Annotated in this window: 46 protein-coding genes, 3 tRNA genes and 1 pseudogene (2 of these 50 running past the window's edge); 17 read left to right on the forward strand and 33 right to left on the reverse strand. The window is 74.1% G+C overall.

Annotated elements, in window-relative coordinates:
• From E7744_RS08825 to E7744_RS08855, 7 genes are all read right to left on the reverse strand, one after another.
• Positions 1-152: the 5' portion of a hypothetical protein gene (locus tag E7744_RS08825; protein ID WP_137773795.1), read on the reverse strand. The gene continues 91 nt to the left of window position 1, outside the view; the window shows 152 of its 243 coding nt (coding positions 1-152); the start codon lies at positions 150-152; the stop codon falls past the left edge of the window.
• A gap of 82 nt (positions 153-234) precedes the next feature.
• Positions 235-1545 (reverse strand): glutamate-5-semialdehyde dehydrogenase, encoded by a 1311-nt coding sequence (locus E7744_RS08830; RefSeq protein ID WP_137773796.1) that lies wholly within the window; start codon positions 1543-1545, stop codon positions 235-237.
• A gap of 10 nt (positions 1546-1555) precedes the next feature.
• On the reverse strand, positions 1556-2716 hold the full coding sequence (gene proB / locus E7744_RS08835) for a glutamate 5-kinase (RefSeq protein ID WP_137773797.1): 1161 nt from the start codon (positions 2714-2716) through the stop codon (positions 1556-1558).
• Positions 2709-4307, reverse strand: coding sequence for a GTPase ObgE (obgE, locus tag E7744_RS08840; RefSeq protein WP_137773798.1), 1599 nt, complete (start codon positions 4305-4307; stop codon positions 2709-2711). Before obgE ends, proB begins: the two co-directional genes overlap by 8 nt.
• Before the next feature lie 228 nt (positions 4308-4535).
• A complete protein-coding gene (gene rpmA, locus E7744_RS08845) occupies positions 4536-4796 on the reverse strand; it encodes a 50S ribosomal protein L27 (RefSeq protein ID WP_137773799.1) in 261 nt (86 codons plus the stop codon).
• Positions 4797-4891: 95 nt separating this feature from the next.
• Positions 4892-5200 carry a 50S ribosomal protein L21 gene (gene rplU / locus E7744_RS08850; protein WP_137773800.1) on the reverse strand — a complete coding sequence of 103 codons (309 nt, stop codon included), beginning with the start codon at positions 5198-5200 and terminating at the stop codon, positions 4892-4894.
• A gap of 265 nt (positions 5201-5465) precedes the next feature.
• Positions 5466-9050: an Rne/Rng family ribonuclease gene (locus E7744_RS08855; protein ID WP_137773801.1), complete on the reverse strand. Its 3585-nt coding sequence runs from the start codon at positions 9048-9050 to the stop codon at positions 5466-5468.
• 479 nt (positions 9051-9529) lie between these two features.
• On the opposite strand from E7744_RS08855, the gene E7744_RS08860 reads away from it, so the two are divergent.
• Positions 9530-10240 carry a vitamin K epoxide reductase family protein gene (locus E7744_RS08860; protein ID WP_371415335.1) on the forward strand — a complete coding sequence of 237 codons (711 nt, stop codon included), beginning with the start codon at positions 9530-9532 and terminating at the stop codon, positions 10238-10240.
• On the opposite strand, the gene E7744_RS08865 is transcribed toward E7744_RS08860, so the two are convergent.
• The 7 genes from E7744_RS08865 to E7744_RS08895 all read right to left on the reverse strand — a co-directional run bounded on the left by E7744_RS08865 (position 10237) and on the right by E7744_RS08895 (position 19415).
• Positions 10237-11241: an urea transporter gene (locus E7744_RS08865; protein ID WP_137773802.1), complete on the reverse strand. Its 1005-nt coding sequence runs from the start codon at positions 11239-11241 to the stop codon at positions 10237-10239. The genes E7744_RS08860 and E7744_RS08865 overlap by 4 nt on opposite strands.
• On the reverse strand, positions 11238-11759 hold the full coding sequence (locus E7744_RS08870) for a GyrI-like domain-containing protein (protein WP_137773803.1): 522 nt from the start codon (positions 11757-11759) through the stop codon (positions 11238-11240). The genes E7744_RS08865 and E7744_RS08870 overlap by 4 nt, the downstream gene beginning before the upstream one ends.
• Before the next feature lie 215 nt (positions 11760-11974).
• Positions 11975-12397 (reverse strand): nucleoside-diphosphate kinase, encoded by a 423-nt coding sequence (gene ndk / locus E7744_RS08875; protein WP_137773804.1) that lies wholly within the window; start codon positions 12395-12397, stop codon positions 11975-11977.
• 213 nt (positions 12398-12610) lie between these two features.
• Positions 12611-13072 (reverse strand): DUF4233 domain-containing protein, encoded by a 462-nt coding sequence (locus E7744_RS08880; protein ID WP_137773805.1) that lies wholly within the window; start codon positions 13070-13072, stop codon positions 12611-12613.
• Complete coding sequence (locus E7744_RS08885) at positions 13069-14676, reverse strand: folylpolyglutamate synthase/dihydrofolate synthase family protein (protein WP_246858373.1); 1608 nt, start codon at positions 14674-14676, stop codon at positions 13069-13071. The genes E7744_RS08880 and E7744_RS08885 overlap by 4 nt, the downstream gene beginning before the upstream one ends.
• A complete protein-coding gene (gene ileS, locus E7744_RS08890) occupies positions 14673-18161 on the reverse strand; it encodes an isoleucine--tRNA ligase (protein ID WP_137773806.1) in 3489 nt (1162 codons plus the stop codon). The genes E7744_RS08885 and ileS overlap by 4 nt, the downstream gene beginning before the upstream one ends.
• A gap of 450 nt (positions 18162-18611) precedes the next feature.
• Positions 18612-19415: an SDR family oxidoreductase gene (locus E7744_RS08895; protein WP_137773807.1), complete on the reverse strand. Its 804-nt coding sequence runs from the start codon at positions 19413-19415 to the stop codon at positions 18612-18614.
• A gap of 165 nt (positions 19416-19580) precedes the next feature.
• Between E7744_RS08895 and valS the strand changes: the two genes are divergently transcribed.
• Entirely contained in the window at positions 19581-22250 is a 2670-nt protein-coding gene (gene valS, locus E7744_RS08900) for a valine--tRNA ligase (RefSeq protein ID WP_137773808.1), read from the forward strand.
• Positions 22251-22354: 104 nt separating this feature from the next.
• On the opposite strand, the gene E7744_RS08905 is transcribed toward valS, so the two are convergent.
• The 6 genes and pseudogenes from E7744_RS08905 to E7744_RS08930 all read right to left on the reverse strand — a co-directional run bounded on the left by E7744_RS08905 (position 22355) and on the right by E7744_RS08930 (position 28232).
• Positions 22355-22978, reverse strand: coding sequence for a DsbA family protein (locus E7744_RS08905; protein ID WP_137773809.1), 624 nt, complete (start codon positions 22976-22978; stop codon positions 22355-22357).
• Between the two features lie 32 nt (positions 22979-23010).
• Positions 23011-24312, reverse strand: coding sequence for an ATP-dependent Clp protease ATP-binding subunit ClpX (gene clpX, locus E7744_RS08910; protein WP_137773810.1), 1302 nt, complete (start codon positions 24310-24312; stop codon positions 23011-23013).
• A gap of 215 nt (positions 24313-24527) precedes the next feature.
• Entirely contained in the window at positions 24528-25193 is a 666-nt protein-coding gene (locus E7744_RS08915; RefSeq protein WP_137773811.1) for an ATP-dependent Clp protease proteolytic subunit, read from the reverse strand.
• Between the two features lie 61 nt (positions 25194-25254).
• Entirely contained in the window at positions 25255-25851 is a 597-nt protein-coding gene (locus E7744_RS08920; RefSeq protein WP_137774953.1) for an ATP-dependent Clp protease proteolytic subunit, read from the reverse strand.
• Between the two features lie 843 nt (positions 25852-26694).
• Positions 26695-28059, reverse strand: a pseudogene (tig, locus tag E7744_RS08925) (trigger factor); the annotation flags it as partial.
• A 99-nt stretch (positions 28060-28158) separates the two neighbouring features.
• A tRNA-Pro gene (locus tag E7744_RS08930) sits at positions 28159-28232 on the reverse strand.
• A 173-nt stretch (positions 28233-28405) separates the two neighbouring features.
• Here E7744_RS08930 and E7744_RS08935 point away from each other — a divergent pair.
• Positions 28406-28476: transfer RNA gene (locus E7744_RS08935), tRNA-Gly, on the forward strand.
• Positions 28477-28580: 104 nt separating this feature from the next.
• Here the strand turns inward: E7744_RS08935 and E7744_RS08940 are convergent.
• From E7744_RS08940 to E7744_RS08950, 3 genes are all read right to left on the reverse strand, one after another.
• Complete coding sequence (locus tag E7744_RS08940; protein WP_137773812.1) at positions 28581-29954, reverse strand: sodium/glutamate symporter; 1374 nt, start codon at positions 29952-29954, stop codon at positions 28581-28583.
• 118 nt (positions 29955-30072) lie between these two features.
• Entirely contained in the window at positions 30073-31023 is a 951-nt protein-coding gene (locus tag E7744_RS08945; RefSeq protein ID WP_137773813.1) for an Fpg/Nei family DNA glycosylase, read from the reverse strand.
• Positions 31024-31056: 33 nt separating this feature from the next.
• On the reverse strand, positions 31057-31530 hold the full coding sequence (locus E7744_RS08950) for a ribose-5-phosphate isomerase (RefSeq protein WP_137773814.1): 474 nt from the start codon (positions 31528-31530) through the stop codon (positions 31057-31059).
• A 182-nt stretch (positions 31531-31712) separates the two neighbouring features.
• Here E7744_RS08950 and pepN point away from each other — a divergent pair, with 182 nt between their 5' ends.
• The gene (pepN, locus tag E7744_RS08955) at positions 31713-34310 is read left to right on the forward strand and encodes an aminopeptidase N (protein ID WP_137773815.1); all 2598 of its coding nucleotides are present in this window, start codon (positions 31713-31715) and stop codon (positions 34308-34310) included.
• Between the two features lie 164 nt (positions 34311-34474).
• Here pepN and E7744_RS08960 read toward each other — a convergent pair whose 3' ends face one another.
• Complete coding sequence (locus tag E7744_RS08960; RefSeq protein WP_246858374.1) at positions 34475-35710, reverse strand: VCBS repeat-containing protein; 1236 nt, start codon at positions 35708-35710, stop codon at positions 34475-34477.
• Between the two features lie 172 nt (positions 35711-35882).
• Positions 35883-36764 (reverse strand): formate dehydrogenase accessory sulfurtransferase FdhD, encoded by an 882-nt coding sequence (gene fdhD / locus E7744_RS08965; RefSeq protein WP_137773816.1) that lies wholly within the window; start codon positions 36762-36764, stop codon positions 35883-35885.
• 84 nt (positions 36765-36848) lie between these two features.
• On the opposite strand from fdhD, the gene E7744_RS08970 reads away from it, so the two are divergent.
• From E7744_RS08970 to E7744_RS08990, 5 genes are all read left to right on the forward strand, one after another.
• Entirely contained in the window at positions 36849-37991 is a 1143-nt protein-coding gene (locus tag E7744_RS08970; protein WP_137773817.1) for a HesA/MoeB/ThiF family protein, read from the forward strand.
• Positions 37984-39330 carry a gephyrin-like molybdotransferase Glp gene (glp, locus tag E7744_RS08975; protein ID WP_137773818.1) on the forward strand — a complete coding sequence of 449 codons (1347 nt, stop codon included), beginning with the start codon at positions 37984-37986 and terminating at the stop codon, positions 39328-39330. The genes E7744_RS08970 and glp overlap by 8 nt, the downstream gene beginning before the upstream one ends.
• Before the next feature lie 68 nt (positions 39331-39398).
• Positions 39399-39935, forward strand: a complete 537-nt coding sequence (moaC, locus tag E7744_RS08980; protein ID WP_137774955.1) for a cyclic pyranopterin monophosphate synthase MoaC — start codon at positions 39399-39401, stop codon at positions 39933-39935.
• A gap of 1 nt (position 39936) precedes the next feature.
• Positions 39937-40944, forward strand: coding sequence for an NTP transferase domain-containing protein (locus tag E7744_RS08985; protein ID WP_137773819.1), 1008 nt, complete (start codon positions 39937-39939; stop codon positions 40942-40944).
• Entirely contained in the window at positions 40944-41183 is a 240-nt protein-coding gene (locus E7744_RS08990) for a MoaD/ThiS family protein (protein WP_137773820.1), read from the forward strand. The genes E7744_RS08985 and E7744_RS08990 overlap by 1 nt, the downstream gene beginning before the upstream one ends.
• 86 nt (positions 41184-41269) lie before the next feature.
• On the opposite strand, the gene moaA is transcribed toward E7744_RS08990, so the two are convergent.
• The 3 genes from moaA to E7744_RS09005 are packed head-to-tail and all read right to left on the reverse strand — an operon-like array spanning position 41270 to position 43438.
• The gene (gene moaA / locus E7744_RS08995) at positions 41270-42400 is read right to left on the reverse strand and encodes a GTP 3',8-cyclase MoaA (RefSeq protein ID WP_371415395.1); all 1131 of its coding nucleotides are present in this window, start codon (positions 42398-42400) and stop codon (positions 41270-41272) included.
• 5 nt (positions 42401-42405) lie between these two features.
• Positions 42406-42942 (reverse strand): molybdenum cofactor biosynthesis protein MoaE, encoded by a 537-nt coding sequence (locus E7744_RS09000; protein ID WP_137773822.1) that lies wholly within the window; start codon positions 42940-42942, stop codon positions 42406-42408.
• Complete coding sequence (locus tag E7744_RS09005) at positions 42929-43438, reverse strand: molybdenum cofactor biosynthesis protein B (RefSeq protein WP_137773823.1); 510 nt, start codon at positions 43436-43438, stop codon at positions 42929-42931. Before E7744_RS09005 ends, E7744_RS09000 begins: the two co-directional genes overlap by 14 nt.
• Before the next feature lie 62 nt (positions 43439-43500).
• Between E7744_RS09005 and E7744_RS16585 the strand changes: the two genes are divergently transcribed.
• A complete protein-coding gene (locus E7744_RS16585) occupies positions 43501-44613 on the forward strand; it encodes an OsmC family protein (RefSeq protein WP_137773824.1) in 1113 nt (370 codons plus the stop codon).
• A gap of 72 nt (positions 44614-44685) precedes the next feature.
• Here the strand turns inward: E7744_RS16585 and E7744_RS09015 are convergent, their stop codons facing one another.
• Entirely contained in the window at positions 44686-45399 is a 714-nt protein-coding gene (locus tag E7744_RS09015; RefSeq protein ID WP_246858375.1) for a hypothetical protein, read from the reverse strand.
• Between the two features lie 119 nt (positions 45400-45518).
• Between E7744_RS09015 and E7744_RS09020 the strand changes: the two genes are divergently transcribed.
• The 4 genes from E7744_RS09020 (at position 45519) to E7744_RS09035 (ending at position 49786) form a co-directional block, all read left to right on the forward strand.
• Positions 45519-46508: an acyl-CoA thioesterase II gene (locus E7744_RS09020; RefSeq protein ID WP_137773825.1), complete on the forward strand. Its 990-nt coding sequence runs from the start codon at positions 45519-45521 to the stop codon at positions 46506-46508.
• A gap of 71 nt (positions 46509-46579) precedes the next feature.
• Positions 46580-47482, forward strand: a complete 903-nt coding sequence (locus tag E7744_RS09025) for an N-formylglutamate amidohydrolase (protein ID WP_137773826.1) — start codon at positions 46580-46582, stop codon at positions 47480-47482.
• Positions 47479-48645, forward strand: a complete 1167-nt coding sequence (locus E7744_RS09030) for a flavohemoglobin expression-modulating QEGLA motif protein (RefSeq protein ID WP_246858376.1) — start codon at positions 47479-47481, stop codon at positions 48643-48645. The genes E7744_RS09025 and E7744_RS09030 overlap by 4 nt, the downstream gene beginning before the upstream one ends.
• Before the next feature lie 97 nt (positions 48646-48742).
• Complete coding sequence (locus tag E7744_RS09035; protein ID WP_137773828.1) at positions 48743-49786, forward strand: glutathione synthetase; 1044 nt, start codon at positions 48743-48745, stop codon at positions 49784-49786.
• A gap of 50 nt (positions 49787-49836) precedes the next feature.
• Here E7744_RS09035 and ettA read toward each other — a convergent pair whose 3' ends face one another.
• Positions 49837-51519 carry an energy-dependent translational throttle protein EttA gene (gene ettA / locus E7744_RS09040; RefSeq protein WP_137773829.1) on the reverse strand — a complete coding sequence of 561 codons (1683 nt, stop codon included), beginning with the start codon at positions 51517-51519 and terminating at the stop codon, positions 49837-49839.
• A gap of 75 nt (positions 51520-51594) precedes the next feature.
• Positions 51595-52134, reverse strand: coding sequence for a single-stranded DNA-binding protein (locus E7744_RS09045; RefSeq protein WP_137773830.1), 540 nt, complete (start codon positions 52132-52134; stop codon positions 51595-51597).
• Positions 52135-52340: 206 nt separating this feature from the next.
• Here E7744_RS09045 and E7744_RS09050 point away from each other — a divergent pair.
• From E7744_RS09050 to E7744_RS09060, 3 genes are all read left to right on the forward strand, one after another.
• Positions 52341-52413, forward strand: a tRNA-Arg gene (locus E7744_RS09050).
• A gap of 53 nt (positions 52414-52466) precedes the next feature.
• Complete coding sequence (locus E7744_RS09055; protein WP_137773831.1) at positions 52467-54122, forward strand: DUF2079 domain-containing protein; 1656 nt, start codon at positions 52467-52469, stop codon at positions 54120-54122.
• Between the two features lie 97 nt (positions 54123-54219).
• The gene (locus tag E7744_RS09060; RefSeq protein WP_137773832.1) at positions 54220-55761 is read left to right on the forward strand and encodes a triacylglycerol lipase; all 1542 of its coding nucleotides are present in this window, start codon (positions 54220-54222) and stop codon (positions 55759-55761) included.
• 71 nt (positions 55762-55832) lie between these two features.
• On the opposite strand, the gene E7744_RS09065 is transcribed toward E7744_RS09060, so the two are convergent.
• Together E7744_RS09065 and katG are read right to left on the reverse strand one after the other, a co-directional pair.
• Positions 55833-56534 (reverse strand): type 1 glutamine amidotransferase domain-containing protein, encoded by a 702-nt coding sequence (locus tag E7744_RS09065; protein ID WP_137773833.1) that lies wholly within the window; start codon positions 56532-56534, stop codon positions 55833-55835.
• 106 nt (positions 56535-56640) lie between these two features.
• Positions 56641-57671: the end of a catalase/peroxidase HPI gene (katG, locus tag E7744_RS09070; protein WP_137773834.1), read on the reverse strand. It continues 1174 nt past the right edge of the window; only the last 1031 of its 2205 coding nucleotides appear in the window; its start codon lies beyond the right edge, outside the window — the gene reads right to left on this strand; its stop codon occupies positions 56641-56643.

Genomic DNA, 57671 nt, shown 5'->3' on the forward strand with positions numbered 1-57671 from the left:
ACCGAGCGCAGGGACATGGTGGCGGCCAGCAGCAGCAGGAAGAGGACGAACGCGCCGACGCCGAAGACCCACGCCGGGAAGATGAGCTCGTTGACCACGTGGTGGCCCCCCTCGGCGGCCAGGACGGTCACGGCGGTGGTGATGGTGTTCATCTGCTGGGTCTCCCTCGAATGGGCCGGTCGGCCGGCCTCGTCTGGCGGCGGTGTCTGGGCCCCATCCTAGTACGTCAGGCGCTCACATCCGGACCTGGCCGTCACCGCGCAACACCCACTTGGTGGTGGTCAGCTCCTCGAGTCCCATGGGGCCGCGGGCGTGCATCTTCTGCGTGGAGATGCCCACCTCCGCGCCCAGGCCGAGCTGGCCCCCGTCGGTGAAGCGGGTGGAGGCGTTGACGATCACGGCCGCGGAGTCGACCTCCTGGACGAAGCGGTCGGCGTTGGCCAGGTCGTTGGTGACGATGGCCTCGGTGTGGCCGGTGGACCAGCGCTGGATGTGCTCGATCGCCTCGTCCAGCGAGCCCACGGTCCTCACCGCCATCTCCAGGGCCAGGTACTCCCGGCCCCAGTCCTCGTCCCCGGCGGCGGCGGCCTCGACGCCCTCCGGCAGCCAGGCGCGGGCGCCCTCGTCCACGTGCAGGACCACGCCGGTGCGGGACAGCGCCCGGAGCACCTCGCGGCCGGCCTGCTCGGCCTCGGCGTGGATCAGCAGCGTCTCGGCGGCGTTGCACACGGAGACGCGCTGGGTCTTGGCGTTCAGCGCGATGTCCACGGCCATCTGCACGGGCGCGGTGGCGTCCAGGAACAGGTGGACGTTGCCCTCGCCGGTCTCGATGACGGGCACCCGGGCGTTGCGCACCACGGACTGGATCAGGTCGTGCCCGCCGCGCGGGATCAGCACGTCCACCCCGCCGCGCTCGGACATCAGGGCGGTGGCCCCGTCCCGGCCGTACTCGTCGATGCCCTGGATGACGTCCGCCTCGAAGCCCTGGTCCACCGCGACCTCGCGGAGGATGGCGATGAGCGCCGCGTTGGAGTTCCGCGCGGCGGAGCCGCCGCGCAGGACGACGGCGTTGCCGGACTTCAGCGCCAGGCCCGCGATGTCCACGGTGACATTGGGGCGGGCCTCGTAGATGGCGCCGACCGTGCCCAGCGGGACGCGGACCTGGGTCATGCGCAGCCCGTTGGGCAGGTTGCGTCCGCGCACCACGTTGCCCACCGGGTCCGGCAGGCCGGCCAGCTCCTCCAGGGCGACGGCCAGCGCCTCGACGCGGGCCTCGTCCAGGGCGAGCCGGTCCAGCATGGCCTCGCTCGTGCCGCCCTCGCGGCCCGCGGCCAGGTCCTTGGCGTTCTCGGCGATGAGGTGCCGGGCGTTGAGCCGCAGTTTCTCGGCCATGAGCCGCAGGGTCTCGTCCTTCCGGCCGCTGCCGGCGGTGGCGAGCTCGTGGCGGGCCCGGCGGGCGCGCTCGGTGACGCCGCGGACGGCCTGGCGCACCTCCTCGGACACGCCGGCGGCTGCGGGACTGTTCTCTACGGCACTCGTGGACATGACCGGAAGTCTACCGGCGGCGCTGGGCCCGCGCGGAGAGACGGACACAGTCGTCCGTGTGCACCACGGGCCGCTGGTACTCCGGGCCGAGTTCCTCGCGCAGGTCCGCGGTGGTGCGCCCGAGCATCTCGGGCAGCTCGGTCGAGGAGTAGTTCACGAAGCCGCGGGCCACCACGGTGCCGTGGGCGTCGGCCAGCTCGATCGCGTCCCCGGCGTCGAAGCGGCCCTCGACCGCGGTGACCCCGGCGGGCAGCAGGGAGCGCTTGTTCTTCACCACGGCGGTGACGGCGCCGTCGTCGAGCACCACCCGGCCGTGCACCTCGGCGAGCAGCCCGAGCCAGATGCTGCGGGCGGTCCGGCGCTTGCCGGAGGCCTGGAACCAGGTGCCCACGTCCTCGCCGGCCAGCGCCCGGTGGGCGTTGGCCGCGGAGGTGACGAGGGCGTGGATGCCCGCGCCGGTGGCGATCCCGGCGGCCTCCACCTTGGTGACCATGCCCCCGGTCCCGACGCCGGCCGGGCCCGTGCGCCCGATCGTCACGTCCTCGAGCTCGGCCCGGGAGGTGACGGACGGGATCCGCCGCGAGCCCGGGCGGGAGGGCGGCCCGGTGTGCAGTCCGTCCACGTCCGTGAGCAGCAGCAGCGCGTCCGCGCGCAGCAGGTTCGCCACGAGGGCCGAGAGCCGGTCGTTGTCCCCGAAGCGGATCTCCGCGGTGGTCACGGTGTCGTTCTCGTTGATGATCGGCACCACCGCCAGCGCGAGCAGCCGGTTCAGGGCCCGGAAGGCGTTCTTGTACTGGGTGCGGCGGATCAGGTCCTCCGCGGTGAGCAGCACCTGCGCCACCTCGGTCTGGTGCCGGGCGAAGGAGGCGGCGTAGTGCGCCAGCAGCTTGCCCTGCCCGACGGCGGCCGCCGCCTGCTGGGTGGCCAGGTCCCGCGGGCGCTTGCCGAGCCCGAGGGGGTGGATGCCCGCGGCGATCGTGCCCGAGGACACGAGCGCGACCTCGGTGCCCCGGGCGCGCGCGGCGGCGATGGTGTCCACGAGGGAGTTGATGGCCTCGTGGTTGAGCCCGGTGGGCGTGGTCAGCGACGAGGAGCCGATCTTGATGACCAGTCGCCGGGCACGGTGCAGCGTGTCCCGTCCCGTGACGGGGTTGACGACGGGCTCAGCCATCCACGGGCCCCCCGGCCTCCCCCGGGCGCTCCGCGTCCACCCCGGTCCCGCCGTCCGCGTCCCGGTAGCGCTCGGTCCAGATCCCGGCCCGGCGCTCGGCCTCGAGCTCGGCCTGCGTCCGGGCCCGGGCGGCCTTGCGGTCCTCCAGCTCCTGGCGCTTCTGCTCGCGCGTGGGGCGGGAGCGCTCCTCCATGCGCAGGTCCGAGCCGCGCGGCCCGGCCAGCAGCTCGGCGCCGGCGGCCATGGTGGGCTCCCAGTCGAAGACCACGCCGTTGGCGTCCGAGCCGATCACCACGGCGTCGCCGGGCTTGGCGCCCTGCTTGAACAGCTCGTCCTCCACCCCGAGGCGGTTCAGCCGGTCGGCGAGGTAGCCCACCGCCTCGTCGTTGGTGAAGTCCGTCTGCGCGATCCAGCGCTCGGGCTTGGCCCCGCGCACGCGGAACAGCGGCTCGAGGTTGCGCTCCTCGCGCGTGATCTCGAACTCCCGCGCCCGCACGGAGCGCGGGCGCAGCACGACGGGCTCGGCCTGCTCGGTGGGCACCGGGGCCCGGTCGCGGGCCTCCTGGACCAGCGCGGCCATGGCGAACTTCAGCGGGTCCAGGCCCTGGTGGGACACGGCCGAGACCTCGAACACGCGCAGGCCGCGGGCCTCGAGGGAGGCGCGGACCATCTCGGCCATCTCCCGCCCGTCCGGCAGGTCGGTCTTGTTGAGCGCGACGATGCGCGGTCGCTCGTTGAGCGGGACCACGCCGTCCCCGCCCTGGGCGAAGGTGGGCTCCACGGCGTAGGCCGCGAGCTCCGCCTCGATCGCCTCGAAGTCGGACAGCGGGTCCCGGTCCGACTCGAGGGAGGCGCAGTCCAGCACGTGCACGAGCGCGGCGCAGCGCTCCACGTGGCGCAGGAACTCCAGGCCCAGGCCCTTGCCCTCGGACGCGCCGGGGATCAGCCCGGGGACGTCCGCCACGGTGAAGCGCACGTCCCCGGCCTGCACCACGCCGAGGTTGGGCACGAGCGTGGTGAACGGGTAGTCGGCGATCTTGGGCCGGGCCGCGGACAGGGCGGCGATGAGCGAGGACTTGCCCGCGGAGGGGAAGCCGACCAGGGCGATGTCCGCCACGGACTTCAGCTCGAGCACGATGTCCAGCTCCTCGCCGGGCACGCCGAGCAGGGCGAAGCCGGGGGCCTTGCGCTTCTGCGAGGCCAGTGCCGCGTTGCCGAGCCCGCCCTGGCCGCCGTGGGCCACCACCACGGAGGCCCCGTGGCCCACGAGGTCGGCGAGGATGTTGCCCTCGGTGTCCTTGACCACGGTGCCGTCCGGGACCGAGAGCACGAGGGACTCCCCGTGCGCGCCGTGCCGGAAGTCTCCCTTGCCGGGCGCCCCGTTGCCGGCGTGCCGGTGGGGGGCGTGGTGGTAGGACAGCAGCGTGGTGGTCTGGGAGTCCACCAGCAGGGTGACGTCCCCGCCGTTGCCGCCGTTGCCGCCGTCGGGACCGCCCAGGGGCTTGAACTTCTCCCGCTTCACGGAGGCCACGCCGTGGCCCCCGTGCCCGCCGGATACGTGCAGGACCACCCGGTCCACGAATGCCGCCATGGCCGCCTCTCTGCCGTGATCCCCGGGCCGGTTCCCGGCCGCCGGGGAGGGACGCCGCGCCCGGTCCGCCGGGCCGGCGTGTTGCTGATGGTCTGTCTCCAGTGTGGCGCACGCCTGCTGCCGGGCGTGCGCGTTAACGACTCCGGCGGAGGCGGACCGTGCTGGCCCGCCCCCGCCGGGGCTGTTCAGGTCCGGGGGTTCACTCCCCCGGTGCCGTCCCGCGAGTGGTCACTCGGCGGCGGCAGGAACGATGTTGACGACCTTGCGGCCGCGGCGGTTGCCGAACTCGACGGCGCCGGCGGACAGGGCGAACAGGGTGTCGTCCTTGCCGATGCCGACGTTGGCGCCCGGGTGGAACTTGGTGCCGCGCTGGCGGACCAGGATCTCGCCGGCGTTGACGGACTGGCCGCCGTAGCGCTTGACGCCGAGGAACTGCGGGTTGGAGTCGCGGCCGTTCTTCGAGGAACTACCGGCCTTCTTGTGTGCCATTGTTCAATCCTTCGGTGTGGTGCGGCCGGTGGCGTCTCGCCAGGAACCGCGGGGTCTAGGGGGTGCGTGCCCGGAGGACTCCGGTGACGCCGGGATCAGGCGATCGAGGTGACCTTGACGGTGGTCAGCTCGGACCGGTGGCCCTGGCGCTTCTTGTACCCGGTCTTGTTCTTGTACTTCTGGATGACGATCTTCTTGCCACGGGAATGGTCGACCACCTCGGCGGTCACCGTGACCTTGGCCAGGTCATCGGCACCGGTGGTCACCTTGTCCCCGTCCACCAGCATGACGGCGGGCAGCTCCACGGAGCTTCCGGCCTCAGCGGCGACGCGGTCAAGGGTAACGAGGTCTCCGACGGAAACCTTTTCCTGGCGGCCGCCAGCGCGGACAATCGCGTACACCACTTGGGACTCACTTCTCTCGACAATTGACGATTCTGTTCTGCTGCCCTCGGGCCTGCCCTGACCAGCGGTGTCCGGCCGCCGAAAGCGGACGGTCCCGGACAGCGGGGGCGATGCCTCGAGGCGGACCGGCGGGCTTTCCCATGCCCAGCTCGAGGGGCAGACAGAAAACGACGGCGGCGCAGCACCGAGTGTCCATCCTACCCGCCGGGCCCCTGCTAGGCCAAATGCCGCGACCGACGGCGCGCCGGTCGCGGCATCCACCACCTCACTGGGTGCGGGTGATGTCCTCGGCCTTGACGCCCACGCCGATGATCATCGGCGCGGCGGCGGGTGCCCCGCCGCCGGCGGCCTCCGCCTCCCCGGCCGCCGGGGCCGGCGCCGCCGAGGCGCTGAACCGGTGACCCCCCGCGGCGGCCGCGGAGGCCTCCGCGGTGGCGTCCACGGTCTGGATCCGCCCCGAGGTGCCGTCCGAGGACGCGGCCCGGCGCCGGCGGCGCGCCGGGGCCTTCGGGGCGGCCGGAGCGGACTGCGCGGACGACGGGCCCGCACCGGCCGGTGCGGCCGGGGCGGACCGCTCGGCCGGCTCGGCGGCCGGCACGGAGGGGGCGGCCGGGACCGGCGCCGCCTCCCGGGCCTCCGGCGCGGACGGTGCCGACGTCTCGGGCCGCTCCTCGCCCGGCTCCCGGGGGGCACGCTGGTCCAGCGCGCTCTCGAGGGAGGACAGGTCCCGGCCCCCACCGGCCCGGCGCGGCGAGCGGCGGCCCCGCGGGACCTCCACGGCCTCGCCGCCGATCGTCAGCGTGGACCCGGTCCCGCGGCCCGCGGGCTCCGCCGTGGCCTCGTCCCGGCCGGCCCCGCTCCCGGCCTCGGACGCCGACCCGGCGGAATCGGAGGACCCCCCCTCGCGCGCCTCCGGACGCCCCTGGTCGCTGCCGGCGCGCCGGGACCGCTTGCGCCGCGGCCGGCCCGTCCGCTCGCTCTCCTCGTCCCCGGCGCCGCCCTGGTCGCCGGGCTGCTCGCCAGCCTGCACCCCGGCGTCCGTGCCGGCCGGACGGGCGGCACCCCGGGGGGCGCCGCCGTCGGGACCGGCGGACTCGCCGGCGGCCTGGGCACCGGCCGTGTCCGCGGCCGCGTCGGCGACCTGGGCCGCGGCCGGGGTGGACGGTGCCGGTTCGGGCACCGCCTGGCCCTCGTGGCCCTCGTGGGCGTGCTGGGCGGCGGCGGCGATGCTCGCGAAGGCCGCCCGGGCCGCCTCGGCGCGGGCCTTGCGCTCGGCCTCCTCCTCGGGGCTCGGCGTGCGCTCCGCGGCGGGCTCCTGCTGGGCCTCCCGCTCGCGCTCGGCCTGGCGCTCCCGGCTGCGGCGGCGGCGCTCGCTGCGCGAGGACTTGCGGTTGCCGCCGTCGGTGGCCTCGGCGCCGGACCCGCCACCGGTTCCGCCGCCGGTTCCGCCACCGGTGCGCGGCTCGCCGTGCGCGGTGTGGGCGCGGCGGTGCTCGACCGGCACGTCGTGGATGATGATGCCGCGGCCGTTGCAGTGCTCGCACGTCTCGGAGAAGATCTCCACGAGCCCGGTGCCCATGCGCTTGCGCGTCATCTGGACCAGGCCCAGGGAGGTGACCTCGGCGACCTGGTGCTTGGTGCGGTCCCGGCCGAGGCACTCCACGAGCCGGCGCAGCACGAGGTCCCGGTTCGACTCGAGCACCATGTCGATGAAGTCGATGACGATGATGCCGCCGATGTCCCGCAGCCGCAGTTGGCGGACGATCTCCTCGGCGGCCTCCAGGTTGTTCTTGGTGACCGTCTCCTCGAGGTTGCCGCCCGAACCCGTGAACTTGCCGGTGTTGACGTCCACCACGGTCATCGCCTCGGTGCGGTCGATGACCAGCGAGCCGCCGGAGGGCAGGAACACCTTGCGCTCCAGGGCCTTGTGCAGCTGCTCGTCGATCCGGTTCGAGGCGAACAGGTCCTCGCCGTCGTGGTCCTCGGGCTTCCACTGCTGGAGGCGGTCCAGCAGGTGCGGGGCCACGTACGTCACGTACGCCTCGATGTTGTCCCACACCTGGGGGCCCTGGACGACCATGCCGGAGAAGTCCTCGTTGAAGACGTCCCGGACGACCTTGATGGTCAGGTCCGGCTCCGAGTACAGCAGCTCGGGGGCGAGCACCTTGGTGGAGGCGGCCTTGGCCTCGATCCCCTCCCACTGGGCGCGCAGGCGGTTGATGTCGTGCATCAGCTCCTGCTCCGAGGTGCCCTCGGCGGCGGTGCGTACGATCACGCCAGCGTTCTCCGGCAGGTGGTCCTTGAGGATCTTCTTCAGCCGGGAGCGCTCGACGTCCGGCAGCTTGCGGGAGATCCCGGTCATGGACCCGCCCGGCACGTACACGAGGTACCGGCCCGGCAGGGACACCTGGCTGGTCAGCCGGGCGCCCTTGTGGCCCACCGGGTCCTTGGTGACCTGCACCAGCACGGAGTCCCCGGACTTCAGCGCGTTCTCGATCTTGCGGGCCTTGCCCTCGAGGTTCGCGGCGTCCCAGTTGACCTCGCCGGCGTAGAGCACGGCGTTGCGGCCCCGGCCGATGTCCACGAAGGCGGCCTCCATGGACGGCAGGACGTTCTGGACCTTGCCCAGGTAGACGTTGCCGATCATCGAGTCCTGGGTGGTGTTGGAGACGAAGTGCTCGGCGAGCACGCCGTCCTCCATGACCGCGATCTGGATGCGCTGCTCGCGCTGGCGCACCAGCATCTTCCGGTCCACCGACTCGCGGCGGGCGAGGAACTCGGCCTCGGTGATGACGTGGCGGCGCTGGCGGCCCCCGGAGCGGGAGTCGCGGCGGCGCTGGCGCTTGGCCTCCAGCCGCGTGGAGCCCTTCAGGCTTGTGACGCCCTGCGGTCCCGTGCTGCCGGACTGGCGCGGGGCGCGCACCCGGGTCACGGTGTTCTCCGGGTCGTCGTCCGCCCCGCCCTCCAGCTCCATGTCCACGTCCCCGCGGCGGCGCTTGCGACGCCGGCGCGTGCCCATGCCCTCGGACCCGGCGGCGCGGTCCTCGCGGTCCGCCTCGTCCTGGCCGCCCTCGGCGGCCTCGCCTTCCTCGGTGCCGGCCTCGCCGGTCGCCTCGGCGCCCCGGTCGGCGCGGCTGCGGCTGCGGCGACGGCGGCGGGAGCCGCGCGAGGCGGTGCGGCCCGCCTCGTCCTGGTCGTCGTCCTCGCCTCGGGCCTCGCCGTCCTGGTGCTCGGCCTCCCCGGCCTCGGCGTCCTGGTCGTCGCGCTCACGGCGCCGGGACAGTGCCGGCGGGATGGCCGAGAGGTCGGGGGCCTGGAAGATCAGGGCCAGCGGGTCCGCGGGCACCGCGAAGGGGTCGGCGACGGCGTCGTCGTCCTCGTCGGCCCGCGCCGGCTCCCCAGAGGCGTCCGACGCCGCGGCGTCCTCCGCGGGGGCGGCCGGCTCGGCAGGCGCGGCGTCGGGCTCGGCGGTCGCCGGCACGTCCGTGACGGTGGCCTCGGCAGCGTCGGCGGGGGCGGCGTCGGCGGGGACCGTCGCGGGCACCGACGACTCCGGCCCCGCCCCGGCGGCGGTGTCGTCCGCGGGCGCCGCGTGCTGCTCGGCGGCGTCCGCCGTCGGGGTCTCGAGGGCGGCGGCGGAGTCCGCGCCCTCCCCCGCGGCCTCCGTCGGGTCCGCGTCCGCGGGCCCCTCGACGGTGTCTCCGGCGTCCTCGCCGGGGACGGTGCCCTGCTCGGCGGCGTCCGCCGTGGGGGTCTCGAGGGCCGTGGCGTCCTGCGCGGCGCCGGCCGGGACGGCCGTCTCCTCGACGGATCCTGCGGGTCCAGCGGTGTCTCGTTCGTTGGCTGCCATGGACAGCACCTCCTGCCCTGCCGGCACGCCACACTCGTGCCCCCAGGGCGGCCAGGTCCGTTCCCGGTGGCGTTTCCCCCGATCCGCCGCTGCGGTCCTCGGGGTGCCGCCGTCGACGGACTCCAGAAAGTCTCAGGTGAACCGGGCCGCGGCCTCCGCTGGTTGCGGGCGCCGAGGGCGGAACCATCGGACGCCTGCCCGGTGCCACGCGACATGGCGCGTGCCGGAGGCGGTGTTCGCGAGGCCGGGGACGCGTGGTCCGCGTCCCTCCGGCCGGACAGTCTTCCTACACTGCCCCAGTCCTGTGCCGCCGGCCCGGTGGCCGTCCGATGGACCCTGCCGATGGTGTGGCCACCGGTGGGTCACCGATCATTCTCTCACATGGCGGCCCGGTCCACCGGGATCAGCCCGGCGGGCCGGGCCCCGGTCGGGGCGCCCGGGCTCGCCGGGGACGAGGGACGGGGACCTACCATGGTGCCGTGAACTCCCGCGCAGCACAGACCCCCGGCACCGGTCCCGGACAGGACCACGACCTCGACCTCGAGCTCGACCTGAGGTCCGGCGGCCCCGGCGGGCCCCCGGCAGCGGACGACGATGCCGCCCCGCGGGACCTGCCGTGGTACGCCCGGCCGCTGGGGACAGCGTGGATGCTGCTCGTCACGGGGCTCGGCGGGATGTTCGGCGCCGTCGTCCTCGTGGCCGAGCGGGTGATGCTGTGGAACGACCCGGACCACGTCACCAGCTGTGACATCAACCCGTGGGTGTCCTGCGGCCAGGTGATGAAGACCTGGCAGTCCCAGCTGTTCGGCTTCCCCAACCAGTTCATCGGGCTCGTGGCGTTCTCGATCGTCATCACGATCGCCATGGCCCTGTTCGCCCGCGCGCGCTTCCAGCGCTGGTACTGGATCGGGATGAACATCGGCGTGTTCCTGGGCTTCGTGTTCTGCGTCTGGCTGTGGAGCCAGGCCGTCTACGTCATCAACATCCTGTGCCTGTACTGCATGGTCGTCTGGGCGATGATGATCCCGATGTTCGTGCTGCTGACCTCGCGCAACCTCCAGCACGGCGTGATCCCGGCCTCCCCCGGCGTGCGTCGCTTCGCCGCCGAGTGGGCGTGGCCGGTCATCGTCATCCTCTACGTGAGCGTGCTCGGCTCGATCATGCTGCGCTTCTCCAACGCCTTCTTCTAGGCCCGGAGCCGGCCCGGGCGTGGGCCGGACCTCGTCCCGGCACCGTCCGGGGCGGCCCGCCCGGCGGGCTCGCCCGCGCTCCGGCGCCGCGACCGCTCCAGGGCGGCCCCGGCCAGCAGCACCGCCCACATGGCCAGCAGGAAGGGCCACGTGAAGACGGGCACGGGCGTCAGGGAGAGCACCGGCTGCAGCACCATGGTCAGCGCCACGCCCGCCACCGCGCCCGCCAGCCGCTGCCACCACGGCCGGCCCGTCCAGGCCACGGCCCCGATCCCGATCGCCGCCAGGACCGCCGAGTAGCCGAGCAGTCCGGAGGAGATCCGGACGATGCCCTCGCCGACCGCCAGCGCCCCCAGCACCGCCAGCGCGCTGCCCAGCAGCCCGAACAGGCCGGTCGGCCGCGACCGGACCGCCAGGAGCAGCAGGACCAGGGCACCGGTCAGGGCCCCGTCCGCGAACATCACCTGGGAGACGTTGCGGACCGTCCCCAGTAGGAGCCCCGGCAGTGCGCCGTCGTCGGCGGGGGGCGGCGCCGGACCGGCCGGGGGAAGGAAGATCACCGTGAGCGCCCCCGCGACGAGGCAGAACGGTGCCGTGGACACGGGCAGCCGGGCGGCCCGGAGCGCACGGAGCGCGAACACCCGGCGGACCAGCTCGTGGACCGGGACACACGCCACCGCCCCGAGGACCGTCAGCGGCACGGAGGCCGTCCAGTCCCGCGGGCCCAGCGCCATCGCGGCACCCACGAGCGCGCCGTTGTAGCCCATCAGCCCGTCACGGGCCCGCTCGGTGGGGCCGAGCAGCCGACCCGCGCCCGTCTGGACCGCTGCGCCCAGCACGACGAGCGCCGCCAGCCACGGGTCCTCGACCGCCAGCACCAGGAGCAGGAGCGCGCCCAGCGGGGCGTCGCGCAGGAAGAAGACCTGGGAGACGCCGTGCAGGACGGAACGCAGGGCGCGGGCCGTGCCCGGGCGCCACGGGAGGAGCGTGGCCCCCGTCACGCCAGGAGCGTCACGAGGTCCGTGCGCATCGCGGCGGGGTCCGCCTCCGGGCTCGGCTCGGTCACGTAGACCTCCCAGAAGGGCAGGACGGGGCGGTGGCCCGCGGAGGCCACCGCGTCCATGAACCGCGCCCATGCCTCGCCGAGCCCGTCGTAGGAGCCGCGGTGGGTGACGATCGCAACGCGTCCGCCGGGCAGCCGGGACGGGCGCAGCACCATGCCGGAGTCCGTGCCGACCGGGCCCTCGAGCGGCCGGTCCACGGGCAGGCCGACCTCGAAGTCCACCGTCTCCGTGGGCATCCTGCGATGCAGGGAGAAGGCGGGCCCCACTGGCTGCAGGCCGTGCACGGCCAGGACGGGCAGCAGGGCGCCGAACGTGGCGTCGAAGACCTCGCGCATCCGCTCCAGCGGGTAGTCCGCGGCCACGTTGACGACCGTGGCGACCTCCGGCACCTCCAGGACGGTGGGCTCGGGGTAGGGGCCGGCGAGGAAGTAGGGCGCGTCGGGTTCGATGCTCACGGGGGGCTCCTGTGCTCGGGCGGGCTCGGGTGCCGGGGCTGCTGGGGTGCCCGGGACGTCGGGAGGCCGGGCCGGCCGGGGGCCGGGACGCCCCCGGGACGACGTCGACCCCGGCCTCCCGCCCCGATCCTAGGGAGCGGGAGGGCACCGGGGCCATGTCCGGTCCGCGCGATCGGTACCGGCCGGTGGCCGGGACGCGGACCGGGGGGTGTGGCTCAGCCGAACCAGATGGCGAGCTCGCGCTCGGCCGAGAGCGTGGAGTCGGAGCCGTGCACGAGGTTCTTCTGCACCGCCTCGCCCCAGTCGCGGCCGAGGTCGCCGCGGATGGTGCCGGGGGCCGCCGTCGTGGGCTCGGTGGCCCCGGCCAGCGAGCGGAAGCCCTCGATGACGCGCTGGCCGCGCACGCGCACGGCGACGACGGGCCCGGAGCCCATGAACTCCACGAGGGGCTCGAAGAACGGCTTGCCCTCGTGCTCCTCGTAGTGCCGCACGAGCATCTCTCGCGTGGGCACCAGCATGCGCAGGTCCGTGATGGTGTAGCCCTTGGCCTCGATCCGGGCCAGGACCTGCCCGGTGAGGTTGCGGGCGACGCCGTCCGGCTTGACGAGGACGAGGGTCTCTTCGACGTGAGAGGTCATGGTGACTCCTTGGGGACTCTGTCGGTGACGTGGTCGGTCACGCGGTCGGGACGGGTGATCGGGGACAGGGGCCGGCGGCGCCGGGCACGCCGGCCATCGGGTCAACCCTAGCGTCCGGTCCGCAGTCCCCGGCGCGCGGGTCCCCGCCGGTGGCCGGTCCCGACGACGGCCCGGCGGGGGTGCGCGGCCCCCGAGGCCGGGCCGTCGGGACCCTCAGGCCTGTTCCGGGTGCTCGGCGCGCCAGCGCGCCTCGGCGGCGGCGCGGGCCCGGTTCACCCGGTCCAGCTCGCCGCCCTTGGTGACGGCGTACCACCAGGCGAGGCCGAAGCCGGCGGCCACGATCACCATCGTGTACTCGAGGAACATCCCCGCCACCAGGGCCACCTGGATGGCCCAGCCGATGGCGATGCCCAGCGGCCGCGTCACGAGCGCGCAGTCCAGGACGGCCACGAGCGCCAGGAGCAGGGCCAGGCCCAGGGCCCACGGGGCCATCGCGTCGCCGCGGTTGAGGTTGTACACGCCCAGGCCGAAGAAGACCAGCACGATCGCCTCCATGACGAGCACGGAGGAGCAGAACGTGGCCCGCACGGACCGCGCCCTCTTCGGCTGCCCCGGGCGCCACCGGCGCTGCGCCCTGGTCTCCCGCGCCGGCCGCCAGGACTCCCCGCCGCTCATCGCGCTCCCCCGTTCCCGCGGCGGCCCGCGGCGCCGCCGCCATCCGCGTCCCCTGCGTCCTCCGAGTCCTCGGAGTCCTCGGCGAAGATGTCCTCGAACTCCTCCTCGTCCTCGTCCAGACCGTCCCCGAGCTCGAGCCCGAGGTCCCGGAACACCTCCACGCCCGGGGCCACCGGCACCACCGACGGCGGGCCCTCCACGGCGGCGCCCGCGGCGGGGGCGCCGAGCAGGTCCCGGACCTCGGCGACGAGCGTGATGGACCCGGTGACGAGGACCCCGCCGCCGGTGCCGGCGCCGGCCCCCTCGGTGGCCTCGGCCCGGCCGACCGCCCACTCCAGGGCGTCCGGCACGGACTCGGTGGCGTGCACGTCCTCCTCGGGCCAGCCGGCGTCGAGCGCCAGCTGGGCGAGCTCCCCGGCGGGGATGGCCCGCGGCGAGGAGGACTGGGTCAGGCACAGGTCCTCCACGAGGTCGCCGAACTCGCGGTACAGCACGGTGAGCATCTCGAGGGCGTCCTTCTCGGCGAGCACCCCCACCACGAGAACGAGCCGCTCGAAGCCGAACGCCTCCTGCAGGGCCCGGGCGGAGACCCGCACGCCGTCCGGGTTGTGCGCGGCGTCCACCACGATCGTGGGGGCGGTGCGCACCACCTCGAGCCGGCCCGGGGCGGACGCCTCGGCCACGCCCTGCTGCAGCAGCGCGTGCTCGAGCTCCCGCTCGCCGCCGAAGAAGGCCTCCAGGGCGGCGATCGCCACCGCGAGGTTCTCGGCCTGGTGCTCGCCGTGCAGCGGCAGGGTCAGCTCCGGGTAGCGCCCGGCGATGCCCCGCACCGTGACCTGCTGGCCGCCCACGGCCACGGACCGCGACTCCACGCCGAAGTCCACGCCCTCGAAGCGGAACGGGACGCCGGCGGCGCGCGCCGCGTCCAGCAGGACCTGGGCCGCGTCGGGGTCCTGGGCGGCGGACACCAGGAAGCCGCCGGGCTTGATGATCCCGGCCTTCTCGGCGGCGATCTCGGCCTCGGTCTCCCCCAGCAGGTCGGTGTGGTCCAGCGAGATCGGCGTCACCACGGACACCGCCCCGTCGGCCACGTTGGTGGCGTCGGTGATCCCGCCGAGGCCGACCTCGAGGACCACCACGTCCACCGGCTCGTCCGCGAACACCGCGAAGCCCAGGATGGTGACGCACTCGAAGTAGGTCAGCCGGTTCTGCCCGGCCGCGGTGAGCTCGGCGTCGACCACCTCGAGGACCGGCAGGATCTCGTTCCAGACCCGCACGAACGTCTCGTCCGGCACCGGCGCGCCGTCCAGGCTGATCCGCTCCGTCACGCTGGACAGGTGCGGCGAGGTGTACCGGCCGGTCCGCAGGCCGTAGGCGCGCAGCACCGACTCGATGATCCGCGCCGTGGAGGTCTTGCCGTTGGTGCCGGTCAGGTGGATCACCGGCGCGGCACGCTGCGGCTCGCCGAGCAGCTCCATGGCCCGCCACAGCGGGTCCATCCGCGGCTCCATCTTGTTCTCCGGCGCCCGGGCCAGCAGGTCCCGGTACACGGCCGCCACGGTGCGCGGGCCCTTGCCCGGCGCGGTGGGGTGCCCGGCGCTCACGCGGCACCCCCGTCCGCGGCACCCGCGGCGCCGGCCGGCTGGGGCGACGCGGCACCCTCGGCGCGGGCCACGGTCACCCGCACGGTGCGGGTGGCGTCGTCCGCGGGGTCCTTCCGCGGGTCCGGCGCCCCGGAGTCCTCCAGCACGAGCTCCACGGTCAGGGTCTCCCCCGCCACGAGCCCGCGGTGGGCCTCGACGGCGGCCACGACGGCGGCCGGGCCGCTGACCACGGTGCGGACCCGGTCCGAGACGTCCAGGCCGGCGTCCTTGCGCGCGGCCTGGATCGCGCGGACCACGTCCCGGGCGGTGCCCTCGGCGGCCAGCTCGGCCGGGACGGCGGTGTCCAGGACGAGGAACCCGCCGGGCACGACGGTGACGGCGCGCTCGGCGGCCGCGCCGTCGTCGGCCTCGGCGGCGCCGTCCGCCCCGGCCGGCGGGCCCACGGTCGTCTCGAGGGAGTACTCCCCCTCGACCAGGGCGATGCCCCCGGCCACCACGGTGCCGTCCTCGGCCTGGGACCAGTCGCCGGCCTTGGCGGCCTTGATGACGGCCTGGACCTGCTTGCCCAGCCGCGGGCCGGCGGCCCGCGCGTTGACGGCGAGGGACTGGCTGATGCCGAAGTCCGCGGCGGACACCGCGGCGGCGTCCTGCAGGTCCACGGACTTCAGGTTCAGCTCGTCCCGGATGATGTCCGCGTACGCTCCGGCCAGCCCCGCGGCGTCCGGCACCACCACGGTCATGGACCGCAGCGGCAGGCGCACCCGCCGCTTGGCGCCCTTGCGCAGGGAGGACCCGGCCGAGGCGATGCGCCGCACCGCCTCCATCCGCTCCACGAGCTGCTCGGCCTCGGCCTCGGAGGCGAAGCCGGACAGGAACGGGGCGGCGTCCGGGTAGTCGGTCAGGTGCACGGAGCGGCCCCCCGTCAGCCCACGCCAGATCTCCTCGGCGATGAGCGGCATGAGCGGCGCGGCGGCGCGGCAGAACGCCTCCAGGCACGTGTACAGCACGTCCAGGGCCTGGGTGTCCTCGTCGAAGAACCGCTGGCGGGACCGGCGGACGTACCAGTTGGTCATGGTGTCCATGTAGGTGCGCAGCGCGTCCGTTGCGTCGGAGACCTCGTAGGCGTCCAGCGCGGCCTTGACCTCGCGGACCATCCGGGCGGTGGCCGCCAGGGCGTACTGGTCCAGCGGGTCCGTGGAGGAGTACCGGGCCCGGGCGCGGTAGCCCTCCGGGCGGGCGCCGCCGTCCGTGGCCGAGTTCGCGTAGAGGCTGAAGAAGTGCCACACGTTCCAGGCCGGCAGCAGCACCTGGCGGGCGCCCTCCCGGATGCCCTCCTCGGTCACCACGAGGTTGCCGCCGCGCAGGATCGGGGAGGCCATGAGGAACCAGCGCATGGCGTCCGAGCCGTCCCGGTCCAGGACCTCGGAGACGTCCGGGTAGTTCTTCAGGGACTTGGACATCTTCTGCCCGTCCGAGCCCAGCACGATCCCGTGGCTGATGACGTTGGAGAAGGCCGGGCGGTCGAACAGGGCGGTGGCCAGCACGTGCATGGTGTAGAACCAGCCGCGGGTCTGGCCGATGTACTCGACGATGAAGTCCGCGGGGTTGTGGGTCTCGAACCAGTCCTTCGCCTCGAAGGGGTAGTGCACCTGGGCGTACGGCATGGACCCGGAGTCGAACCACACGTCCAGCACGTCCTCCACGCGGCGCATCACGGCGCCGGCGGCCGCGGCCTCCGGGTCCGGGTGCGGGCGGACGAGGTCGTCGATCCACGGGCGGTGCAGGTCCACCTCGCCCGCGGCGTTGCGCGGCAGCCGGCCGAAGGCCTCCTCGAGCTCGGCGAGCGAGCCGTAGACCTCCTGGCGCGGGAAGTCGGGGTGGTCGGACTCCCACACGGGGATGGGCGAGCCCCAGTACCGGTTGCGGGAGATCGACCAGTCGCGGGCGTTCTCCAGCCACTTGCCGAACTGGCCGTCCTTGACGTTGTCCGGGATCCAGTTGATCTGCTGGTTCAGCTCCACCATCCGGTCCTTGAACGCGGTCACGGAGACGTACCAGCTCGTGATGGCCCGGTAGACCAGCGGGGTGCGGCAGCGCCAGCAGTGCGGGTAGGAGTGCTCGTAGGAGGCCTCCCGCACCAGCTTCCCGGCCGCGCGCAGGGCGCGGATGATGGTCCGGTTGGCCTCGAAGGCCTGCACGCCGGCGATGTCCTTGAGCACCCCGCCGCCGCGGCCCTCGTCGCCGAACAGCGGCAGGAACCGCGCGCCGGAGTCCACGGAGAGGATCACCGGGATCCCGTTCGCCTCGCAGACCCGCTGGTCGTCCTCGCCGTAGGCCGGGGCCTGGTGGACCACGCCGGTGCCGTCGTCGGTGCTGACGTAGTCGTCCACGAGCAGGCGCCACGCGCGGGCGGTGCCGTACGCCTCCTCGTCGGTGAAGTAGGTGAACAGCGGTTCGTAGGACAGCCCGGCCAGGCGGGCGCCGGGGAAGGTGGCCTCGACGGCCCCGGCGAGGGCGCCGGCGTCGGGGTAGCCCAGTTCCTTGGCGTGCGGGGCGAGCAGGTCCTGGGCGAGCAGGTAGCGGTGCCCGGCGACGTCCTCGGCCGCGTCCGGGCCGGCCGGCACCACCGCGTAGGTGATCTCGGGGCCGACGGCGAGCGCCTCGTTGGTCGGCAGGGTCCACGGCGTGGTGGTCCAGGCCAGCACGCGCACGCCGGTGAGCTCGGCGGCCAGCGCGGCGTCCGCGCCGCCGGCGGGCACGAGCTCCGGGTCCGCGGGCAGTCCGGTGATCGGGAAGGCGACGGTGACCGAGGGGTCCTGCCGGGACTTGTAGACGTCCTCGTCCATGCGCAGCTCGTGGTTGGACAGCGGGGTCTCGTCCTTCCAGCAGTACGGCAGGACGCGGAATCCGCGGTAGGTGAGGCCCTTCTCGTGCAGCGTCTTGAACGCCCACAGCACGGACTCCATGAACTCGGGGTTCAGGGTCTTGTAGTCGTTCTCGAAGTCGACCCACCGGGCCTGGCGGTTGACGTAGTCCTTCCACTCCTCCGTGTACTTCAGCACGGAGGCGCGGCAGGCGTCGTTGAACCTGTCGATGCCCATCGTCTCGATGTGCGCCTTGTCCGTCATGCCGAGCTGCTTCATCGCCTCCAGCTCGGCCGGCAGGCCGTGGGTGTCCCAGCCGAAGCGGCGCTCCACGCGCCGGCCCTGCTGGGTCTGGTAGCGGGCCACGAGGTCCTTGACGTAGCCGGTGAGCAGGTGGCCGTAGTGCGGCAGGCCGTTGGCGAAGGGAGGGCCGTCGTAGAAGACGAACTCGTTGCCGGTGCCGTCCTCGTGCTGGGCCGGGCGGTTGTCCACGGACGCCTGGAAGGTGCCGTCCTCGTCCCAGTACCGGAGGATGCGCTCCTCGATCTCGGGGAAGCGCGGCGAGGCCGGGGTCCCGTCCGGGGTCTCCGCGGCGGGGGCTGAACTGGCGAGGGGGTACACGGTGGGGACCGTCCTTTACGTCCTGGCGTCGTCCTTGCGGGCATCGACTGGGCTGCGGGCTGCTGTCTGCAAGGACGCCGGACCCCGCCCCGGTGCTCCCGGGGTCGACGGCGGCGCGGTACCACCCTGCTTGCCGTCCCCCTCCGGCGGGGTCCCGGCCGGCGCGCCGGTGGGACCTCCCGGGCGGCGGACGACCGCTCGAGACCGCTGTGACGGGCGTACCCGTCCGGTTCTACTGGGGCCGGGGCGCCGGGGGCGCGGGCCTGTTCTTCCGGAAGCTCGCCGGTGATGGCCGGGTCGGTGCTTTGGGGGTGATTCTACGCCACGGCCCGGCCCCGCGCAGTCCCGGCACCCGCCCCCGGCCGGCGGCGGAGTGCGGCGCCGGCGTGGGCGCGGCCGGGGCCCGGGCGTGGTGCGGCCGGAGTGTGGACGGGGGTACTGCCGGGGCTCCTAGCGGCCGGCGCGGATGACCTTGTGCTGCGCGGCCTGGGCCACCGGGCGCAGCACCACCTGGTCGAGGTTGACGTGGTGCGGCAGGCCGACGGCGTAGGCGCACACGTCCGCCACGTCCTCCGCGGTGAGCGGCTCCTCCACGCCGGCGTAGACGCGGTCCGCCGCGGCCTGGTCCCCGCGCAGGCGGTTGCGGGTGAACTCCTCGGTGTGCACCATCCCGGGCAGCACCTCCACCACGCGCACGCCGTGCTCCGCCTCCTCCAGGCGCAGCGCGCCGACGAGGCCGTGCTGGCCCATCTTCGCCGCGTTGTACCCGGCCCCGCCCTCGTAGCTGGCCAGCGCCGCCGTGGACGTCAGCACGAGCACGGTGCCCCGGCCGGTGGCCCGCACCATCGGCAGGAACGCCTGCAGGGTGGTGAGCGTGCCCTGGACGTTGACGCGGTACATCCACTCCCAGTCGCCCAGGCGGCCCTCGGCCACGCGGTCGGTGCCCAGGGCGCCGCCCGCGATGCACAGCACGGTGTCCGCTCCCCCCAGTTCGGCGACCCGGTCGCGGACCGCGGCCACCTGGGCCGCGTCGGTGACGTCGGCCGGGAGCGGCACGATCCGCCCGGTGCCGGCGGGCACCGCGGCGGCGAGGGACTCCAGCCGCTCGGCGCGGCGCGCCACGGCGAAGACGGTCCAGCCGTCCGCCGCGAGCCGGGCGGCGGTGGCCCGGCCGATGCCGGAGGACGCGCCGGTCACGACGGCGGCGCGGGACGGGGTGCGGTCGGGCTGGGGCGTGGTCCGGGTCTCGGTCATGGCCCCACTGTAGGACGCGTCCGGGGCCGCCGCGCAGGGTGCGGGTGGCCGCCCGCTCCCCTCACCCGACTTTGCGGGCAGGACCCACCGGTGGGTCCTGCCCGCAAAGTCCCCGGGTGGGGGGCGGTGCGGGAGGGGGGTGGTCGACATGGGACAATCGAGGGCATGGCTGAACAGATCCCGGGCACAGACACGCCCGCCTCCCCGACCCCCGCCGTCACCGTCCCGGACAGGCCCGCCCTCGAGGGCCTGGAGGACAAGCTCTCCGCCCGCTGGCGCGAGCAGGGCACCTACGCCTTCGACGAGGACACGGTCCGCGGCGAGGTCTACTCGATCGACACCCCGCCGCCCACCGCGTCCGGGTCGCTGCACGTGGGGCACATGTTCTCCTACACCCAGACCGACGTGCTGGCCCGCTACCAGCGGATGACCGGCAAGAACGTGTTCTACCCCATGGGCTGGGACGACAACGGCCTGCCCACCGAGCGGCGCGTGCAGAACTTCTACGGCGTGCGCTGCGATCCCACGAAGCCGTACGTCGAGGGCTACCGCCCGCCGGAGAAGCCGGCGAAGAACCAGCGGGACTGGGACGTGGTGTCCCGGCGCAACTTCATCGAGCTGTGCGAGGAGCTCGCCGTCCAGGACGAGAAGGTCTTCGAGGACCTGTTCACCCGGCTCGGGCTCTCCGTGGACTGGTCGCTGACCTACCGCACGATCGACGACACCTCCCGCGCCGTCTCCCAGCGCGCCTTCCTGCAGAACCTGGCCGACGGCGACGCCTACCTCGCCGAGGCCCCGACGCTGTGGGACGTGACCTTCCGCACCGCCGTGGCCCAGGCCGAGCTCGAGGACCGCGAGGTCCCCGGCGCCTACCACCGCTACCCGTTCACCACCGCCTCCGGCGAGCAGGTGTTCATCGAGACCACCCGTCCCGAGCTGCTGCCGGCCTGCTCGGCCCTCGTGGCCCATCCCGACGACGAGCGGTACCAGCCGCTGTTCGGCACCTTCGTGACCTCCCCCCTCTTCGAGGTCCCGGTGGAGGTCAGGGCCCACCCGTTGGCCCAGCCGGACAAGGGCTCCGGCATCGCCATGGTCTGCACCTTCGGCGACCTGACCGACGTCACGTGGTGGCGTGAGCTGGACCTGCCGACCCGCACCGTGGTGGGCCGCGACGGCCGGTTCCACGCCGAGACCCCGGAGTGGATCACCACCGAGGCCGGGCGCGAGCAGTACGCGAGGCTGGCCGGCAAGACCGTGTTCTCCGCCAAGGAGACCGTGGTGGCCGCCCTCACCGAGGCCGGGCTCCTGGACGGCGAGCCGAAGACGATCATGCACGCCGTGAACTTCTACGAGAAGGGGGACAAGCCCCTCGAGGTCATCTCCTCCCGCCAGTGGTACATCCGCAACGGCGGCCGGGACGAGCACCGCCGCGAGCAGCTGCTCGCCCGCGGCCGGAAGGTCGCCTGGCATCCGGAGCACATGCGCCACCGCTACGAGAACTGGGTGGAGGGGCTCAACGGCGACTGGCTCGTCTCCCGCCAGCGCTTCTTCGGCGTGCCGATCCCCGTCTGGTACCCGCTGGACGAGGACGGCGAGCCGGACTACGAGCACCCGGTGCTGCCCGCCCACGACCAGCTGCCCGTGGACCCGGCGGCGGAGCCCGCACCGGGCTACGAGGAGTCCCAGCGGGACGTGCCCGGGGGGTTCACCGGCGACCCGGACGTGCTCGACACGTGGGCCACGTCCTCGCTGACCCCGCAGATCGTGGGCCGGTGGAGCCGTGACGAGGAGTTCTTCGGCAAGGTCTTCCCCTTCGACCTGCGCCCGCAGGGCCACGACATCATCCGGACCTGGCTGTTCTCCACGGTCGTCCGCGCGGACGCGCTCAACGACTCGGTGCCGTGGACGGACACCGCCCTGTCCGGCTGGATCCTGGACCCGGACCGGAAGAAGATGTCCAAGTCCAAGGGCAACGTGGTGGTCCCCACCGACGTGCTGGACGAATACGGCTCGGACGCCGTGCGCTACTGGGCGGCCTCGGCCAAGCTCGGCGCGGACACCGCCTACGAGGTGGCGCAGATGAAGATCGGCCGCCGCCTGGCCATCAAGCTGCTCAATGCCTCGAAGTTCGCGCTGAACCTCGGCGCCACCCAGCAGGACGTGGTGACCGACGCCGCCTCGGCCGCCGTCATCACCAATCCGCTGGACCGCTCGCTCATGGTCCGCCTGAACGACACGGTGGCCCAGTCCACCCGGGCGTTCGAGGCCTACGACTACGCCCGCGCGCTGAACCTGACCGAGTCCTTCTTCTGGCAGTTCACCGACGACTACGTGGAGCTCATCAAGGACCGCGCCTACGGCGGCCACGGCGAGGCCGAGCAGGCCTCGGTGCGCGCCACCCTGGCCACCACGCTCGACGCCCTGCTGCGGCTGCTGGCCCCGTTCCAGCCCTTCGCCACGGACGAGGTCTGGGGCTGGTGGCGCTCCGGCTCCGTGCACCGCGCCCCGTGGCCGGGCCTGGCCGAGGAGGTCGCCGGGATCGAGGCGGCCGCGGACGGCGCCACCGCGGACGTGCTGGCCACGGTCGCCCTGGCCCTCGGCGGGATCCGCAAGGCCAAGTCCGAGGCCAAGGTGAAGCAGCGCACCGAGGTGCTCTCCGCCGTCGTGACCGCCCCGGAGAACCGCCTGGGCGCCCTGCGCGGCGGCCTCGCCGACCTCAAGGCCGCCGGCAACGTCCGGGACCTCGTCCTCGAGGCGGGCACCCCGGCGTCGGACGCGGAGGTCACCGTCTCCGCGGTCGAGCTGGCCGTCCCCGAGGAGTCCCCGACCGCCTGAGGGTCCCCCGCGGACAGCACGACGCCCCCGGAACCGCGAGGTTCCGGGGGCGTCGTGCCGTGGTCCGGGCGTGCCGGCCCGCGCCGCGGCGTCGGCCGAGGGCCTCAGTCGAACTCGGGGCTCGTGGTCCGGGAGCGCTTGAGCTCGTAGAAGTACGGGAAGTCGGCCATCGCCACGGCGCCGTCGAAGATGCGGCCGGCGTCCTCCCCGCGCGGGATGCGGGTCATGACCGGGCCGAAGAACGCGGTGCCCCCGAAGGCCACGACGGGGGTGCCGACGTCATCGCCCACCTTGTCGATGCCCTCCTGGTGGGAGGCGCGCATCCTCTCGTCCAGGGCATCGGTCCGTGCGGCCTCGAGGATCCCCGGCTCGAGGTCCAGCTCGGCCAGCGCCTCGGCGATCACCGCCTCGAAGTCCTTGTTGCCCTGGTCGTGGATGCGGGTGCCCACGGCGGTGTAGTACCGGCCGAGCACCTCGTCGCCGTGGCGGTCCCAGACCTGGGTCGCCGCGCGGGCGGGCAGCCACGCGCGGTCCATCGCCTTCCGGTAGCCGGGGTCCAGGTCACGGTCCTCGTTGAGCACGGACAGGGACATGACGTGCCAGTGCACCGTGACGGGGCGGACCTTCTCCACCTCCAGCATCCACCGGGAGGTGATCCAGGCGAACGGGCAGGTGGAGTCGAACCAGAAGTCGACGGTCTGGACCTCGGCGGCGGGGGTCTGGGTCACGGGGTGGTTCCTCCTGGGAGTCGGGTGCGGTGTCAGGCGGACTTGGTCCGGCGCTTGCGCTGGACCTCGCGGGAGATCAGGGTGGGCTCGGCGCCGTGGCGGACCACGTCCCCGGTGATGACCACGGTGCCGATGTCCTCGCGGGAGGGCAGGTCGAACATCACCGGCTTGAGGACCTCCTCCATGATGGAGCGCAGCCCCCGGGCCCCGGTCCCCCGCTCCTCGGCCTGGTCCACCACGGCGTCCAGTGCGTCCTGGTCGAACTCCAGTTCCACGCCGTCCATGAGGAACATCTTCTGGTACTGCTTCAGCAGCGCGTTCCGCGGGCGGGTGAGGATGTTGACCAGCTGCGCGTGGTCGAGGTTGTCCACGGTGGTGATGACGGGCAGGCGGCCGATGAACTCGGGGATCAGGCCGAACTTGAGCAGGTCCTCGGGGCGGACGTCCGCGTAGGACACGTCCCGCTTGCCGATCGTGTTCAGGGGGGCGCCGAAGCCGATGCCCTTGCTGCCGGCCCGCGAGGAGATGATGTCCTCGAGGCCCGCGAAGGCCCCGGCCACGATGAACAGCACGTTGGAGGTGTCGATCTGCAGGAACTCCTGGTGCGGGTGCTTGCGCCCGCCCTGGGGCGGCACCGCGGCCGTGGTCCCCTCGAGGATCTTCAGCAGGGCCTGCTGCACGCCCTCGCCGGAGACGTCCCGGGTGATGGACGGGTTCTCCGACTTGCGCGAGATCTTGTCGATCTCGTCGATGTAGATGATGCCCTGCTCGGCCTTCTTGACGTCGTAGTCCGCGGCCTGGATGAGCTTGAGCAGGATGTTCTCCACGTCCTCGCCCACGTAGCCGGCCTCGGTGAGCGAGGTGGCGTCCGCGACGGCGAAGGGCACGTTGAGCTTGCGGGCCAGCGTCTGGGCCAGGTAGGTCTTGCCGGAGCCGGTGGGCCCCACGAGCAGGATGTTGGACTTGCCGACCTCGACGTCGGCCAGCTCCGAGTCCTCCCCCTGGCGGTCCAGCAGGGCGTTCTCCTTGGTCTGCTGACCGGTGCGGATCCGCTTGTAGTGGTTGTACACGGCGACGGCCAGGGACCGCTTGGCCTCCGTCTGGCCGATCACGTACTCCTCGAGGAAGTCGTAGATCTCCCGCGGCTTGGGCAACTCGACCTCGGCCGTCTCCGCGACCTCGGAGAGCTCCTCCTCGATGATCTCGTTGCACAGCTCGATGCACTCGTCGCAGATGTAGACGCCGGGTCCGGCGATCAGTTTCCGGACCTGCTTCTGGCTCTTTCCGCAGAACGAGCACTTGAGCAGGTCGGCGCTCTCACCGATGCGGGCCATGCGGGAATCTCCTCGATAGGGGACTGGATCCGGACCGGATCCCAGGTACTGCCATTACAGCTTAGGGGGTGGACGCCCTAGGCCGGGTGATTGCAACGGCGGCCCGCACCCCGCCGCCGGTCGCGGGAGGGTGCGGGCCGCCGTCGGGACGCCGCGGAACGGCCGGCGCCGGGCCCGGCCGCGGCCCCCGCGGAGGGGCCGCGGCCGGGCGGCGATCAGTTGCTGAGCTGGGGCCGGGTGATCTTGCGGGGAGCCAGGACCTCGTCCACGAGGCCGTACTCCTTGGCGCCCTCCGCGGAGAGGAACTTGTCCCGGTCGATGTCCAGGCGGACCTGGTCGGCGGTCTTGTTCGTGTGCGCGGCGAGCGTCTCCTCCATCCAGGTGCGGATGCGCAGCAGCTCGTCGGCGTGGATCTGGAGGTCCGTGGCGGTGCCCCGGTCCCCGCCCATGGACGGCTGGTGGATCAGCACGCGCGCGTTCGGCAGCGCCAGCCGCTTGCCCGGGGCGCCGGCGGCCAGCAGCACCGCGGCGGCCGAGGCGGCCTGCCCCAGGCACACCGTCTGCACCTCGGGGCGGATGAACTGCATGGTGTCGTAGATCGCCGTCATGGCGGTGAAGGAACCGCCCGGGGAGTTGATGTAGAGGGTGATGTCCCGCTCGGAGTCCATGGACTCCAGCACGAGCAGCTGGGCCATGATGTCGTCCGCCGAGGCGTCGTCCACCTGGGCGCCGAGGAACACGATGCGGTCCTCGAACAGCTTGGCGTAGGGGTCCTGGCGCTTGAAGCCGTAGGGCGTGCGCTCCTCGAACTGGGGCAGGATGTAGCGGGAGCTCGGGGCCGTGGTGCCGGCGGGCGTCCCGACGGGGAACTGGTGGTTCATGAGTGGTCTCTCCTGGGCGAGGGGTCTGAGGGAGTGGGGCGGACGGGCCGATCCGGGCGGATCAGGAGTTGTCCACGCCTCCGCCGCCGGACACGGAGCCGGCACGCTCGGCGATGTGGTCGAAGAACCCGTACTCCAGGCCCTCCTGCGCGGTGAACCACTTGTCCCGCTCGTTGTCCTTGAGGATGGTCTCCACCGTCTGGCCGGTCTGCTCCGCGGTGAGCTCGGCCATGACCTGCTTCATGTGCAGGATCAGCTGGGCCTGGATGCGGATGTCCGACTCCGTGCCGCCGATGCCGCCCGAGGGCTGGTGCATGAGGATGCGCGCGTGCGGGGTGGCGTAGCGCTTGCCCGGGGTGCCGGAGGACAGCAGGAACTGGCCCATCGAGGCGGCCATGCCGGTGGCCACGGTCACCACGTCGTTCGGGATGTACTTCATCGTGTCGTAGATGGCCATGCCCGCGGTGATGGAGCCGCCCGGGGAGTTGATGTACAGGTAGATGTCCTTCTCCGGGTCCTCGGCGGAGAGCAGGAGCATCTGGGAGCAGATCGCGTTCGCGTTCTCGTCCATCACCTCGGAACCGAGCCAGATGATGCGTTCCTTGAGCAGGCGGTTGTAGATGTAGTCCTCGCGGGCCGCCGGGTCAACCGACGCCATACGGGGAGCAGTGGACGATGCGGACATGGCGCCCTGCCTTCCTTCTGGGGGACTTCGGGTGCCGTGCGGCGGACCGGTCGGCCCACCGCACGGCACGGGGTCTTGGGTCGAGACTACTGTCCCGGCAAGACGCCCGGGCGGTTCTGACCCGGCTGTTCGCTGTTGGCGTGGATGCCCCGGCGGCGGCGGACGGCGGCGTCCCGACGGCCCCGGAACGCACGACGCCCGGGCCGCGAGGACGGTCTCCCGTCGTCGCGGCCCGGGCGGTCAGCTCCCGGAGGGAAGGTCAATCCGGCAGGCTCGGCCCGCCAGGCTCATCCCTGGGTGGTGTGGTGGTCCCGGGGCTCAGGCCTCGGTGGACTCCGCGGCCGGGGCCTCGGCGGCCTCGGCCGTCTCGTCCTTGGCGGCGGCCTTGGCGGCCGTGGTCTTGGCGGCGGTCTTGGCCGGGGCCTTCTTCGCCGGGGCGCGCTTGGCCGGGGCCTTCTTGGCCGGGGCCTCGCCCGCCTCACCCGACTCGGCGGCCTCGGCCGTCTCGTCCTTGGCGGCGGCCTTGGCGGCCGTGGTCTTGGCGGCGGTCTTGGCCGGGGCCTTCTTCGCCGGGGCGCGCTTGGCCGGGGCCTTCTTCGCCGGGGCCTCGCCCGCCTCACCCGACTCGGCGGCCTCGGCCGTCTCGTCCTTGGCGGCGGCCTTGGCGGCCGTGGTCTTGGCAGCGGTCTTGGCCGGGGCCTTCTTCGCCGGGGCGCGCTTGGCCGGGGCCTTCTTCGCCGGGGCCTCGGCGGTCTCGCCCGACTCGCCCGACTCCTCGCCGGCCTCGGCCGGGGAGGCGGCCGAATCGGCGGAGTCGGCAGAGTCGGCGCTGTCGGCCGAGTCGGCGCTGTCGGCCGAGTCGGCGGACTCGCCCTCGACGGCGCCGCCCGGGGTGACGAACGCGGTCAGGTCCACGGCGTTGCCCTCGGTGTCGGTGACGACGGCGTACTCGAGGACCTTGGCCAGCGCCTTGCGGCGGCGGACCTCGCCCATGATCATCGGCACCTGGCCGGCCTGGTCCAGCATCTGGGCGAACTGGTTCGGGTCCATGCCGTACTGCTGGGAGGTGGAGATGATGTACTCGATCAGCTCGCCCTGGTCCACGCCGAGCTCCTCGGCGTCGGCGACGGCGTCGAGGATGATCTCGTTGCGGAACGCGTCGCGGGCGTTCTGCTCCACCTCGGCGCGGTGCTCGGCGGTGTCGTGGTCATCGCCCTCGGCGTGGCCGCCCTGGCTGAAGTGCTGCTCGACCTGCTCGGCGACGACCGAGTCCGGCACCGGCACCTCGACGAGCTTGACCAGCTCCTCCAGGACCTTGTCCCGGGCCTCGAGGCCCTGGCCGGTGACGGCGCCCTCGGCGGCCTTCTCCTTGAGGTCGGCCTTGAGCTCCTCGATGGTGTCGAACTCGGAGGCCAGCTGGGCGAACTCGTCGTCGGCCTCCGGCAGCTCGCGCTCCTTGACGGCCACCAGCAGGACCTTGACGGTGGCGGTCTGCCCGGAGTGCTCGCCCCCGGCCAGCGTGGTCTCGAAGACCGCGTCCTCGCCGGCGGACAGGCCCTCGAGGGCCTCGTCCATGCCCTCGAGCATGGTGCCCGCGCCCACCTGGTAGGACAGGTCCTCGGCGTGGTCGACCTGCTCCTCGCCGATGGTGGCGGTCAGGGTGATGGTGACGAAGTCGTCCTGCGCGGCGGGACGCTCCACGGCCTTGAGGGTGCCGAAGCGCGAGCGCAGCTCGTCGAGGGCCTTCTGCTCGTCCTCCTCGGAGGCGGCGGCGGGCTCCACGGTGACCTTCAGGCCCTTGTAATCCGGCAGCTCGATGGAGGGGCGCACGTCCACCTCGACGGTGAAGGTCAGCGGGCCCTCGGGGTCGCCGTCGACGCCCGGCATGGAGGTGATCTCGACCTCGGGGCGGGCCATCGGCGTGGTCTCCGTCTCGATGAGCGCCTGCTGGTAGAAGTCGTTCAGGCCCTCGTTGACGGCGGTCTCCACCACGTAGCCGCGGCCGATGCGCTGGTCGATGATGCGCGCAGGAACCTTGCCCTTGCGGAAGCCGGGGACCTGGATCTGGTTCGCCACGGTCTTGTAGGCATCATCCAGGCGTGGCTTGAGGTCCTCGAAGGGGACCTCGACGTCCAGCTTGACCCGGGTCGGGCTGAGGTTTTCTGCGGTGCTCTTGACCACTTCGGACTCCTGTGTGGATTGCTTGTCTCGTCTAACGGGCGCGGATGTGCCCGGCCGCCGGGCATCCGGTGAATCAGGCCCCAGCAGGGGACCATGACGTCGGGGTGACAGGATTTGAACCTGCGGCCTCACGCTCCCAAAGCGCGCGCTCTACCAAGCTGAGCTACACCCCGCAGACGGCCCTGGCCGTTTCTGGCCAGAGACCAGTGTACGCATTCCGGCGCACTACTCCGCATTCCCGCGGGGTCCGGGGCGGGTTCCGGCTCCCGCCGCGCTTTGCGGCGGTGACGCGTTCCTTGGTACGCTGTCCCACGCTGTCCCGGCCGATCGCCGGTGACCGCACTGCGGGGATGTAGCTCAATGGTAGAGCCCCAGTCTTCCAAACTGGCTACGCGGGTTCGATTCCCGTCATCCCCTCGCGCGTGACGAGTGGCCGCAGCGTCCACGGAAGGCCCCCGGACCGGGAACGGTTCCGGGGGCCTTCCGTCGCTCCGGGGACGGGGCCCCGGAGCGACGGACGCTCAGGACACCGCGTCGGCGGGCTGGCGCGCGGGCTCCCCGGCCCCCGTCCGGCCGCCGGTCCGGACGAGGTAGACCGCCACCACGGCGGCCACGACGGCCACGGCCCCCCAGATCCCCACCACGGACCACGCGGCCCCGGCCACCACGAGGGTGGGCACGAAGGTCACCGCGGCGATCTCGACCGGGACCACCGGGATGTAGGCCACGCCGAACTCCTCCATGGTGCCCGAGCGCAGCTTGGGATCCACGATGCGCAGCATCGCGATGCCGGTGGCCACGGCGCCGGTCGCCCAGCCCCACGTGAACAGCTGCTTCTCGAACCACCCGTCCCGCAGCAGGCGGGGCGCCACGCGCAGGCCGAGCGCGAGGCAGACCACGAGCCCGAACACGAACAGCAGCAGCAGCGGCAGCCAGTTGTCGGCGACGACCGAGGGCACGATCGAGGCGATGCCGCACAGGATGAGGAAGTCGGTCGCCGTGCCGGACAGCGACTGCAGGGACGGGGTGTCGACGAACCGGGAGGCGCGGGTGGCGGTCATCAGGGCGCGCACCACCAGGCCCACGATGAAGGCGATGGAGAAGACCGGGAAGGCCACGTCCGGCAGGACGCCCCCGAGCCACACGCTGACCCCGTAGGCCGCGGCGCCCACGGCGCCGATGATGCCGACGTGGAAGGCCAGCGACTCGATGGACGCGGCGGAGAAGGTGTGCGTGCCGATCGCCGGACGGCGCCCGGACGGGTCCAGCAGGCCCGTGCGCAGGTCCCGCGGGATCGCGTGCAGGCCCGCGAACTCGCGGGCCCAGCCTCGACGGGCGCCGATCCGGGCCTGGATGATCCCGCCGACGATGCCGGCGAGCATGCCCACCGTCGCGGAGGTGTAGGCCAGGGACATCATCGTCGGGTCCCCGCCCTCCTGGAAGGCGGCGCCCATGGCCGCGGCGGTGCCGAAGCCACCGGCCCAGCCGGCGAACAGCAGGGCGCCGAAGGAGTCGGGCACGCCGAAGAGCGGCTGGAGCAGGAGCAGGACGAAGAGCATGCCGAGCGCGACCTGCACGGCATAGACCAGGACGCCGTAGGAGGCGAAGGAGGCCACGCCGCGGCCGATCTTGCGCAGGTCGAAGTCGTCGGTCATGGCCACGCAGGCGAAGACCACGACGATCAGGACCGAGGCGTAGGTGCCGAGCTGGTCGGAGAACGGCAGCACGCCGAGGCCGTGGGGGCCCAGGGCCAGGCCGATGAACCCCCCGAGGACGGAGGCGGGGACCATCAGGGCCTGCAGGGGCCGGATGACGGCCCGCAGCAGGGTGCCGACGGCCAGCAGCAGGCCGATGAGGCCGGCGTCGACCAGCAATGACCACGGGGTGAACTCCACGAGGGGGTCCTTTCGACGGGGATCGGGGCGGTGTCGCCGATCGGGCAACCCGGGGATACTACCCAGTAGCCCGGGGGCGGGGCCAAACCGTCCCCGCAGGTGGCGAGGGGAACCCGGCTCAGCCGGGGGCGCCGTCGGACCCCGGGGCCTGGCAGCGGGGACACCAGAACAGGGTGCGGGACTGCAGTTGCGCCGCCCGCACCGGCTCGCCGCACACGCGGCAGTCCAGGCCCTCGCGCTGGTACACGTAGTGCGCGTTGTCCGGCCACAGCGGGGCGGGCACCCCGTGGGCGTCCACGGCGCCCCGGTGCCGCGGCCGCGTGGTGATGATCCGGCCGGCGCGCACGCCGTCCGCCATCAGCTCCGCGATGTCCTCCCACAGCCGGGCGCCGGCGTCCGGGCCCAGGCGCCGGCCCGGCAACCACGGGTCCAGTCCGGCGCGGAACAGGGCCTCGGCGCGGTAGATGTTCCCCACCCCGGCCAGCACCGCCTGGTCCATCAGCAGCTGGCCCAGCGCCACGGAGCGCCGGCAGACGCGCGCCAGGAACTCCTCCGGCCCGGTCCCGGGCACGAGCGGGTCCGGGCCCAGGCGCCCGACGACGGCCGCGGCCTCCGCGGGCGTGAGCACCTCGCACGCGGTGGGGCCGCGCAGGTCGGCCCAGCCGTGGGCGGAGACGAGCCGGGCGCGCACCTGGCCCACCGGCTCGGGCGGGCCGGCGTACGCGGGGGCGGCGCCGCCGTCGGGCTCGGGGAAGGCGTCCGTCTCCCCCATCCGCCGGGGCGCGCCGATCGAGGACGCGCCGCGGAAGGTCTCGTCCCCGCCGAAGCTCCACGCCCCGTAGAGCCCCAGGTGCACGCGCAGCACGCGCTCGGCCGCGGCGCCGGGGCCCTCCCCGAAGTCGAGGAACAGCTGCTTGCCGTGGGCCCGGGCGGCCACGAGCGTGGCGCCGTCCAGCAGCCGGGCGCCGGCGTCGAAGCGGCCCTGCGGGGAGCTGACGCGCAGGCGCCGGCCGGCGAAGACGTCCGTGAACTGCCGGGCGAGCCGGTGGATGGAGTGGCCCTCAGGCACGCCCGGCCTCCCGTGCGCCGTGGCCCGTGCCGGTCAGTCCAGCACCTCGCGGGTGGACTCGTAGTGGACGATCTTGCCGATGCGGCGCACGTGGCGCTCGTCCCCGGAGAACGGCTCGGCGAGGAACGCCTCGATGATCGCGGTGGCCTCCTCGAGCGAGTGCTGGCGCCCGCCCACGGCCACCACGTTGGCGTCGTTGTGCTGGCGCGCCAGCCGCGCGGTGTCCAGGTTCCAGGCCAGGGCGGCACGGATGCCGCGGACCTTGTTCGCGGCGATCTGCTCGCCGTTGCCGGAGCCGCCCAGCACGATCCCGAGGGCCTCCACGCCGGACTGCTGGTCCACGACCACCGCGTGGGCCGCGTTGATGCAGAAGGCCGGGTAGTCGTCCTGCGGGTCGTAGGACTGCGGGCCGTGGTCCACCATCTCGTAGCCCCGGGACCCCAGGTGCTCGATGAGGTGGGCGCTGAGCTCGAGGCCGGCGTGGTCGGTGGCGATGTGGACGCGCATGGTCTGCTCCTGCGGGACGGTCGGGGGAGATCGGTCGGGGTGGCACGGATCGGGCCAGCGAACAGCCTAGCGGGGTGGTGCCGCACGGTCCCGGCGCCCCCCTGTGCCCGGTACGGTGACGAGTGGCACAATGGCCGGATAGCCAACACTCGTTTCACATACCCGTCCCCACCGGAGGTCCCGTGTCCACCCTGAACATCACCCGCGACGAGGCGGCCGCGCGCGCCGCCGTCCTGAGCGTCGAGTCCTACGCGGTCGAGCTGGACCTGGCCCTCGAGGGGGCCCACTTCGGCTCGCGGACCACGGTCACCTTCACCGCGGCCCCGGAGGCGGAGGGCAGGCCCACCTTCATCGACTTCGTCTCGAGCCAGGCGCCCACGGTGACCCTCAACGGCACGGCCCTGCCCGCGGACGCCTTCGACGGCACCCGGATCACCCTGGCCCCGCGGGCCGGCCGGAACACCCTCGTGGTGGACGGGCTGGGCGACTACATGAACACGGGCGAGGGCCTGCACCGCTTCGTGGACCCGGTGGACGGGGAGACCTACCTCTACACGCAGTTCGAGGTCCCGGACTCCCGGCGCATGTTCGCCGTCTTCGAGCAGCCGGACCTCAAGGCGAGCTTCACGTTCACCGTGACCGCCCCGGAGCACTGGACCGTGGTGTCCAACTCCCCCACCCCCGAGCCGGTGCCGGCCACGGACGGCGCCGGCGGCGCGGGCGGGCGGTCCACCTGGGCCTTCTCCCCCACCCCGCGCATCTCCTCCTACATCACCGCGCTCATCGCCGGCCCGTACCGGTCCACCCACGCGGAGCTGACGAGCGCCGACGGCCGGACCATCCCGCTGGGGGCCTACTGCCGCGCCTCGCTGTTCGAGTACCTGGACGCGGAGAACATCTTCGAGCTGACCCGCCGGGGCTTCGAGTTCTTCGAGGCCCAGTTCGGCACCCCGTACCCGTTCGAGAAGTACGACCAGCTCTTCGTGCCCGAGTTCAACGCCGGGGCCATGGAGAACGCCGGGGCCGTGACGTTCCTGGAGAACTACGTCTTCCGCTCCACCGTGCCCGAGGCCATGGTCGAGCGGCGCGCCATCACGGTGCTGCACGAGCTGGCGCACATGTGGTTCGGGGACCTGGTGACGATGCGCTGGTGGAACGACCTGTGGCTCAACGAGTCCTTCGCCGAGTTCATGTCCACGCTGGCCGCCGCGGAGAACACCCGCTACACCGGGGCCTGGACCACCTTCTCCTCCATGGAGAAGAACTGGGCCTACCGCCAGGACCAGCTCTCCACCACCCACCCCATCAAGGCCGAGATCCGGGACCTGGACGACGTGCTGGTGAACTTCGACGGCATCACCTATGCCAAGGGCGCCTCCGTGCTGCGCCAGCTCGTGGCCTGGGTCGGCCAGGAGAACTTCATGGCCGGGGTGCGCGAGTACTTCGGCAAGCACGCCTGGTCCAACACCGAGCTGCCGGACCTGATGCGCGAGCTGGAGGCCTCCTCCGGCCGGGACCTGTCCGCGTGGACCCACCAGTGGCTGGAGACCTCCGGGGTCAACACGCTCGCCGTGGAGGTGGACGCCGAGGAGTCCGACGACGGCGCCATCACCTCCCTGCGCCTGCACCAGTCCGCGCCGGGGGACGGCACCCCCGGGGACCCCGTGCTGCGCCCGCACCGCATGGCCGTGGGCTTCTACTCCGAGGACGGCTCGGGACGGCTGGTGCGCACGGACCGCTTCGAGCTGGACGTGCACGGGGCCGTCACCGAGGTCGCCGAGGCCGCGGGCCGGCCGCGGCCCGACCTCATCCTGCCCAACGACGACGACCTGGCCTACGCGAAGATCCGCCTGGACTCCGGGTCCTGGCACACGGCGGCCACCCGGCTGAAGGACGTGGCCGAGTCGCTGCCGCGCACCCTGCTGTGGGGGGCGGCCTGGGACACCACGCGGGACGCCGACGCCACCGCCGTGTGGTTCACCGACCTGGTGCTGGCCAACATCGGCCACGAGCGCGACTCCTCCGTGGTCCAGACCCTCCTGCGCCAGCTGGCCACCACGCTCTCCCAGTACGCGGCCCCGTCCCACGCCCCCGCGCTGCGGGCCGCCGCCGCCGACCGCCTGCTCGAGCTGGCCCGGCAGGCCGAGGCCGGCTCCGACAACCAGCTGCAGTTCGTCAAGGCCTTCGCCCTGCACGCCCGCTCCGGCGCGCAGCTGGACACCCTCGCGGCGCTGCATGCCGGCGCGGAGGAGCTGCCGGGGCTGGACCTCAACACGGACCTGCGGTGGGAGATGCTCACCGGGCTGGTGGCCGGCGGCCGCGCCGGGGAGCCGGAGATCGCCTCGGCCGAGGCCGAGGACGCCACCGCCACGGGCGCCCTGGCCGCGGCCCAGGCGCGCGCCGCCGTCCCGGCCGCCGAGGCCAAGGAGGCCGCCTGGCAGCAGGTGGTCTCCGGCGCCCTGTCCAACATGACCCAGCGCAACGTGCTGCTCGGCTACAACCGGGTCCACGAGCCGGAGCTGCTGGCCCCGTTCGCCGAGCGGTACTTCGGCACCGTGGAGCAGCTGTGGGCCTCGCGCTCGCACGAGATGGCCGAGTCCGCGGCGGTGGGGCTGTTCCCCGGCGCCCAGGTCTCGCAGCGGTCCATCGACGCGGCGAACGCCCTCGTGGAGCGCACGCGCAGCGCGCAGCCCGCGCTGTCCCGGACGGTCGCCGAGGCCCGCGACGAGATGGTGCGCGCCCTGGCGGCCCGCCACGCGGACGCCGCCGCCCGCCGCTGAGCGGCGGGGTCACCGCCCCCACGCAGGGCCCCGCGGGCCAGGTCACCCACAACGGCAGGACCGCGCGTCCTCCGGGGTCGCATCCGATGGACACCAGGCGAGGGCACCCATCGGAGGCGACCCCGGGACCGGACGGGGTCCCGGGGTCGGCTCCGGGGCCGGGGTCAGGACAGTCGCACCGTGGTGGCCGAGTGGCCGAACCCCACGATGTCGTCCCGCCCGTCGCCGTTGACGTCCCCGAGCAGCCGCGGGTACTTGTCGGGCACCCAGCCGGCGGCGTACCCGAACTGGGTGGTCAGCCGCTGCGGGCCGAACAGGAAGTTGTCGTCCCCGTAGGCCACGTAGGTACCGGCGTGGCCGAAGCCCACCACGTCCGCGATCCCGTCGCCGTTGACGTCGGCCGTCGTCCGCGGGTGACGGTCCACCCGCCAGCCCTGGTCGGTGCCGAAGTCGCGCAGCTCCAGGGACGTGGCGAAGAACTTCGGCTCCCCGGGATCGAAGGCCCGCGAGTACGCGGCGTAGACCCCGCGCCCGCCGACGCCGAGGATGTCGGCGCGCTGGTCGCCGTTGGCATCGGCGACGGCCCGCGGATGGCGGTCGACCCGCCAGCCCTGGGCGTACCCGAAGTTGCGGACCTCGAGCGCGGCCTGGGTGAAGGTGTCGCCGAGGGCGGAGAAGTACGAGACGTACACCCCGGCGTCGCCGAAGCCGACGATGTCGGCCGTCCCGTTGCCGTCCACGTCCGCGAGCATCCGCGGGTGCTTGTCCACCCGCCAGCCCCGGTCGTAGCCGTAGCTGTCGCTCCGCTTGCCCGTCCCGACGAAGGTGCGGTTGGCCAGGCCGTGGGAGATGGTCACCCCGGAATAGCCGAAGCCCACGATGTCGGCGGTGCCGTTGCCGTTGAGGTCGGCCAGCTGCCGCGGATGCACCCCCACCCGCCAGCCCTGGGCGTAGCCGAAGTCCCGCACCTTCAGGGCCGCGGGGGTGAAGGAGCCGTCGGGCTGGGCGTAGGAGACGTAGACCCCGGCGTGGCCGAAGCCCACGAGGTCCCCGCGCCCGTCCCCGTCGACGTCGGCGACCGTGCGCACGTGCCGGGCGTTGGACCAGCCTTGGGCGGCGCCCATGTTGCGCAGCTTCAGCCGCGGGGCGCTGAACGTCCCGTCGGCCCGGCCGTAGGCGACGAAGACGCCCGGGTCGCCGAAGCCGACCACGTCCTCGCGGCCGTCCCCGTTGACGTCGGCCAGTTCGCGCACGTGCTGGTCGACCCGCCAGCCCTGGGAGTAGGAGAACATCGGCTGGGACGCGGCGTGGGCCGGTGCACCCAGGGCCAGTGCGGTCACGGCCAGGGCCGCCGCACAACTGCCGCCGACCACGCGGCGGGAGATCGAACGCTTCATCATGAACCCCTGTCCGGTAATGGATCGTCTCGCGCACCATCACCTGGCCGTCCGCGGAGGAGCGTGGTCCTCGACCGGGTGCTCGAGGGGTTCCGCGCCTTCCGGGCTGCGGAGGCGTCGGTGCCGGCCAGGGCAGCGCCGCCGAGGGGGTCGGGGCTGCTCCGGTGACGGGATTCTAGGTCTCGGCGCGCGCAGCCGAGAAGGGCTGCGGTGCCCCCGCCCGCCCGCCGGGGACGATGCGCTGGTCCCCCGCGTAGATGACGAACCGCTCGCCGCGGACGAACCCGGCGAGCGTCATGCCGGACTCCCGGGCGAGGTCCACGGCCAGGGACGAGGGCGCAGAGACCGAGGCGAGCATCGGCACCCCGGCCATCAGGGCCTTCTGGGTCAGCTCGAAGCTCGCGCGGCCGGAGACCATGAGCACGTGCCCGGCCAGCGGCAGCATGTCCTGCAGCAGCGCCCAGCCGAGCACCTTGTCCACCGCGTTGTGCCGGCCCACGTCCTCGCGGACGGCCAGCAGCTCCCCGGTGGCGGCCTCGAACAGCCCGGCGGCGTGCAGTCCGCCGGTCCGGTCGAAGACCTTCTGGCGCTCGCGCAGCACCTCGGGCAGGGACAGCACGAGCTCCTCGCTCACCGTCATGCGGTCCCCCGCCACGGGATGGCGCGTGGTGGTGCGCACCGAGTCGATGCTCGTGCGCCCGCACAGCCCGCACGCGCTCGTCATCAGCACGTACCGCTCGAGCGCCGGGGCGGGGGCGGCCACGCCCGGGGACAGCACCACGTCCACGGTGTTGTCCGTCTCCTCCGCCCCCGGGCCGAAGTCCCGGCCGCAGTAGCGGACGGAGGACACGTCCGCGGCCGAGGAGATGAGCCCCTCGCTGAGCAGGAAGCCGACGGCGAGGGAGAAGTCCTCGGTCGGGGTGCGCATGGTCACCGCCAGGCGCCGGCCGTTCACCCGGATCTCGAGCGGCTCCTCGGCGGCCAGCACGTCGGCCCTCGCCTCGCGCCGGCCGTCCCTGACCCGTACCACGCGCACGCGTGACTCACTCCTGCCCATGCCCCCATGATCCACGCCCCGGCGCCGTGCGCGCCACCGCCGTCGCGGACCGCGTGCCGCGCACCCGGGCACTAGGGTGGGGGCATGTCCAGCGAACCGTCGTCCGCCCGCACGCTGCGCCAGCGCACGCTGCCGCAGGTCGGGGAGTCGGGCCAGGAGCTGCTCGCCGCGGCCACGGTCGCCGTGGTCGGGGCCGGCGGGCTGGGCTCGCCCGTCATCCAGTACCTGGCCGCCGCCGGGATCGGCACCCTGCACGTGATCGACGACGACCACGTGGAGCTGAGCAACCTCAACCGCCAGACCCTCCACGGGGTGGACACCCTGGGCCGGCCCAAGACGGAGGGCGCCGTGGCCGCCGCGGCCCGGCTGTCCCCCGAGACCACCGTCGTCCCGCACCGCCTGCGCCTCACCGACGCCAACGCCGCGGAGCTGCTGGGTGCCGCCGACGTCATCGTCGACGGCTCGGACTCCTTCGCCACCCGGTTCACGGTGCACCGGGCGGCCACGGCCCTCGGCCTCCCCGTGGTCTTCGGCGCCCTGTTCCAGTGGAACGCGCAGGTCACGGTCTTCTGGTCCGCCCCGCCCGCCGCCTCCGGCCTGGCCCCCGTCGTGCTGACGGACGTCTTCCCGGACACCGCCGCCACCCACGCCTCCCCCGGCTGCGCCGAGGCGGGGGTGCTCGGCGCCGTCGTCGGGATCGCCGGATCCTTCCTGGCACTCGAGACGGTCAAGCTCGTCCTGGGCACCGGCCGGCCCCTCCTGGGCCGCGTGCTGCTCGTGGACGGGCTCGCCGGGACCACCACCGAGGTCCCGCTGGCTCCGTCCCCCGCCTCCGCGCCGCCGGCCCGCGCGGCGGGCCTCCCGACGGCGGTCCCGGCCGGCCCCCGCACCGCCGCTCCCCGGCCGGTGGCCCGGGGCGAGGTGGGCCCGGACGCGGTGTGGCTGGACGTGCGGCGACCCGAGGAGAGCCGGGAGCGGCCCGGCCCGGCCGGGACCGTGCGGCTGCCCCTGGACCGCCTGCTGCGCCTGGAGGACGGGCCGGGCGGCGGCCTGCCCTCGGGCCACCCGCTCGCCGGGGTGGACCCGGCGCGCCCGCTGCTGCCGTTCTGCGCCGCCGGCCCCCGCAGCGCCGCCGCGGCCCGGCACCTGGAGCGCCTGGGCTGGACCGTGGCCGGCTACCTCGACGGCGGCCTGCCGGGGCCGGGCACGGGGGACGGCCGTGCCTGAGTTCCGCTACCTCCCGGTCGACGCCCACCGCGACCGCGTCCTCGCCACCGTGCCCGTGCTGCCGGCGGAGACCCTGCCCCTGGACCGCGCGCCGGGCCGCACGCTGGCCGCCCCCGCCGTCGCGGCCCTGGACCTGCCGCCGTGGGACAACTCGGCCATGGACGGCTACGCCGTGCGGTCGCGGGACACCGTCGATGCCGCGGCCGGCGTCCCGGTCCGGCTCGAGGTGGTGGCCGAGCTGCCCGCCGGCACCGCCGAGGACCCCGCGCTCGGGCCGGGCCGGGCGGCCCGGATCATGACCGGCGCGCCGATGCCGACGGCGGCGGACGCCGTCGTGCCCCTCGAGGACACCGTGGGCTGGGACCCCGCCGCGCCCACCGCCGGCACGGCCGCCCCCGCGCACGTGGACCTGGACCGGCCCGCGACCGCCGGGCGGCACGTGCGCCGCCGCGGCGAGGACGTGCGGGCCGGGGACCGGGTCGCCGCGGCGGGCGAGGCGCTCACCGCGCACCGGCTCTCCGCCGTGGCCGCCGCCGGCGTCGCCGAGGTGGCGGTGCACCGGGCGCCGCGCGTGGTCGTGGTCAGCACGGGCAGCGAGCTCGTCGCGCCCGGCCGGCCGGTGCGCCGTGGCCAGATCCCGGACTCGAACAGCCACCTGCTCGCCGCCCTCGTGCGCGGCGCCGGCGGCGAGGTCGTCCACCGGGGACAGGTCTCCGACGACCCGGCCGGCTTGCGCCGCCTGCTGGCCGCCACGGCCGCGGAGTCGGACGCCGTGGTCGTCACCGGCGGGGCCAGCGTGGGCGCGCACGACGTGGCGCGCCTGGTGCTCGCCCCGGACGCCGCGGGCGGCGTCCCGCTCACGGACGCCGCCGCCTCCCCCGCCCCCGGCCCGGACGGGTCCCGGGCGGCGGCCGGCGTCGCCGTGCGCTTCGACCGCGTGGCCGTGCAGCCGGGCAAGCCACAGGGCTTCGGGCTGCTGCCGGACGGCCGGCCCGTGTGGTCGCTGCCCGGGAACCCGGTCAGCGCGTGGGTGGGCTTCGTGCTGTTCGTCGAGCCCGGGCTGCTGGCGATGCAGGGCCGGGCGCGTCCGGTGACGCCGTGGCAGCCCGTCACCGCCGAGGACGGCTGGCGCTCCCCGCCGCGCCGCGAGCAGTACGTCCCGGTCCGGGTGGTGTCCGACCCGGGCGAGCCGCTGCGCGTGGCCCAGGCCACCGAGCGCGGCTCCGGTTCCCACCTGGCCGGGCGCATGGCCCGGGCCACCGGCCTGGCGCGCGTCCCGGCCGCGACCACCGAGGTGTCCCCCGGGGACACCGTCCTCTACCGCTCCCTGGAGGCCTGATGGAGTCCACCGACCGCACCGCCCGCACCGGTCCCGCCCCCGTGGTCCCGGAACCCGGGCCCGTCGCCATCCCCGGCCCCGAGCCGGTCGCCCAGCCCCTCCCGTCCGCTGCCGCCGGCAGCGGTGCGGACGGCTTCACCCACCTGTCCGGCGACGGCTCGGCCCGCATGGTGGACGTCACGGCCAAGTCCCCCACCGTGCGCAGCGCGACCGCGGAGGCCACCGTGCTCGTGGCCCCGGCGGTCCTGGCCGCCCTCACGGGCGGCACCGTGCCCAAGGGCGACGTGTGGGCCGTGGCCCGCATCGCCGGGATCCAGGCGGCCAAGCGCTGCGCCGAGCTGCTGCCGCTGGCCCACGTGATCGGCGTGCACGGGGCCACCGTGGACTTCGAGGTCGGCGAGGACCGGATCCGCGTGGTGGCCACCGCCCGCACGGCCGACCGCACGGGCGTGGAGATGGAGGCCATGACCGCGGCCTCGGTGGCCGGGCTGGCCATGGTGGACATGGTCAAGGGCCTGGACCGTTCCGTGGAGCTCACCGGGATCCGGCTGCTGGAGAAGACCGGCGGGCGCTCCGGCACGTGGCGCCGCGAGGGGCACGCCTGACGTGCCGGACCCCCAGCTGACCGCCGTGATCCTCGCCGGCGGCGCGTCCCGGCGGATGGGGCGGGACAAGGCGTCCCTCGAGCTCGACGGCGTGAGCCTCCTGGAGCGCACCGCCGCGGCGGCACGGGCGGCGGGGGCCTCGCGGGTCGTCGTGGCCGGCCCGGCGCCGGCGGCGCCCGCCCCCGCGCTGGACGGCGCCCGGTTCGTGCGAGAGGACCCGTCCCTCTCCGGCCCGGTCGCCGCGCTGGAGGCCGCGCTGGCCGCCGTCGACACCGACTGGGTGTTGCTCGTGCCCTGCGACCTGGCCCGGCCGGAGGAGGCCTGCCGCGCCCTGGTGGGCGGGACGCGCGGGCCCCACGGCGTCGTGGCCGTGGACGCCACCGGCCACCGCCAGCACCTGACCGCGCTGCTGGAGACGGCCGCGGTCCGCGCCGGCGCCCGGCCGGGCACCACGCGGGTCCGCGAGCGGCTCGCCGGCCTGGACCTCGCCGAACGGCCCGAGCCGGCCGGGGCGCCCGGGCTCTGGGAGGACATGGACACCCCCGACGACGTGGCCCGGGTCCGGGCCGGGAGAGGAGGCGCCGTGAGCGGCGACCGGGAGGACGAGAGCGGGCCGCGCGGCGAGCGGGAGACGCCCCGGACCCCACCCCGCGACAACGAGATACCGGGGCTGCGGGCGTGGATGGCCGCCGTCGTGGCCGAGCTGGGCCTGCCCGGGGAGGTGATCGTGCCGGGGCCGCTGCTGGACACGGCCCGGGACGTCGCCACCCACGTGGTGCGCCCCGGCGCCCCGATGAGCACCTACCTCATCGGGGTGGCCCTGGGCCTGCAGTTGGCGGAGGCCGGCGCCGCCTCGCCCGCGGACTCGACGCCGCGGGACGGCACCCCGGCCGGCGCCGACCGGCCGGACGCCGGGCGCCCCGACACGGAGCGGCGGGTCCGGGAGCTGGCCGCCCGCGTGCAGGACCTGGCCCTGCGGTACGGCGAGGCCCCGGGCGGGGACCGCTGATGGCCCGCGTCCGGCTCTTCGCGGGTGCCGCGGACATCCTGGGGACCACCGAGCTCGAGGTGCCGGCCGCCACGGCGGGCGAGCTGCGCGCCGCCCTCGTGGCCGGCCACGGCGTGAGCGCCCAGCGGGTCATCGACCGGTGCTCGCTGCTCGTGGACGGCGTGCGCGCCGCGGGCGACGATCACCCCGTGGGCGCCGACTCCCTCGTGGACGTGCTGCCGCCATTCGCGGGGGGCTGAGCCGCCGGTCCCGGGCCGGCGCTCGCGGCCGCGGGGCCGTAGGTGGCCTCCGGACCGTCCGTGGGAGTACCCGCCGCGGGAGGGCGTCAGCCGCCGATCGCGTTCATGCCGCGGCCGGGCTGGACGAAGCCGGGGTCGTCGATCCCGTGGCCGGCCCGCTTCGCCGCGACGGACAGCTGCAGGGCGGCGGCCAGCTCCCCGTCCGTGGCCCCCTCGCGCAGGAGCGTGCGCAGGTCCGTCTCCTCGCGCGCGAACAGGCAGTTGCGCACCTGCCCGTCGGCGGTGAGGCGCAACCGGTCGCAGTCCCCGCAGAACGGGGCCGAGACCGAGGCGATGACGCCCACCGTGTGGGGCCCGCCGTCGACCGTGTACAGGGCCGCCGGGGAGGATCCGCGGCCGGGCACCGGGGCGAGCGTGAAGCGCTCGGCGAGCCGCTCGAGGATCTCCTCGCCCGAGACGAGGTGGTCCCGGCGCCACGTGTGCCCGGCGTCGAGCGGCATCTGCTCGATGAAGCGCATCTGGGCGTCCTGCGACACGGCGAAGGCGACGAGGTCGGCGAGCTCGTCGTCGTTCACCCCGCGCAGGGCCACCGCGTTGATCTTCAGCGGGCGCAGCCCGGACGCGCGGACCGCCGCGATCCCGGCGAGCACGTCCGCGTGCCGGTCCCGGCGGGTCAGCTCCCGGAAGCGCTCCGGGCGCAGCGTGTCCAGGGAGACGTTGACGCGGGAGAGCCCGGCCGCCCGCAGGGCCGGCAGCCGCCGGTCCAGGGAGATGCCGTTGGTGGTCATCGCCACCGGAAGCCGACCGCCGCCGGGCAGCCCGATCGCGGCCAGCCGGGCGACGACGTCCTCGAGGTCCGGGCGCAGCAGCGGCTCGCCGCCCGTGAGCCGGACGCCGGTGATCCCGTGGTCCACGGCGATCCGCACGAGCCGCTCGATGTCCCCGGCCCGCAGCAGCTGGTCGCCCGGCGTGAACGGGCCGGCGTCCTCCGGCATGCAGTACGTGCAGCGCAGGGAGCACTTGTCCGTCAGGGACACCCGCAGGTCCCGGTGCACCCGGCCGAAGCCGTCGGCCATCACGGGCCCGGTGGCGACGGCGGCCAGCTCGGCCCGGGTGGGCAGGTGCCGGAGGGCCTCGGGACCGGCGGACGGGTCCGCCGCCGCGCCCGGGCGGGCGCCCGGCGCCGAGACCGTCCGCGTCGAGAGGGTCACCGGCACCCGGCTCACGGCAGGCCCACCCAGTGCGGCGCGCCGGAGGCGGTGTGCTGGCGCTTCCAGATCGGCACCTCGGCCTTGATGTCCTCCACCACGGCCCGGCAGGCCTCGAAGGCCTCGGCGCGGTGGGCCGACGCCACGGACACCACGAGCGCCAGGTCGCCCACCGCGAGCGGCCCGGTCCGGTGCACCGCGGCCACGCGCACCTCCCCGTCCGGGTGGCCCGGGCCGCGGGCGTGCCGGGCGACGATCCCGTCCAGGATCGCCCCGGCGTCCGGGTGCGAGGTGTACTCCAGGGCGGTGACGGTGCCGTCCGCCTCCGGGTCGTGGTCCCGGACGACGCCGGTGAACGTCAGCGCGGCCCCGCACCGGGCGGTGACCACGGACGCCTCGATCGCCGACGCGTCCAGCGGCGCCGCGGACACGCCCGCGAGCGCCGGCCCGGGGTCGGCGGCCGTGCCCCGGGCGGCGCCGGGGACCCGCTCGGCGGGGTCCGCGGTGACGTGCCCGCTGGCGTGCCCGGTCGCGTGCTCAGTGGCGGACATGGTCTCCCCCGTCCAGCTGGTCCACGAGGTGGGGCAGCAGGGGGGCCAGCAGCGGCACGGCCTGCTCGGCCGCCCGGCGCGAGCCCGGCAGGGTCACCACGACGGCCGGGCGGTGCGCCTCCGGGTCCCCCGGGTCCACCACCCCGGCGCGGCCCCGGGAGAGCACCGCCGTGGGGGTCTGCTCCTGCCCCGCGCGGCGCAGCATCTCCGGGATCCCCGGCAGGTCCCGGGTGATCAGCTGGTCCACCGCCTCGGGGGTGCGGTCCCGCGGGCCCACGCCGGTGCCCCCGAGGGTCAGCACCACGCGGGCGCCCAGCGCACAGGCCTCCGCGACGGCCGCGCTGACGGGACGGACGCCGTCGGGCACCACGGCGTGGCGCACGGGCCATCCGGGCAGCCCCTCGGCCACCAGCGCGCGCACCGCCGGGCCGGCGGTGTCCTCGGCGGTCCCGGCGGAGACCCGGTCGGAGACCGTGAGGATGTGAATGGTGTGCATGTTCCCTCCCGTTCCGCCAGTCTACGGACCCGGTCAACACCGCGGGCGGTAGCGTAGACGCCGTGGAACACACCTTCTCTCTGCGCGCCGAATGGACGGGGAACCGGGGCACCGGGACCTCCGGGTACAAGGACTACGCCCGCGACCTCGTGGTCCAGGCCGAGGGTCCCGGGGAGCTCACCGGCTCCGCCGCCCGCGCCTTCCACGGCGACGAGTCCCGCTGGAACCCCGAGCAACTGCTGCTGGCCGCCCTGGCCGAGTGCCACCTGCTGTCCTACCTGCAGGCCGCCACGGCCGCCGGCGTGGTGGTCACGGGCGCCTCCTGCCGGGCCGAGTGCGTGCTCACCCACGGTCGCGACGGCGGCGCCGTCACCTCCGCGACGCTGTTCCCGGAGGTGTGGCTCGCCGACGAGTCGCAGCGCGAGGCGGCCGAGGCCCTGCACCAGCCGGCCCACGAGGCGTGCTTCATCGCCCGCTCGGTCGCCTTCCCCGTGACCGTCGTCCCGCAGGAGGCCCGGCAGATGCGGCACCTGCCCGACTTCGGCAGCCGGCTCGGCGCGCCGGTCGCGGTGCTGAGGCCCAGCCGGGGCAAGGCGCCCAGCCGGGTCACCGGGCTGGAGGACCGGCCGGGGATGATGCCGGCGCCGTCCGCCGCTCCCGGCAGCCCCGCGAGTGCGGCGCCGACCGCCGCGGGAGCGACGGCACCGGCCACCGGGGCGGGGTCCTCCCCGGGCGGCGGCACCGCCCCGGGTGCCGGCACCCCGGGGGGCGCGGCGCCGTCGTCGGCACCCGCCGCGCCGGACACCGCGAGTTTCTACGAGCAGGTCGGCGGGCACGAGACGTTCGCCCGGCTGTGCCGCGTGTTCTACGAGGGCGTGGCGGCGGACCCGGGTTTCCGGGCCATGTACCCGGAGGAGGACCTCGGCCCCGCGGAGGAGCGGCTGCGGATGTTCCTGGAGCAGTACTGGGGCGGCCCGCGCACCTACGGCGAGCAGCGGGGGCACCCCCGCCTGCGGATGCGCCACGCCCCGTTCACCATCGACTTCGCGGCGCGGGACACCTGGCTGCGGCACATGCGCGCGGCCGTGGACTCGCTCGGGCTCGCGCCGCTGCACGAGCAGACGCTCTGGGACTACCTCGAGCGCGCGGCCCACTCGATGGTGAACTCCGCCTGAGCCGGCCCGGCCCGTCCTCCCGGGCCGGCGGTGCGGGGGCCGAGGGCGCGGGACCGCGCCGACGGCGCGGGGTCAGAGGGCCATCGGCCGGCGGCACAGCACGAACCCCGAGGGGCCGGACAGGCGTACCCACGGGCCGGCGGCGTGCACCGCCGTCGAGCCGCCCGGGCGCAGGAAGCCCAGGCCGTGGGCGGCGAGGGCCGCCCCGGCCGGCAGCACGCCGTCGTCCGGGCCCGCCCCGCCGAGCAGGCGCCCCCACACCGCGGCGCGCGCCTGGGCGACCATCGAGGCCCCCGGGTCCTGCGGCAGCGCCTCCCCCAGCTCGCGGATGCCCTCCTGGGCCACCTGCTGCAGCTCGTCGTCGGCCACGGTGGCCACGGGCCGCCATCCGGCGCGCGGCGGGGTCACGGCCGTCCAGGCCGCCTGCTCGGTGACCGGCGGCAGGGCGAGGGCCGGCGTCCCGGTGGACGCCATGCGGGCCAGCCGCTCCAGGACCGAGGACAGCGCGTAGACGGCGTCCCAGCCGTCCAGCCCCGCGCGGCCGAGCCGGAACGTGCGCAGCCCCAGGGCGACCGGCACCCCGTCCCCCAGGCCCCGGGGCTGCAGCACGGACACCCATGCCGCCAGCACCGTGCCGGCCACCTGCAGGCGCATCCCCGTGTCCGCCATCGTGCGGGCACGGGTGGCGTAGCGCTCGAGGTCCGCGACCGCCTCGAGGTCCTCGAGCACGAGTTCCGGGCGGGTGGCGGAGGACGGGGCGGTGGTGTCGCGGGGCGTGGGGGGCATGCCCACCATTGTCCCACCGGGGGCGGCCCGCCCGCGGCGGCCCCCGGTCGGCGGGCTAGAATGAGCCGCAGGTTACCAACAGGTAGCGTGAGCGGTGGTCACGGACGGAGGGACGGTCCATGGGGTCTGACAGGGTGCGACGGCTGCGCGAGAACTTCCCCGAGGACCCCACCGACGTCCTGCGCCGCGTCCTGTCGCTCACCCCGGAGGGCTCCGACGAGCGCACCGGGGAGGCCCTCTTCACCGGCCTCACGCCCCCGCAGGCCCGCGGCCGCGTGTTCGGCGGCCAGGTCATGGCCCAGTCGCTCATGGCGGCGATCCACACGGTGGACGCGGGCCGGGCCATCCACTCGATGCACGGCTACTTCATCCGCCCCGGCGACGCCCTGCAGCCGATCCGGTTCGCGGTGGAGGACCTGCGCGACGGGCGGTCATTCTCCGTGCGCCGGGTCCATGCCGACCAGGACGGCAAGACGATCCTGTCCCTCATGTGCTCCTTCCAGGAGCCCTCCCCCGGGCTCGACCACCAGTCGCCCATGCCGAACGGGGTGCCCGAGCCGGAGTCCCTGCCGGCCACGTCCCAGCGGCTGGGCCACGTCCAGCACCCGGTGGCCCAGGAATGGGCCTGGGCCCGCCCCTTCGACATCCGCCACGTCGACTCCCCGCTCGAGGCCACCCCCGGCAAGGAGCGCGTGGCCACCAACATGGTCTGGATGAAGACGTTCTCCGGGCTGGAGGGGGACGCCAACGTGCACCGGGCCGCGCTCGCGTACGCCTCCGACTACACGCTCCTGGAGCCGGTGCTGCGCCGCCACGGCCTCGCCTGGGTCCGCCCCGGCATGAGCGTGGCCTCGCTGGACCACGCCATGTGGTGGCACCGGCCGGCCCGCGTGGACGAGTGGCTGCTGTACGTCCAGACGAGCCACTCCGCGCAGGGCGCCCGCGGACTCAGCCACGGGCGGATCTACTCCCGCGAGGGCGAGCTCGTGGCCTCGGTGGCGCAGGAGGGCATGATCCGCGTGCCGAACGACGCGCGGAACCGGGTCCGCGGGGCCGTACAGGACCTGTTCGTCAAGACCGCCTGGCGGCCGCCCCGGCAGTCCCGCTGAGCCTCCCGGGCGGCCACCCGCCTGCCCCGGGGCCGTGGCCCGCCGCACCGGGGGTGGTCTACGTTGGGATCATGGACAACGACGTGGACACGGGCAAGGACACGGGCGAGGCCACCGATGGGCACGCGGGCGGGCCCAGCACCCCGGGACGGGGCACCGCCCAGGACGGCGGCGGGCAGATCCTCACGGTCGTGGGGCCGTGGGAGGAGCAGGTCGTGTTCACCGCCGTCCACGCCGGCCACGACCTGCGCCCCGAGGTCCGCGAGCTCATGGTGCTGGACGAGGCCACGCGGCTGCGCGAGGAGGACCCGCACTCCGACCGGATCGGCGCCCGGCTGGCCTCCGGGATGGTCATGCACCGCTCGCGCTTCGAGACGGACCTGAACCGGCCGCGCGAGCGCAGCGTCTACTCCTCGCCCGAGGACAGCTGGGGACTGCAGGTGTGGCGGGACGGGCAGCTGCCGGACGAGGTGGCCGCCGGCAGCCGCCAGGTCCACGACGCCTGGTACGAGGAGCTGGAGAAGCGCATCGCGCGCCTGGCGGCCCGCGGTCCCTTCGTCGTCTTCGACCTGCACACGTACAACCACCGACGGGACGGGCCCGACGCGCCGCCCGCGCCCCAGGAGGGCAACCCGGACGTCAACGTGGGCACGGGGACGCTGGACCGCGAGCCCTGGGCGCCCGTGGTGGACGCCTTCATGGAGGCGATGGCCGCCCCGGTCATCCCCGCCACCGGACAGCGCCTGGACGTGCGCGAGAACGTGCGGTTCTGGGGCCAGAACGAGGGCCGCTGGGTGCACCGCAACTTCCCGGACACCGCGTGCGTGCTCGCCCTGGAGTTCAAGAAGACCTTCATGGACGAGTGGACGGGCGAGGTGGACGAGGCCCACCTGGCCCAGCTCGCGGACGCCCTGGCCGGCACGGTGCCCGCGGTCACCGAGGCGCTGCGGCACGTGCGGGTGCCCTCGCCGTGAGCGCCACCGGCACGGGGCTGTCCACGCGGGACCGGGCGATCGACCACGAGCTCGCCCTGCTCTCCCGCACCTTCCGCTTCCTGCTGGACGTCACCCCCGTCAACGTCGAGGACGCGCGCCGGGAGTTCCTGTCCTCCGGCCGCCTGCCGGAGTTCCTCTACCGGGACCTGGAGGACGACCCCGAGGTGCTCAAGCAGGTCCTGGCGGACGTGCCCATCCACGAGGTGGACGACACCGTGCTGGGCACCCTGCTGCGCAACAAGCACCGCGAGATGTCCCTGCAGATCGACATGCTCTCCGTGCGGGACACCGAGGACTTCATGCCCCTGAGCATCGACCTCTACGGGGCGATCACCCCGGACCTGCGCCGCTCGGCGGAGTCCATCCTGGAGACCGTGACGGTCACGGAGTCCACCTCGGCCGGGACCCTCGACGCGAAGCGGTTCCTCGACCGGGCGCACGAGGAGATCGAGTACTACCGCGAGCAGGACCCCGACATCGACCTGCACGCCGAGGTGCGCCCGGACGTCTCCGGGGTGATGGTCGCCGGGGACACCCTGCTGATCGGGCAGGAGTCCAAGGTGCAGAAGGTCCGGGCCCACGCGCTGCTCCAGCACGAGGTGGGCACGCACCTGGTCACGCACGTCAACGGCGCCGCCCAGCCGGTCAAGGTGCTCGGCAGCGGCCTGGCCGGATATGACGAGACGCAGGAGGGACTGGCGGTGCTGGCCGAGGTGGCGTGCGGCGGCCTCACCCGGTTCCGGCTGCGCCAGCTGGCCGCGCGCGTCCTGACCGTCCAGCGCATGGTCACCGGCGCCAGCTTCCAGGAGGCGCACGAGGCGCTCGTGGAGGACGGCGTCCCGGCCTCCTCCGCGTTCACCACCACCATGCGTGCCTTCCGCGCCGGCGGGCTGACGAAGGACGCCATCTACCTGCGCGGCATGCTGGACCTGCTCGCCCACCTGCGCCACGGCGGCACCCTGGACCTGCTGCTGCTGGGCAAGTTCTCCCTCGAGGACCTCCCCATGGTCCGCGACCTCCAGGAGCGCGGAGTGCTCGAGCCGCCCGTGCTGCGGCCGCGATGGCTCGAGGACGAGGACGCGCCCGGACGGCTCGCGCGCGCGGCCGCCGTCGACGACCCCTGGGAGGACATCCTCCGGTGAGCCGGCCCCGCGCCCCGGCGCCCCCTGCCGCCCCGCCGCCCCGGCCCCGCGCCGCCGGGGCCCCGCACGCCGCCCCACCGACCGAACGGAGCACCGCATGAAGATCGGATTCGTCGTCAACGACGTCGCCACCGAGAAGGCCCACTACACCACCAATCGCCTGGCGCTGGCCGCCAGCCAGCGCGGCCACGAGGTCTGGCTGACCGGGGCGGGCGACTTCGCCTACGAGCCGGACGGCACCCTGTCCGTCCTCGCCCGCGGTCCCGGCGACAAGGGATACCGCTCCCTCGAGCGGTTCCTGGACGACGTGCAGAAGCCGGAGACGGAGCGCCACGTCTCCGTCAACGACTTCGACGTGGTGATGCTGCGCAACGACCCGGCCGACGACGCCACCGAGCGCCCCTGGGCTCCCACGGCCGCCGTCGCCTTCGGCCAGCTGATCGCCAGCACCGGCGTGCTCGTGGTCAACGACCCGCACACGCTGGCCAACGCCCTCTCCAAGGCCTACTTCCAGCACTTCCCCGAGGCGGTCCGGCCACGGACCCTCATCACGCGGGACCAGGACATGATCTCGGGGTTCATCGACGAGATGGGCGGCCGGGCGGTGCTCAAGCCGCTGCAGGGCTCGGGCGGGTCCGGGGTGTTCCTCGTGGACCGCAAGGAGTCGCCCAACCTGTCCCAGATCGTGGAGGCGATCGCCCGCGACGGCTACGTGGTGGCCCAGGAGTACCTGCCCCAGGCCAAGGACGGGGACGTCCGCCTGTTCCTCATGAACGGCCGCCCGCTCGTGGTCGACGGCCAGGTGGCGGCCTTCCGCCGCCGCGCCAAGGCCGGGGAGGCCCGGTCCAACATGTCCGCCGGTGGCACCGCCGAACGCGTCCAGGTCACGGACGAGATGCTGGGCCTGGTCGAGGCCGTGCACCCGAAGCTCGCCGCCGACGGGATGTTCCTCGTGGGCCTGGACATCGTGGGCGACAAGCTGATGGAGATCAACGTCTTCTCCCCCGGCGGCCTGGGGTCGTGCCAGCAGCTGTACGGGGTCGACTTCGCCCCGGCGGTCATCGCCGACCTCGAGCGGAAGCTGGAGGTCCGCGGCCACTACGGCGGCGCCCTGGAGAACGCCCGCCTGGCCACGACCTGACGCCGGCCGGCCTCGCCGTCCCGGAGGGGTCCGGGACGGCGGGACCGCGGTCAGCCGCGGGTGAGCTTGCGGTGGGTCACCCGGTGCGGACGCGCCGCCTCCGGGCCCAGCCGGTCCACCTTGTTGGCCTCGTAGGACTCGAAGTTGCCCTCGAACCAGTACCAGTTCGCCGGGTCCTCCTCGGTGCCCTCGTAGGCGAGCATGTGGGTGGCCACGCGGTCGAGGAACCACCGGTCGTGGGAGATGACCACGGCGCAGCCGGGGAACTCCAGCAGCGCGTTCTCCAGGGAGGTGAGCGTCTCCACGTCCAGGTCGTTCGTCGGCTCGTCGAGCAGCAGCAGGTTGCCGCCCTCCTTGAGCGTCAGGGCCAGGTTCAGGCGGTTGCGCTCACCGCCCGAGAGGATCCCGGCCTTCTTCTGCTGGTCCGGGCCCTTGAAGCCGAAGGCCGAGACGTAGGCGCGCGAGGGCATCTCCACGTTGCCGACCTTGATGTAGTCCAGCCCGTCGGAGACGACCTCCCACAGGGACTTCTCCGGGTCGATGCCGCCGCGGGACTGGTCCACGTAGGAGATCTTGACGGACTCGCCGACCTTCAGCTCGCCGCCGTCGAGGGGCTCGAGGCCCACGATGGTCTTGAACAGGGTGGTCTTGCCGACGCCGTTGGGGCCGATGATGCCGACGATGCCGTTCGGCGGCAGGGAGAAGGACAGCCCGTCGATCAGCACCCGGTCGTCGAAGCCCTTGCGGATGTTCCTCGCCTCGATGACCTGGCTGCCCAGGCGCGGCCCCGGCGGGATCTGGATGTCCTCGAAGTCGAGCTTGCGGGTCTTCTCGGCCTCGGCCGCCATCTCCTCGTAGCGGGCCAGGCGGGCCTTCGACTTGGCCTGGCGGCCCTTCGCGTTGGAGCGGACCCAGTCCAGCTCCTCGCTCAGGCGCTTGGCCAGCTTGGCGTCCTTCTTGCCCTGGACCTCGAGGCGGGCGCGCTTCTTCTCCAGGTAGGTGGAGTAGTTGCCCTCGTACGGGTAGAGCCGGCCGCGGTCGACCTCGCAGATCCACTCGGCGACGTGGTCCAGGAAGTACCGGTCGTGGGTCACGGCCACGACCGCGCCGTGGTACTGGGCCAGGTGCTGCTCGAGCCACAGCACCGACTCGGCGTCGAGGTGGTTGGTGGGCTCGTCCAGCAGCAGCAGGTCGGGCTTCTGCAGGAGCAGCTTGCACAGGGCCACGCGGCGGCGCTCACCGCCGGAGAGGTTCGTGACGTCCGCGTCGCCGGGCGGGCAGCGCAGGGCGTCCATCGCCTGCTCGAGCTGGGAGTCGATGTCCCACGCGTCGGCGGCGTCGATCTGCTCCTGGAGCTTGCCCATCTCCTCCATCAGGGCGTCGAAGTCCGCGTCCGGGTTCGCCATCTCCTCGGAGATCTCGTTGTAGCGCTGGATCTTCCCGTAGATCTCGCCCACGCCCTCCTGGACGTTGCCGAGGACCGTCTTCTCCTCGTTCAGCGGGGGCTCCTGCATGAGGATGCCGACGCTGTACTCCGGCGAGAGCCGGGCCTCGCCGTTGGAGGGCTGGTCCAGCCCGGCCATGATCTTGAGGATCGTGGACTTGCCCGCGCCGTTGGGGCCGACCATGCCGATCTTCGCCCCCGGGTAGAAGGACATCGTCACGTCGTCCAGGATCAGCTTGTCGCCCACCTTCTTGCGGGCCTTGACCATGGTGTAGATGAATTCCGCCATGCGCCAAGGCTAGTCGGTGGCCGCCGCATTTCCCGCATCGAGGGGAGTCGGCGGCCACCGCGACGCTCCCGGTCCTCAGGCCGCGGCCGGCTGCTCGTCGTCCTCGCCCGGGGCCGGCTCCCCCTCCTCGTCCAGCACCTCGCCGGTGTGGGGGTCCACCCGCCGGCCCTCGTGGTCCACGGCGAATCCGCCGTCCGCCTCGTCAGCCTCCCCCGCCGGGCCCGCCGCGGCCGGGGACGCACCGCCCTCGCCGCCCCGGGCCGAGGAGCGGGAGAAGTCGGCCGTGCCGAGCGCGAGGTCGTGGCCGATCGACTCGGCCTCGATCTCCACGGCGGTGCCCGAGCGCTCCCCCGACTCCCACGGGCGGACCCGGAGCCGGCCGGTGACGACCACGGGCTGGCCCTTCTCCAGGGAGGCGCCCGCATTGAGGGCCAGGGCGCGGAACATGTTGACGGTGAACCAGTTGGTCCGCCCGTCCACCCAGGAGTTCGACTCCCGGTCGAAGCGGCGGTCGGTGGCGGCGAGCCGGAAGTTGCCGACGGACAGCCCGCCCTGGACCACGCGGGTCTGCGGGTCGGTGGCCACGAAGCCACGGACGGTGATGTGTTCGCTCATGAGGGGGCCTTTCGGTGGGCCGGCCGCGGCCGGCGGGGGACGGCGTCGGACCCTGCCGGCCCGGTGCCCACCGGGCGGGGTGCCCGGTTCCTCCAGCACACCCCCAGCGTGCGCGGCGGGCCAGTGCCCCGGGCTCGGGGAGGGTTCACCCCGCCGGTCACCGTGCGCTGTGCAGTTCCGGGCGGCCGGTAGACTGGCCGGGCCCAGCCCCAGTAGCTCAGTGGATAGAGCAGGAGCCTTCTAATCTCTTGGTCGGGGGTTCGACTCCCTCCTGGGGCGCCGAGACGAGCGCCGTGGACCCGCGCGAAAGGTGGACTGTGCAGGAGACGACGATGAGCGTCCGCCGCCCGCCGCGCTGGGTCATCGGCCACCAGCCGGAGCGCCGCGACGGCGCCGTCACCGTCGGGCCGGCCACCACCGGGCGCCAGTGGCTCCAGCTGGGGGCCGTGATGGCCGCGGCGGCCGTGCTGTACCTGGTGCACTCGTTCCTGCGCTTCCGCAACTACGAGGCCAAGGGCTACGACCTCGGGATCTTCGACCAGGCGGTGCGCCAGTACGCGCTGCTGCGCGAGCCGATCGTGCCGATCAAGGGCGTGGACTTCAACATCCTGGGCGACCACTTCCACCCGGTCCTGGCGCTGCTGGCCCCGCTGTACTGGATCTGGGACGACCCGCGGATGCTCAACTTCGCCATGACGGCGCTGCTGGTCTCCACCGCCGTGCCCGTCTACCTCTTCGCCCGCCGGCGCTTCAGGCACGCGACCGCCCTGGTCGGCGCGGCCGCCCTGCTGCTGTGGTGGCCGTTCCAGGCGATGGTGAACTGGGACTTCCACGAGATCGCCTTCGGCGTGCCGGTCCTCGCCTGGGTGGCCTGGGCCGTGGACGGGCGCCGCTACTGGCTGGCCACGGGCCTCGCCGCGATCCTGCTGGCGGTGCGCGAGGACATGGGGATCACCCTGCTGGCCGTGGCGCTCCTCCTCGCCCTCAAGCGCGCCTGGGCGCCCGCCGTCGTGACCGCCGTGCTGGGGGTGGCCGGCTACCTCTTCGCGACCTCCGTGGTCATCCCGCACTTCTCGCCCGAGGGCGAGTTCGGCTACTGGCAGTTCACCGCCCTGGGCCCGGACATGGGCTCCTCGATTGCGTTCATCCTGACCCGGCCGCTGGAGGCGGCGGCCGTGCTGTTCGACCACCCGCTCAAGGTGGCCCTGTGGCTGCTGCACCTCGTGCCCCTGTGGCTGCTGCCGCTCCTCTCCCCCTACGCGCTCCTCGCCGCGCCCGTCCTGCTCTCGCGCCTGTTCAACGACCGGCTGAACGTGTGGAGCCCGGTCTACCAGTACGACGCCATCCTGGCGCCCGTCCTCCTGCTGGCCGCGCTGGAGGCACTCGCCCGGATCGAGGCGTGGCGGGTGCGGCGGCGCGCGGACGCCGGCGGCGCGAAGGTGCCGGCGGACCCGGCGGGCGGCGCCGAGGGCGCCGGTGCGGATCCCGACGCCGGCCCGGCGGCCCCCGCGGGCCCGTCCCCGCGGGCGCGGCGCCCCCGCGCCCCCGGCCGGCTCCCGCTCGCCTTCGTCTCGGTGCTGCTGGGCTGCGGCGTGGTGGGCACGCTCGCCTTCCCGCAGGTCTTCCCCTTCCAGCGCACCGTGACGGGCCAGGACTGGCGGATGACCGAGTGGGCCCACGCCCTGGACCGCGCCGTGGGGACGATCCCGGACGACGTGTGCGTCGAGGCCGCCGACAACGCGGTGCCGCACCTGGTGGACCGCACCTACGTGGGGCTGCACGGGGACATGGGCGATGATCTGGCCACGTGGATGATCATCGACACCACGGTCGAGGAGCTCGGCGGCTGGGACCCGCTGACGCCCGCGCAGGCGCTGGAGCGCGCCGAGCGCCTCGGCTACGAGGTGGTCCGCGAGGACGACCACGGCATCTGGGTGCTGCACCGGGACCGCCCGGTGGATCCGGTGTGCGCCGACTACGTGCCGTAGCGCGGGGTCCGGCCCGGCGGCGTCGTCCACGTCTGGCGGCGGACTCCCGGCGCCCATATCGTGGGGCCCATCCGTGGAGGTGCCCCGAGGAGGACCGATGGCCAGGACCTTGCCCATCGTCTACGTCCGTGGGTTCGGCGGGGGGCAGGCCGGGATCGACTCCCTCGTGGAGGACCCCTTCTACGGGTTCAACGTCGGCTCCACCCACGTGCGCGTCGGCGGGGGCGGCGAGCCGGCCTTCTACCAGTTCGAGAGCCCGCTGCTGCGCCTGATGCTGGACCACGGCTACACGCTCCACGTCAAGGGCGGACAGCTGTCCTGGCTGCGGGCCCAGCCGGACGGCACGGTGCCCGAGGCCTCGGTCTGGATCCACCGCTTCTACGACGAGGCCGCCTCGACGTTCGGCAGGGACCCCCAGCGGTACCGCCTGGAGGGGGCCGCCGAGGACCTGCTGGACCTCGTCGAGCTGGTGCGGCGCAAGACCGGCGCGCCCCGGGTGCACCTGGTGGCGCACTCGATGGGCGGGCTGGTCTGCCGCAGCCTGCTCCAGAAGGTCGTCCCCGAGCGCGGTGGCCGGGCCACCGACCTCGTCGACCGGCTCTTCACGTACGCGACGCCGCACGGCGGCATCGAGTTCGCCGTCGGGTTCGGCCTGCTGGAGCGGGCCCGGGACCTCCTGGGCGTCCAGGGCGCGGACATCTTCGGCCCGGCCCGGATGTGGGAGTACCTCCACCCCTCCGGTGCCGGCGAGGCACCCCCGGACTGGGACCCCCGGGACATCCCCGAGGCCGCGTTCCCGAGGGACCGGGTCTTCACCCTCGTGGGCACCAACCCGGAGGACTACGACGTGGCCCTGGGACTGTCCTCGAAGGCGGTGGGGGTCAAGAGCGACGGGCTGGTGCAGATCGAGAACGCCTACGTGCCGGGGGCCCGGTTCGCCTACGTCCACCGCTCGCACTCCGGCCGGTACGGCATCGTGAACTCCGAGGAGGGCTACCAGAACCTGCGCCGGTTCCTGCTGGGAGACCTGGAGGTCACCGCCGACCTCGTCGGCCTGCGCCTGCCGGCCGCCGGGGCCGGTGGGCCGGAGGACCTCGTCTGGCAGGCCGACGTCGAGCTCGCGGTGCGGGGCCTGCCGGTCCTCATGCACCAGCAGGTCGCCGCCCACCACTGCCCGGTCATCCTCGACCTGCCCGCGGACGAGGCGGACCGCCCGCAGCCGTTGGTGACGACCTTCCTCATCGCCGATCCCGCGGTCCGGCCCGAGGACGCGGGGACCGTCCGGTACACCCTCCACGTCAGGCTCTTCTCGGTCCGCCAGCACCGGGGCATCTTCGACTTCGGCGACCACCTCGAGCAGACGGCCGACTTCGACGACTGGCTGGTCGTGGACATCGGCGTGCTGGACGAGGGCCTCGCGGCGTGGGCGGCGTGGGTCTCCGAGCTGCCGGTGACGCTGCGCGACTACGTCCCGGACGGGCCGCCGCTCGCCGACGAGGACGCTGCCCCGGGACGCTGGGTCAAGCGACTGCCCCTGCCGCCGGCGGCCCGGCGCATCTTCGGCGAGGCGGCCGCCCTGCAGCTCACCGTGCGCGCGCGGGCGGGGCAGGACGCCGCCGCGCCGGACGCTCCCGCCTGAGCCGCCCGCCCGGGGACCTGCCACGGGGTCCCGGTGCGCCCGCGCGATGGTGGCCGGGGCGCCCGCCGGGATCAGGAGGACAGGGCCCTGATGACCTCCCGGGCGACGTCCTCGCTGGACTGGGGGTTCTGTCCGGTGATGAGGTTGCCGTCACGGACCACGTGCGAGGACCAGTCGGGTCCCAGGTCCAGCACCGCCCCGCGCTCGCGCAGCACGGTCTCGACGAACCACGGGGTGGCCTCGCCGGTGCCCCCGGAGAGCTCCTCGCCGTTCGTGAACACGGTCATGCGCCGTCCGGCGAAGGCGAAGCCGCCGTCGCCGTCCGCCGCGCTGAGCAGCCCCGCCGGCCCGTGGCAGAACGGGGCGATGATGCGTCCGTCACGGTCCGAGTCGGCCAGGATCCGCCCCAGGTCGGCGTCCCGGTACAGGTCGGCCATGGGACCGTGCCCGCCCGGCAGGACGACGGCGTCATAGCCGGAGACGTCCACGTCGGCCAGCACCAGGGGGTGGGCGAGCTCCTCGTCGATCGAGTCGATGTAGGCCCGGAAGTCGTCCGCCCGGTCCTGTCCCCCCGCCATCTCGGCGGCCAGGCTCACCGGGTCGACCGTGGGCCGCGCCCCGCCCGGGGACGCGAGGTCCACCGTGTGCCCGGCCTCGCGCAGGGTCCGGTGGGCGACCACCAGTTCCTCGGCCCACACCCCCGTGGGGTGCCGGCTGCCGTCCTTCATCTCGAGCGAGTCGGCCGCCGAGACGACCATCAGGATCCGTGCCATCGTGCGTGTCCCTTCGTCGGGGTCTTCCGTCGGTCCGTCCTGTCTACCACCCCGGTCGCACCGGGACACCCCGCCCGGGGGGGACGGGGTGTCCGTGGCGCCGGGCTCAGCGGTGCAGGTCGAACCGGTCGAGGTCCATGACCTTCGCCCACGCCGCCACGAAGTCGCGCACGAACGCCTCCCGGGCGTCGTCGGCGGCGTAGACCTCGGAGATCGCGCGCAACTGGGAGTGGGAGCCGAAGACCAGGTCGACGGCGGTGGCCGTCCACCGGACGGAGTCCGTGGCCAGGTCGCGGATCTCGAACACGTCCCGATCCGCCGCCGACTCCCGCCACTCCGTGCCGGGCTGCAGGAGGTTGACGAAGAAGTCCGTGGTCAGGGTCCCGGGCCGGTCCGTCAGGACGCCATGGGGCGCCTGCCCGTGGGTGGCGCCCAGGGCGCGGAGGCCCCCGACCAGCACCGTCATCTCGGGGGCCGAGAGGTTGAGCATGTAGGCGCGGTCCACCAGCTGGGTCTCGGGCGAGAGCCGCGAGCCGGGCCTGCGGAAGTTCCGGAACCCGTCGGCCTCCGGTTCCAGGACGGCGAAGGACTCCACGTCGGTCTGCTCCTGCGTGGCGTCGGTGCGCCCCGGGTGGAACGGGACGCGGACCTCGTGCCCCGCCGCCCGGGCGGCCTGCTCGACGGCGGCGCAGCCCCCGAGGACCACGAGGTCGGCGAGCGAGACCCGCGTGCCGTCGGACCGGGAGTCGTTGAACTCGCCCCGGACCCGTTCGAGGACGTCGAGGACCTCGCCCAGCCGCTCCGGCTCGTTGGCCTCCCAGCCGCGCTGCGGCTCGAGGCGCAGGCGGGCGCCGTTGGCCCCGCCCCGGTTGTCCGTGCTGCGGAAGCTGGCGGCGGCGGCCCAGGCCGTGGAGACCAACTGCGGGACCGTCAGTCCGGCGTCCAGCACCGCCTGCTTCAGGGCGGCGATCTCCTCCTCCCCGACCAGCTCGTGGTCCACCTCCGGCACCGGGTCCTGCCACGGCTGCGGCTCCGGGACCCACGGGCCGAGGTACCGCGAGACCGGGCCCATGTCCCGGTGCAGCAGCTTGTACCAGGCCTTGGCGAACGCCTCGGCGAACTCCTCCGGGTGCTCGT

This window comes from Citricoccus sp. SGAir0253 (assembly GCF_005877055.1).
Classification (GTDB): Bacteria; Actinomycetota; Actinomycetes; order Actinomycetales; family Micrococcaceae; genus Citricoccus.

Coding starts and splice junctions, on each gene's coding strand:
- E7744_RS08830 (WP_137773796.1), bottom strand. CDS start 1,545: ATGTCCACGAGTGCCGTAGAGAACAGTCCCGCAGCCGCCGGCGTGTCC.
- proB (WP_137773797.1), bottom strand. CDS start 2,716: ATGGCTGAGCCCGTCGTCAACCCCGTCACGGGACGGGACACGCTGCAC.
- obgE (WP_137773798.1), bottom strand. CDS start 4,307: ATGGCGGCATTCGTGGACCGGGTGGTCCTGCACGTATCCGGCGGGCAC.
- rpmA (WP_137773799.1), bottom strand. CDS start 4,796: ATGGCACACAAGAAGGCCGGTAGTTCCTCGAAGAACGGCCGCGACTCC.
- E7744_RS08855 (WP_137773801.1), bottom strand. CDS start 9,050: ATGGCAGCCAACGAACGAGACACCGCTGGACCCGCAGGATCCGTCGAG.
- ndk (WP_137773804.1), bottom strand. CDS start 12,397: ATGACCTCTCACGTCGAAGAGACCCTCGTCCTCGTCAAGCCGGACGGC.
- E7744_RS08880 (WP_137773805.1), bottom strand. CDS start 13,072: ATGAGCGGCGGGGAGTCCTGGCGGCCGGCGCGGGAGACCAGGGCGCAG.
- E7744_RS08895 (WP_137773807.1), bottom strand. CDS start 19,415: ATGACCGAGACCCGGACCACGCCCCAGCCCGACCGCACCCCGTCCCGC.
- valS (WP_137773808.1), top strand. CDS start 19,581: ATGGCTGAACAGATCCCGGGCACAGACACGCCCGCCTCCCCGACCCCC.
- clpX (WP_137773810.1), bottom strand. CDS start 24,312: ATGGCCCGCATCGGTGAGAGCGCCGACCTGCTCAAGTGCTCGTTCTGC.
- E7744_RS08915 (WP_137773811.1), bottom strand. CDS start 25,193: ATGAACCACCAGTTCCCCGTCGGGACGCCCGCCGGCACCACGGCCCCG.
- E7744_RS08920 (WP_137774953.1), bottom strand. CDS start 25,851: ATGGCGTCGGTTGACCCGGCGGCCCGCGAGGACTACATCTACAACCGC.
- E7744_RS08950 (WP_137773814.1), bottom strand. CDS start 31,530: ATGCGCGTCCACATCGCCACCGACCACGCCGGCCTCGAGCTCAGCGCC.
- E7744_RS08960 (WP_246858374.1), bottom strand. CDS start 35,710: ATGATGAAGCGTTCGATCTCCCGCCGCGTGGTCGGCGGCAGTTGTGCG.
- fdhD (WP_137773816.1), bottom strand. CDS start 36,764: ATGGGCAGGAGTGAGTCACGCGTGCGCGTGGTACGGGTCAGGGACGGC.
- E7744_RS08970 (WP_137773817.1), top strand. CDS start 36,849: ATGTCCAGCGAACCGTCGTCCGCCCGCACGCTGCGCCAGCGCACGCTG.
- E7744_RS08990 (WP_137773820.1), top strand. CDS start 40,944: ATGGCCCGCGTCCGGCTCTTCGCGGGTGCCGCGGACATCCTGGGGACC.
- E7744_RS09000 (WP_137773822.1), bottom strand. CDS start 42,942: ATGTCCGCCACTGAGCACGCGACCGGGCACGCCAGCGGGCACGTCACC.
- E7744_RS09005 (WP_137773823.1), bottom strand. CDS start 43,438: ATGCACACCATTCACATCCTCACGGTCTCCGACCGGGTCTCCGCCGGG.
- E7744_RS09015 (WP_246858375.1), bottom strand. CDS start 45,399: ATGCCCCCCACGCCCCGCGACACCACCGCCCCGTCCTCCGCCACCCGC.
- E7744_RS09020 (WP_137773825.1), top strand. CDS start 45,519: ATGGGGTCTGACAGGGTGCGACGGCTGCGCGAGAACTTCCCCGAGGAC.
- E7744_RS09025 (WP_137773826.1), top strand. CDS start 46,580: ATGGACAACGACGTGGACACGGGCAAGGACACGGGCGAGGCCACCGAT.
- E7744_RS09035 (WP_137773828.1), top strand. CDS start 48,743: ATGAAGATCGGATTCGTCGTCAACGACGTCGCCACCGAGAAGGCCCAC.
- ettA (WP_137773829.1), bottom strand. CDS start 51,519: ATGGCGGAATTCATCTACACCATGGTCAAGGCCCGCAAGAAGGTGGGC.
- E7744_RS09045 (WP_137773830.1), bottom strand. CDS start 52,134: ATGAGCGAACACATCACCGTCCGTGGCTTCGTGGCCACCGACCCGCAG.
- E7744_RS09055 (WP_137773831.1), top strand. CDS start 52,467: ATGAGCGTCCGCCGCCCGCCGCGCTGGGTCATCGGCCACCAGCCGGAG.
- E7744_RS09060 (WP_137773832.1), top strand. CDS start 54,220: ATGGCCAGGACCTTGCCCATCGTCTACGTCCGTGGGTTCGGCGGGGGG.
- E7744_RS09065 (WP_137773833.1), bottom strand. CDS start 56,534: ATGGCACGGATCCTGATGGTCGTCTCGGCGGCCGACTCGCTCGAGATG.